The following is a 57,671-nucleotide window of genomic DNA, read 5'->3' as shown; positions in this document are numbered from 1 at the left end:
GTCTCCTTGATATAGGAAGCGTTTGTGCGGAGGTGAAATATTCAGGGTAGGGCTTTCTTGTTGAGGTTTAAGTTAATCCCATAAGTTGTGAGTAGCTGGAATCCTTCCTATAAGAAACCAGACTGTTTACAGACTGGTGTGGGTTTAAGAATTTTTATCCTGTGAGATGTGGCGGACAAGTCAAGTCTCTGGTTTATTATGCGCTGATGTACTTTTTAGAAATCTTCCTGTTCTTGTTCTTGAATGTTTGTGTGGTTTTGATCATCTTTGAGCAATTGGTTGGTGAGATTTTCAATGCGTTGTGTGGTGTCACGCATAATTTTCCCCATGGTGCGGTCTCTTTCGTTGTGGAGTCGTAAAAGAGCATTGTAGTCTTCTTGTAATTTTTTATTTTCTCGTTTTATTTCTTCCATTTCATCGATAATCATTATGCCAGCCATAACCGATAAACGATGGTCGCCAATTTCACCAAAATTGTTCTTTAAATGTGTGATATATTGATCTAATTGAGCAGCAAGCGCAATAAGACGACGTTCTTGTCCTTTGTCACAAGCCATGCGATAAATTTTACCATCAATGGTAACGGAAACAGTTTCCATACATTCAAACCTTTATCTATCAATGACAACACGAATTGTTTCCATTGCTTTAATAAGACGTTTGGAAACTTCTTTGTTTACGGACTCTAAGCGTTCAATTTGGGCTTCAGCTTTGTCAAGCGCTTGGGCAAGATGGCTGCGGTCAGCATTCATTCGTTGGATTTCTTCTTCCCATTCGTTATTTTTATCAATAACGGCATTACGGTTTATTATGGTGATCTCTAAAGTTCTAAGTGCCTTTTCTAGGTGCTCTAAAGCATCTTGTAGAACTGTAGTCTCTTGGTTCATTGCTTTTATCCTTTGGGTAATTGTATCCTTTATCAATGTGTTATGCAAAAACGAATCACTTTCACTCTTGTGTTGTGTGCATTTTATTTTTAAGTATGTAAGATATTTTAGCAAGCAAAGCAGGGGATAGATATAAATTAAAAGCTGGATTTTTTGCGCGTATTGGCATAAATGACATGGATATACAGGACGCGTGAGGGGAATGTTATTAATGTTATTGAAGTGGTGGCAAAAAGTCTCACGCTAATGGTTAGAAAATAGTATTTCTTGAGAATTTTAAGAGAATACGGAAAAAGCAACAGAATAACGTATTTAACGAAATGGTCGATTATTCATGACAAACACCCACCAACAGAATCAGATGGCCAATGCTATCCGTTTTCTTGCTATTGATGCGATTGAAAAAGCAAATTCTGGTCATCCAGGCTTGCCAATGGGAGCCGCCGATATTGCTACGGTTCTTTATACAAGATTCCTTGCTCATGACCCCAAAAAACCTCGCTGGCCTAACCGTGATCGTTTTGTGTTATCAGCAGGACATGGGTCTATGTTGCTTTATGCTCTCTTGTATCTTTCTGGTTATGAAGATATTGGCATTGAAGATCTCAAAAATTTTCGCCAATTAGGAGCAAAGCTTGCTGGGCATCCAGAATATGGGCATGTGGCGGGAATCGAAACAACGACTGGTCCTCTCGGACAAGGGTTGGCGAATGCCGTGGGGATGGCTCTTGGAGAGCGTTTGCAAAATGCCCGTTTTGGTGATCTTATCAACCATTACACCTATGCGTTGGTGGGCGATGGATGCCTTATGGAAGGGATATCTCAAGAAGCACTTTCCCTTGCCGGTCATTTGAAACTCAATAAGCTTATTGTGTTGTGGGACGATAATAATATTTCTATCGATGGAGAGATTTCCCTTGCTGACAGTACAGATCAGATTGCGCGTTTTAAGGCTTCTGGTTGGGAGACACATAAAGTCAATGGGCATGATCAAGCAGCAATTGCGCGGGCTATTGAGGCGGCACAAAATTCCGATAAACCAACTTTGATCGCTTGTAAAACAACAATTGGTTTTGGAGCACCCAATAAAGCGGGTACCAATAAAGTTCATGGAGCCCCTTTGGGCGCACGAGAAATCGCTGAAACCCGTATCGCTTTAGGGTGGGATGCTGAGCCTTTCGTTATTCCAGCCGATATTCTCGATAATTGGCGCTTGGCAGGGCTTAATGCTGCTAAAAGGCGGCAAAAGTGGGAAGAAAAATTTGCTGATCTTCCTATCTCAGAGCGTGTGGAGTTTGAAAGATTGATGCGGGGCGATCTCGTGGGCGGATTTGATGGCGCTATTGATACTTATAAACAGAAATTGGTTGAAGAGCGCCCCGTTGTTGCTACGCGTAAAGCTTCGGAAATGGCTCTTGAAGTGATCAATGAGGTCGTTAGTGAGACTATTGGTGGTTCGGCTGATCTAACCGGATCTAATAATACAAAAAGTAGCCAGATGAAAAGTATCTCTGCTGAAGATTTTTCAGGGCGCTATCTGCATTATGGAATTCGCGAACATGCAATGGGAGCTGTGATGAATGGTCTTGCCCTTTATGGCGGCTTTATTCCTTATGGGGGAACCTTTTTATGCTTTTCTGACTATATGCGTCCTGCTATGCGTTTGTCTTCTCTCATGGGGTTGCGGGTGATTTATGTCATGACTCATGATTCTATTGGTCTTGGTGAGGATGGTCCGACCCATCAACCCGTGGAGCATTTGGCTTGCCTGCGTGCAATGCCTAATCATTTTGTGTTTCGTCCTGCCGATGCTATGGAGACAGTCGAGTGTTGGCAATTGGCTTTGAAAGTACGCGGGACGCCTTCTACCTTGGCTTTGAGTCGACAAAATTTACCGCTTTTGCGTCAAGAGTATGAAGAAGAAAATCTCTGTATGCTCGGTGCTTATGAATTCCTAACAGCTAGCGATGATGCTCAAGTGACTCTGTTTGCTTCTGGTTCAGAGTTGCAAATTGCAGTAAAAGCTCATGAAGTCTTAGAAGAAAAAGGCATCCCAACGCGTGTGGTTTCTGTGCCTTGTTTTGAACTCTTTTCTCAACAGTCTCTCTCTTATCAGCGTGCTCTCATTGGGGAGGCACCGATTAAAATTGCCATTGAAGCTGCTGTCGCCCAAGGATGGGATCGTTTTATTGGCTGTGATGGTGTGTTTATTGGTATGGAGGGCTTTGGGGCAAGTGGAACAATTGATGCCCTTTATGCGCATTTTGGTATTACTTGGGAAAATGTTGTTGCCACCGTTGAAAAAGAGCTGGAAAAGATCAAAGAGGAAAAGACAAAGTGACAGCTTGTGTTGTCATGAATGGGGTGATTGTAGGGCATCATATTTTGTGCAGTATTGTGGATGATCTTGTGCATTATTGTGGATAAGTGAGTGAGTGATCAAGATATTGACATTGTGGGAATTAATGATTTTGGATTGGTGAAATACCCATTTATTGTGTTTTAAATGTTGTGCTTTTAAAAATTGATGAGGAAACATGTGAAATGACAGTTCGTGTTGCAATTAATGGGTTTGGTCGTATTGGTCGCAATATTTTACGTGCACTTGTGGAAAGTGGACGACAAGATATTAAAGTGGTCGCAATTAATGATTTGGGATCAGTGGAAACAAATGCCCATTTGTTGCGCTATGATTCAGTTCATGGGCGCTTCCCTGGGACCGTTAAGGTGGTAGAGGATGCTATTGATGTGGGGGGTGGTTTAATAAAGGTATGCGCAGAGCGCGATCCTGCTCTATTGCCTTGGAAAGATTTGGATATCGATATTGCTTTGGAATGTACGGGCATTTTTACTGCGCGTGATAAAGCAAGTGCTCATTTGGATGCTGGGGCAAAGCGTGTTCTTGTTTCTGCGCCTTCTGAAGGAGCAGATCTTACGGTCGTCTATGGGGTTAATCATCAATCTTTGAGCAGCGAGCATCGCGTTGTTTCAAATGCTTCTTGTACAACCAATTGTTTGGCGCCTGTAGCACAAGTTTTGCACAACACGGTGGGCATTGAAAAGGGTTTTATGACAACAATCCATTCTTATACAGGTGATCAACCTGTGTTGGATACAATGCATCGTGACCTTTATCGTGCACGTGCGGCAGCTCTTTCTATGATTCCTACCTCAACAGGAGCGGCAAAAGCTGTGGGGTTGGTCTTACCAGAATTAAAGGGATTGCTTGATGGTGTATCAATTCGTGTTCCGACCCCTAATGTTTCTGTGGTTGATTTGACATTTACTGCGAAGCGTTCCACAACAATTGAAGAAATTAATACAGCTATTGCTGCTGCTGCACAAGGTCCTTTGAAGGGCGTTTTGGATACTACAGAAGAAAAACTCGTGAGTTGTGATTTTAATCATAATCCTCATTCAGCTATTTTCCACAATGATCAAACAAAAGTGATTGATGGTAAGCTCTGTCGCGTTTTGGTTTGGTATGATAATGAATGGGGCTTTTCTAACCGTATGAGTGATACGGCTGTGGCTTTTGCTAAGACAATATAAGAGGACCTTAGGGTCCTCTTATTATAGGGAAAAGTCTCATTTTTGTGCAATTTTGAGAAAAACAGATAGAGGCTGTTGTTCTCATGCGCTAGAGAGAAGAAACTATTGAAAAATTGATGATGTGTTTTGTTTTAATACTGAGTCAATACGTGCGTTTAAAAGCTGAATAAAAGAGTAAACTTTGAAAAAGTAAGATCTGAACGAGACACCCTTTGAGAAAACGTCAGAAAATTAGGAGATGTAAATTCTTTTGCCTAGAAGTAAAAGAAAGCTTTAATAGAGATCAAGTTGAGCCAATGCATTTGTTTGCCACAATTTGTTTGCTACAATGGGATATGAAGGTTAAGAGCAATGGTGGGCTTTTGTACATTTGACGATGAAGCTTTGGCTTTTTAAGCAGAGGGTGGAGAGATAGGCTGTCGTGGATCTCTTGTAAAAGAAAAGAGGGAGATGAGTGGAAAGAAAAGTGGGCAGGGTTGTTGGATGCGTTTTTATTTGAAACAATGGAAAGTGAAAAGGAAGCAGTGATGGGGTTTCGTACACTTGATGATGTTGATGTTTTGGGCAAACGTGTTCTTATGCGGGTGGATTTTAATGTGCCAATGGCGCAAGGCAAGGTCTGTGATACGACGCGTCTTCAACGACATAAAGAAACAATCATTGAGCTACAAAAGCGTGGTGCTAAACTTATTCTGCTTTCTCATTGTGGTCGCCCCAAAGGAAAGGTAGAGCAAGAGTTTTCACTCCGTCCTGTTGTGCAAGTGCTGGAAAAGATCATTAATCAGCCGGTTGCTTTTGCTCCTGACTGTATCGGTTCTGCGGTGCAAGTTGCTGTTGAGTCATTACAAAATAGTGGTGTTTTACTGCTTGAAAATGTTCGCTTTTATGCTGGTGAAGAAAAGAATGATTGTTCTTTTGCGGAAGCTTTGGCTCATAATGGGGATCTCTATGTCAATGATGCTTTTTCAGTTTCTCATCGTGCCCATGCTTCGGTGGAGGGAATAACGCATTTGTTGCCTTCTTATGCAGGGCGCTCTTTGCAAGGTGAATTGCAGGCATTAGAAAAAGGACTTGGCAATCCAGCACGTCCTGTGGTTGCCATTGTGGGAGGAGCGAAAGTTTCCAGCAAGCTTTTTGTGCTCAATCATTTGGTGGAAAAAGTTGACTCTTTGATTATTGGTGGGGGGATGGCTAACAGTTTTTTAGCAGCGCAAGGTGTGTCTGTTGGTAAGTCACTGTGTGAACATGCATTGATGGAGACGGTAAAAAAAATTATTAAAAAAGCGCAAGAGTGTCACTGTACGCTTCTGCTCCCTCAGGATGCTGTCGTTGGATTTCGTTTTGAAAAAGATGCACCGCATCGTCTTTATGACATTGAGGATATTCCACAAGATGGCATGATATTGGATATTGGGACGCGCTCTATTGCGCATATCAATGCTGCGATAGATGAAGCTGCTACTCTTGTGTGGAATGGACCCCTTGGTGTTTTTGAGATGTCTCCTTTTGACAAGGGAACCATTGCCGTTGCACGCCATGCGGCAGAACGTAGTTTGACAGGAAAGTTGGTTTCAATTGCGGGAGGGGGCGATACAGTTTTTGCTCTTAATCATGCTGGTGTTGCCAATGATTTTACTTATCTCTCGACTGCTGGAGGAGCTTTTTTGGAATGGATGGAAGGAAAGACCCTTCCTGGTATTCTTGCCCTCATGCAGGCTTAAAGGGTTTCTTTGAAGGGAAGGTTAAAGAAAAACTATACAGTCGTGTAGAGTGTTTTTGATAGTGTTGCGCATTTTTAGAAATTAAGACAAAATAAAGAGGAATTTTTTATGAATGAACGGCTTGAAGATATTGCACTTGCTTTGGTGCATGCAGGTAAAGGTATTTTGGCGGCAGATGAAAGTACGGCGACCATTGGAAAGCGTTTTGAAAGCATTGGTGTTGAATCCAATGAAGATAAGCGCCGTGCTTATCGTGAAATGCTTTTTAGTACAAAAGAAGCGATGGAAAACGCCATCTCTGGGGTTATTTTATTTGATGAAACCATTCGGCAAAAAGCATCAACTGGGAAAATGTTGACGGATCTTATTCGGGATTCAGGCGCTTTGCCAGGGATTAAAGTTGATACCGGTGCAAAACCCTTGGCTGCTTTTCCCCAAGAAACAATTACCGAAGGGTTGGATGGTCTTCGTGAGCGGCTAAAAAATTATTATGCTTTGGGAGCACGTTTTGCTAAATGGCGTGCGGTAATTGCTATTGATGAACACACTTTGCCAACAAGAGGCGCCATAAGACAAAATGCACAAGCTCTTGCACGCTATGCTGCCTTATGTCAGGAGTTCAATATTGTGCCCATTGTTGAGCCGGAAGTGTTGATGGATGGATCATCGTGTGGGCATTCAATTACACGCTGCTTTGAGGTGACACGCACTGTTTTGCAGGCTGTCTTTAAAGAATTGTTTGAAGCTCGTGTTCTTTTGGAGGGGATGATTTTAAAGCCCAATATGGTGATTGATGGAAAGGATGCTCGCAAGGCTTCTGTTGAAGAAGTTGCTGAAAAGACTGTCCAAGTGCTTAAACAGACTGTTCCTGCCGCTGTTCCCGGAATTGCTTTTCTTTCTGGAGGGCAGTCTGATCAGGAAGCAACGGCGCATTTATCTGCTATGAATTCTTTGGGCGTATTGCCTTGGAAATTGACCTTTTCCTATGGACGAGCACTGCAAGCAGCTGCCTTAAAAGCATGGGCGGGAAAAGATGAAAATATTGCTGTTGCACAGAAGGCATTTCGTCATCGGGCTCGGATGAATCATCTTGCGGCTTTGGGACAATGGACAAAAGAACAAGAAAAAGCGTGCGATTGAAGCACAAGCCCTGTTTTTAAATGCGGAGAGATTTTGCATGTTTCTGCGTGATTTTTTGTGCCCTCATCATGATAAAAATGGCGGGGGCATTTTAGGCTTGAAAGCTTTCTCAGAGAGTTTTTTCCTTGGACCTTTTAAAAGTCTTTAATGGGTGCTATCGAGAGATAAGATTGCGGGAGAGGTGCAATTTCGAGAAGGGGAGATAATGCTAGGAAATTTGTGAATGCACAGCACTTTAGTATGGTGTCGTTCATGGGTGGGCACTTGCTTTTTGAGTGAAAATCAGAAAGCTCATACTGTATTGAAGAGTTTGATATTGTGATATTTTTTCTTTTTCATGTTATTATTACTTGTCATCAGCAGAATTTATTTGATTGCAGTTTCAAAGGTGGATTAAGCGGGTAGATTAGAGAGTTGCGATTTCTGAGCGGATTGGAATACAGCTTATGAAGCTTTTCTGCGTCAGGATAGCTTCCTCTTCAATGGGGGTAGTTTTTCTATTGGCGAACGAATTGAATAACTCTTGCGAAAGAAAATAGATTTGTACCTCAATAAAACACCTATTTTTTCGTTAAAATGGATAAATTTTTCTTGTATTTTTTGATGATATAATTAAAAATAAATAACTTCATAGCATCTTGGCTTAAAACGGGGGGAGTTGTGGACGGTATATCTTCTAAAAATAACAGTATATCTTCTAAGAATACAAGCATCAAAAGAAAAAATCGATACGCAGAACAGAGCTTTTCTGCAATTATGATGCGAAAATTGTGCAATATGGTGCGTGGGGTATTCGAAGGGATCTTTACAGTATTTACTTTCACAATTTTTCTTATCCTGTTCAGCATACGTGGACCGGTTCATGCCGTACTAAGCTTCTTTGCAGGTGCGAGTGGAATAACGTGCTTTTTCTTTTTTGTCGGATACTACTTACAACGCCGCGAAGCAACAGCAGATGAGGCCGGTATATCGCTCACATTACTTTTAGCAATTGGTGAAGGCATTTTTTCTATTTGCTCCCTGTATGCTGCGTGGGGTTACGACGCTCTCTTATTCCGTTTAGCACCTCCTGGGTATGTTCTTATTCTCCCTGAATAAATAGGGTGCAATTCGTTTGCATACAAATCAAAATGAGAGGCTGTCTGCCTCTCAAATTCTTAATAATCGCTCTCCAAAATAATGACATCAGACCCGCGTTCAATGAAGGGGCTAACAAGCTTTGGGTCCTTAAGCCTCAAGGCAACCCTTTACAAGTTGCGCCTAACGGCATCCTTGACCTTAAGACAGAAAAACGGCTTATGAACAAACTCTCTTATTAAGCCACATCATCTTTTATTCTTCTCATGTGGTTCTGAAATCATGATATAAGGGGCAAGCTTCTCATCGTGCCTAAATTGTATTTTATCGTGTGTTAAATGGAAAAATGAGAAAAAGCATCTTTATGCAATATAATCCAATTATGATTTTTTGATTTAAACATAAAGGACTTAAAGTTCTACAAGACTGATACAATAAAAGGGGGAAAATCGCCTATTCTTAGAAACTAAGTCGTATTCTCGGTGCTCTTGATATAGCTATCTCACCAAATGGTTTTGAAGACTTATCCTTTTAGCTCTATTTATTAAAAGGTCATTTTGAGGGGGCTTGGCTAATGAATGTAAAGGAAAATTAGCACGTAATATTTCGCTTTGCTGGTATAGATGCTGAATGAAGTTAATTATCTAGAGGATCACTGAAGAGGGAGCGCTAAAAAATGATGAAAATCCTCCGTACTTCGGTGAATTCGTGGTTGAAGATATAATCGTAGAACTTGGCTTATCTGTTCCTGAAACAGCTGAATGGTTTGAAATGGTTAGGGTGTCAGTTCTGCATATGCTTGACTCGCTATACAAAAAAATTACGATTTCGTGCAAGCTTTAAAACATAAATACCCTAAAGATATATCCTCTTTGTACATGTTCTTATCATCGTTAAAATGCCTTCTTAAAGCACGACAGGGGATGCTATAAAATTGAGAGCTGTAAAATATATGGGGCAGGGGGTGAGAAGATGGTGTTCAATCGAAGTACTCTATCCTTATTTTTATGGGCTATGCCTGAAAGAGAGAGCTGGAGAGACGATTTGTGAGCAAAGAGAAGTGTTTTGAGGTTGCGTGTCTGCAAGAGCAGAATAGTAGTCGTGGTGATATTTACAAACAATAAATTTGATAAAATTTTACGATTTTGCCAAAAGCCAGTTTATTATAAAAGCTGTTGCTTATACGCGCTCATACAAAAGTTATAAGAAGCCCAAAAGTGCTAAAAAAGTCTTTGTTCTTTTTCAATAAGACGGATCTGCAAACAATATTCAAAAAGTGTTCGTGTTTTTGAAAGAGCATAAAAGGATACTCTTGCAATAGAGAGAAGCGTATTTGTGAGTTACAATTTGTCATGATTTTCGGTAAACACTATTGTTTAGAGCGGTGAGAGAGGGCATGAAAAAATTTTAATATTCAGTTTTTTAAAGAGTGTGGTCAGTCTTTAGGATAGAGCTTGTGTCCCTAGAGCCTATCAAGTGAGCCCGCATAAAGGCTTCAAGAAAGCGAGCACCTATTATACTTTTTGCCAGCGCCCCAATATTTTGACAGCCCTTAGAACGTAAAGGGGCAAGGGAGGTATTTTACCTCTTTCTTGTACTGTTTTACTCCACACGCCAATTCTGCTTGTGATGTGCAAGCCAAGAGATTTTGTTTGACTCACTATGAGGGTTTGACATGAGAAAATCCTATGGTATTCATGATCTTTCATGAAAAACAATGAATTATCCTTATAAATCAATGTGAAAGTGCTATTATGAAGAGAACTCCTTGCACATCTTAATAGCCCATAGAGATTAACTGGGTATCATTTTACATTCTGTACACAGAAGTGTCTTTATAAAAATACTCCATCTTGCGCAGAAAAAAGAACAGCCCGTTAAAAAAGAAAAACATCTCAATGCTTGCTTTTCTTTTTTCCATGAGAGATTTAAATTGATAAGCCTGTCTGAAAAGAGTGCTGTTTATGCCCTTAAAGATACTGCTCTTGTATCAAGATCACTTACTCAGGCGAAAATTGGAGTTTTGCGAGGTAAGCATAAACGCCATTTTTTGCCACAAGTTCGGCATGGGTTCCTTCTTCCACAAGGGCGCCTTTATCCATCACAAGAATACGATCTGCTTTTAAAATTGTTGCCAAACGATGCGCAATGACCAATGTTGTTCGATTTTGCATCAATCCTTCTAAAGCGTCTTGCACCAACTTTTCACTGTTTGCATCTAAAGCAGATGTTGCTTCATCAAGCAGTAAGAGGGGTGCATTTCTTAAAATTGCCCGTGCAATACCAATGCGTTGTTTTTGCCCCCCAGAAAGCATGGTACCACGTTCTCCTACTTGCGTATCCAAGCCATCTGGTAAAGCTTGAATAAATTCAAGTGCATTAGCCGCTTTAGCGGCAGCAAGGATTTCCTCTTCATGGGTAGTTTCAGTTCCAAAAATAATATTATCACGCAATGTTCCATCAAAAATGGCGACATCTTGTGGAACATAGGAAATTGCACTGCGTAAATCTTGTAAAGAAAGGCGATTAATTTCCATGCCATCCAACCGAATTGTTCCATTTGTCGGATCATAAAAACGAAGGATCAAAGAAAAAATGCTGCTTTTTCCTGCTCCAGAAGCCCCAACAAAAGCAACCGTTTCGCCTGCTTTTACAGAAAATAAAAGCGAGCGTAAAACCTTCTCTTGTGGTCTAGAAGGATAGGTAAAATCAACCTGATCAAAAACAAGTTCACCTCGAATAGGTTGCTCCAATGATAAAGGATTTTTAGGTGCTACAATAGTAGGTTGCTCTTGTAACAATTCGGCAAGCCGTTCAGCAGCGCCTGCTGCTTGGATTAATTCTGCTCCCAGTTCCGATAATTGCGCAAAAGTAGAAGCTCCAAAAACCGCATAAAGGACAAATTGCCCTAATGTTCCTCCTGTCATCGTTCCATTCAAAACATCGCGCGATCCAATCCATAAAACAGCAACCACACTGCTAAAAACCAAAAAAATTGCAAACCCCGTAAAAAAGGAGCGCAGGATCACAGAAGCCCGTGCTGTTTGAAAAGCACGTTCTATCAATTGTGAAAAACGTATTGTAACGAGTTTTTCAGCGGTAAAAGCTTGCACAGTGCGAATAGCGCTTACCTGCTCTGTAGCAACAGCATTGGCATCTGCGAGACGATCTTGCGCCGCGCGGGTACGAGAGCGAACTTTACGTCCAAAGACTACCAAGGGAATGGCCACAACAGGAATAGCCGCTAAAACCAACAAAGACAATTTAGCATTGGTGATCACCATCATCACGACGGCTCCGATCACGATAATCAGCTGACGTAAAGCGGTAGAGGCGGTAGAGCCCACAGCTAATTTTATTTGTGTGGTATCTGTTAGAAGCCTTGAAACAATCTCTCCTGAATGTGACCGATCAAAAAAAGCAGGAGAAAGTTTCATAATATGGACAAACACATCACGCCGTAAATCGGCAACAATCCGTTCTCCCAAGGTGATAACACAGTAATAACGGGCTGCTGAAGCAAATGCGAGAAACAAGGCTAAGATAAACAAAATTCCAAAGTAAAAATTGATATGTCCATGGCTTGAAGTAGAAAACCCATGATCAAACATTTGGCGGATAGCCACAGGCAAAGCTAATGTGACAAGAGCAGCAACAGATAACGCTAGAAAAGCAAAGATAAACAACCAACGATAGCGCAAAAGATAAGGAACAAAAATTGCAAGCGAAGAGAATGAAGATTTCTTAGGGGAAGACTTTGTCGATTTTTCTGAACGAGAACGTAATGTCATAAAATTTTGCTCACTGTATTGGATTTGTAACACTTGATACAATGATGTATCTTGAACACTTGTTTTTTGATGCGTGCTCAGTTATAGGAATAAATACTTTAATCAATGTATCAAAAAGACAAAGGAAGTGCACTTAAAAAAACAAGCAAGTGCTATTTCATTCTATAAACGCAAAAGGTTTGACGCATGAAAGCGAATATTCACCCCAACTATCACAAAATTACCGTTGTTATGACGGATGGAACCCAATATACGACGCGCTCTACTTGGGGAAAAGAAGGCGATACTCTTAATCTAGATATTGATCCAAGAACGCATCCGGCATGGACAGGTGGCTCCCAAACGCTCGTAGATCGTGGTGGTCGTCTTTCTAAATTCAAAAATCGTTTTGGTAATATTGGCATGTAAAAGCCTCCTTTTTATGGGGTACAAGGGTTTTAAACAAAACGATTGCAAACGATGAGTTTTTGATCCTATCAAAGAGTGCACTTTAAATATTAATTCAAAAACGCATCCGACATAAACAGATGGGTCTATAAATCATTGTGGTTGCGTTTTTTAAATTCAAAAATTATTTTGAAATACACGCAAAAATCCTTTCTTCCCTAGAGTATAAAGACTTGAAATAAAATAATTGCAAACTTTTCTTCTTTTTTGGAACTGAACATACCCATGGAGAGGAAATTTTTGCCGCTTCTAAAGCTGCCAATGTATTTGAATTTATTCAAGCTTTACCAAACGTCTTTGATACGCAAGTAGAAGAACGTGGTACTATGCTTTCTGGGGGCAAAAACAACGCATCGGTATTGCACGGGCGATTTTAAGAAATGCAGCCCTCTTGTTGCAAGCCGGCACCATCATTGTATTTGCCAACTCGTGGATGTTGCTACAGCCCTTGGCACTTGAGATAATTTATTATAGGCATTTTAAGTCCTTTCTTAATAGTTTTTTTTATTCACGCGGGCTCTCTCCGCTTGGTACGTGCAAAAGACATGGTTTTGATTGGTTCACCATGGAACAGGTTTGAAATGAGAGAATCTTACGGTATTCGGGATTCTCATTCAACATACAAGACAATGAATTATTATTATAAATCAAAATTTTGCTACTTGATGAAGCAAGATTTGCTTTAGATGCAAACAGTGAAAAGTTGGTGCAAAATGCCTTAGAAGGATTGATACAAAATCCTAAATCCTGGTCATTGCACATCGTTTGGCAACAATTTTAAAAGCTGATCGTATTCTCGTGATGGATAAAGGCGCTTTTGTGGAAGAATGAACACACAACTCATTATAAAAAATAATGTTTATGCGCATTTGGCTAAACTGCAATTCTCATCTGAGTAAGTGATCTTGATACAAGAGCAGTATTTTTAAGGGCATAAACAGCACTCTTTTCAGACAGGCTTATCAATTTGAAACTCTCATGGAAAAAAGAAAGGCAAGCATTGAGATGTTTTTCTTTTTTAATAGGCTGTTCTTTTTTTTTGCCTGAGATGAAGTATTTTTATAAAGACACTTCTGTGTATAGAATATAAAACGATATCCAGTTAAATCGCTATGGACTATTAAGATGAGCGAGGAGTTCTCTTTATAACAGCACTGTCACGTTGATTTATAATGATAACTCATTGTTTTTCATGAAAGATCTTACATGGAATTTCTCGTTTCAAATTTGATTATGTTGCATTAGTCAAAACCATGTCTCTTGCATATACCAAGCAGAGAGAGCTCGCGTGAAGTAAAAATACTTAAAGAAAGAATAAGTCTTCTTCATGAAGCGTCTCAAGTTTTAGGGGCTGTAGTAATATTGAGGGGATTAGGAAAGTGTATGATGATGTCGCTTTACTAAAAAAGAGCCGATAAATGAGTAGAAAGACGCTTTTTATCAATTTTATAAAACAAGGTGAGCACGCAGCCATGTTTTGCTGTGTTAGGCTTTTGAGTACTTTGAACCAATATTGTGGGAGTGCATTTTAAGAATTATAAAGCTCTTCTTAAAAGTGCATAAATCATTAGAGCAGTACAATTAAATACAAATTGTTTTATTTTACCAGAAAAAATATCTATATTTTGTGTATTGTTTTTATTAAAATATAATATGTAGTTATTTTCAAATCATATGTACACATAATGATACAATATCGAGGGATCGATAAAAGAGCTGCGTTAAATATTGGTGGGAATAAAAGAGAGCAAGAATGGAAGAAGACATAAAATTGGCAATAGCTTTCATAATAGCTATAATTAAGGTCATTTGGAAATGGGGGAAAAAATGTGGGAGTGTAAGATGCGGCGTTATGATTTTCTGCATCATATGGATGGGGAAGTCGTGGTATTCGGGATACTCAGTGGATTTTTTGTTCGGTTTGGCAATGATAGTGTGTTGTGGGGGAAGCTTAATGCTTGCATTGGCAATTTATCAGAACAAGCATTTAACTGAACAACTTGAGCAAAAAAAGCAAGAGTGCGCTGAACATAAAGATATTATTGCACAAGGGGAACAGAAGTGTCTTCAATTGACTGACCAACTTGAGCAAAAAGAGCAAGATTGCGTTGGATATCAAGATATTATTGCACAATGGGAACAGAAGTGTCTTCAATTGACTGAACAACTTGAGCAAAAAAAGCAAGAGTGCGCTGAACATAAAGATATTATTGCACAAGGGGAACAGAAGTGTCTTCAATTGACTGACCAACTTGAGCGAAAAGAGCAAGAATGCGTTGGATATCAAGATATTATTGCACAAGGGGAACAGAAGTGTCTTCAATTGACTGACCAACTTGAGCGAAAAGAGCAAGAGTGCGCTGGATATCAAGATATTATTGCACAAGGGGAACAAAGGCTTGTTAAAAAAACTCAAAAAGTATCGCAGGAATGGTTGAAACAATGGGATGAGGGAGTAAGGCTATGGGAAAGAGACGTACTGGGGATAAAAAATCCTAGGGAAGATATGAAATTCAGTGGAGATCGGCTTCCATTGGTAAAGGATATTTGTGTTCGAGGGGATCACAAAGTGCGTTTATTGTACAAGCAAGCACTTGGAAAAAAACTTACTTATGAACATTACAAAAAAATATGTAGTCTCTTGGATACCTCGTATTTTAGGAAATTTTTTATAAAAGCAGTGCGATTAATGAGAAGGAATGGAATAACTCTGCAAAAGTTTGTAGATCCTCTTACGAAAAAAAAACGGAGTCAACCTACAATGTTATTACTTCATTGGTGGTTATATGTTCTTGATGATATGATTACAGCTGAATGCAAACAGCACCAAAAGGAAAACTTTACAGGGGAGGATGAAAAGAAAAAATTTACAGATACTTTGTGGGACCACATATCTATAAGTATAGAACACAAAGAGATAGAGAAAATGCTAAAGCTTTCGGAATCTTGGTCTGGTGAGTGTACTTTATTATTATATTGTAAAAAGAATGTGTTGTTGTTGTTGTGTGATATTTCCAGTGATTATAAGGAGGCAAGAGAAACTTTCATTTACTATAAGAAGCTTATTAAAACAGTGAAAAAAGGCTATGTTGCCTTTGATAATGGTTGCCATTCTGTCACAGTTAGAGATGTAATCAATACTTGTAAAGAGAATGACACAAATAGAGCAAAAAAGCTTTCCATTGTTGAAGGGAATCCAACATTTGAAGAAGCTTACAAATTAGGCGTTAAAGAGTGGATGAAATCATCAAATGAGAAATGCGATAACCGATTGATCTTTTGGGAGAAGCTTGTTGAGGAAAAAAAGTTAAAAGAAAAATTAAAAATTATCTTCGGTAATGAGAAGGTAAAGGCGCTGAAAGAGGTTGTTGAAAAAGATAAAGAGCAGCTTGCAAGTGAAATGCAGAAAGCAATTTTGGAAAACAAAGATTTTCATTATTATAAATGTCGTCGGCATTTGATAAACTATTTGTAAAACGGTTGAATAAAGGGGTAGAGAACAGCCCACTGAATCAGTGGTTTTTCTGAAATTTCTGCTATTATGTAGTGGTGGAAAAGAGTGAAAACTCTTAAACATATGCGGCAGCTTTTATGAGAGAGGAGATTTTCGATCAATGGATAGCGCACTGTAAAGAGCATATATTGAGGAGTAAATAGACTGTGTTCTTGCTTTGGGGACGATAATTGCTTCTTGTGGCGTTTTGTTATGATGGGATTTGTGTTTATTGCCTTTTTCAGTTTGTTTGCAGGGGGATTGAGAAAAACATCAGCTTTAATAACATTGGCTAAGCTATAATTGCATCTTTAGGGGGGATGGGGGCTTGATGATTGGTGATGGTGTTTCATTCATCATTTTCTATTGTGTCTGTAAAGAAAGTTGAAAATCCTTTCTCTACATTGCTTTTTTCGGATTTTATAAAATTCTAAGGAGGGGGACTGATTTTAAGGGGCTTTTTAAAAGACTATAAAGTTTAAGCCTTTTTTGAGGGTTTTTTCTAATTTTAGGCGAATGTGTTCATTGCCGGCAATGATATTTTTTTTGCGAAATATATCGCTACCGCTTTCTTTATCGGTGACAAAACCACCTGCTTCACGAACCATCAGTATTCCAGCAGCCATATCCCAAATTTGCAGGTTATCTCCCCAAAAACCATCGGTTTTTTCTGCGGCGACATAAGCTAAATTCGAGAGCAGCAGCACCAAAACGGCGAAGTTTGGCAACTTCCATCATTATATTGCGTAATTCAATAAGATAGGTTCCATGATTTGGACGACCAAAATGAGGCATTTCCCGTGGCAATGACACAATCTTCTAGTCTACGCCGTGCAGAAACGCGACAGCGTCGGTCATTGAAAAAAACACCACACCCGCGTTGTGCGGTGAAGAGTTCATCATTCACGGGATTGTAAATGACACCACCAACGATTTTCCCTTGGCTTTCTAAGGCAATGGAAACAGCAAAAAAGGGAATGCCATGGAGAAAATTTGTGGTGCCATCTCAAAGGGTCAATAATAAAACGGTGTTGTGAATCTTCGCCAATGATTTCTTCTGACTCTTCCATCAGAAAACCAAATTTGAGGCGCGCTTTGCTTAATTCATTGAAAATAATTTTTTCCGCTTTGCGATCTGCTTGGCTGACGTAATCTGCTAGATCTTTTCTGAGGTTTAAATGCCTTTTTTGAGGGTTTTTTCTAATTTTAGGCGAATGTGTTCATTGCCGGCAATGATATTTTTTTTGCGGAATATATCGCTACCGCCTTCTTTATCGGTGACAAAACCACCTGCTTCACGAACCATCAGTATTCCAGCAGCCATATCCCAAATTTGCAGGTTATCTTCCCAAAAGCCATCGGTTCTTCCAGCAGCAACATAAGCTAAATCAAGAGCAGCAGCACCAAAACGGCGAAGTCCGGCAACTTCTGCCATCACATTACGTAATTCAATAAGATAGGCTCCATGATTTGGGCGACCAAAATGAGGCATGCCTGTGGCAATGACACAATCTTCTAGTCTGCGCCGTGCAGAAACGCGACAGCGGCGGTCATTGAAAAAAGCACCACACCCGCGTTCTGCGGTGAAGAGTTCATCATTCACGGGATTGTAAATGACACCACCAACGATTTTCCCTTGGCTTTCTAAGGCAATGGAAACAGCAAAAAAAGGAATGCCATGGAGAAAATTTGTGGTGCCATCTAAAGGGTCAACAATAAAACGGTGTTGTGAATCTTCGCCAATGATTTCTTCTGACTCTTCCATCAGAAAACCAAATTTGGGGCGCGCTTTGCTTAATTCATTGAAAATAATTTTTTCCGCTTTGCGATCTGCTTGGCTGACATAATCTGCTGGTCCTTTCAAAGACACTTGCAAATTTTGCACTTCACCGTAATCACGTACCAACGAGCGTCCTGCTTTCATTGCAGCTTGCACCATGACATTCATGACTGCAGAATGGGCCATTTTTTATTCCTTTATTTATCTTTTTCATTTGCACGACGCAAATAAATCAACTCATTGGTGTCTACAATGATACGTTCACCAGCATTCATAAAGGGGGGAACAAGAATACGAATCCCGTTTTCAAGAATGGCGGGTTTATAAGAGGAGGTAACCGTTTGTCCTTTGATGGCAGGATCGGCTTCCGCAATCGTGACAGCAACTTGATCAGGAAGTGAGATGCCAATAGGCTTTTCTTGATAAAGTTCAACTGTGACGGTCATCCCATCTTGGAGAAACGCAGCACGTTCACCAACAAAATCCTTTTGAAGTTCAAGTTGTTCATAAGATTCTGAATCCATAAAGACCAAAGCATCCCCTTGTTGATAAAGAAATGTGAAATCCTTTTGTTCAAGGCGCACGCGTTCAACGGTCTCAGCAGCGCGAAATCGTTCATTAAGTTTTGTACCATCAATCAAATTTTTCATTTCAACTTGGTTAAATGCACCACCTTTTCCTGGTTTTACAGCGTTGCATTTAACTGCAACCCATAAACTTCCTTGATGTTCGATCACATTACCAGGGCGAATTTCATTGCCATTAATTTTCATCGTTTCTATCCAATTCTATTCTTGCAAAAAGAACTCTCTTGTTGTCTTTATGGCGCTTTTCTTTGCTGCCTTTAACAGTCAAGCTCTTTTGTTATTTTCGGGCTAAAATCCCTTTGATTAACCTTGCGGCTCTCTCATGGTCCTGTGTGCTCTTTATGGGCTTTCTCCTGCTTTTTGCAAAGAGAAAAGCTTAAGTAAAAAAGGACCTTTATGTATTTTTGCTTTTCAGTTCTTTGCAAGACCATAAAAAGCGCTCAGACGCAAGCTTTTTAAAAATTTGCACAAAAATTTTTTAGAATTTTTGGGGAAATTTATCCCGTTGTGTCGTAAAATATCATCATTGATGGCAATGATATAATTGATGGTAATGATATAAGTTCCCTAAAACCATGAGGTGTTTTTAATTAAGAATATGTGAATACGGAGTTTATTATGAGTGTCTCATGGGATAGAGCGTGGTGTGTGTTATCGCGGGGTGTTCGTTTGTATTCTTATCAGAGATCAGCTGTAAAAAGGCTTTCTGTTTTATCGAGGTTAGGATTCTAAATTTTTTTAAAAGCAGGTATTTTTCTGTACTTGATGCGATTTCATCATGAGAGTACGGGGGCTGTTGTTTTGTTAAGATATCAGCATAGAAAAAGGAAAGTAGAACATTTGAGATATCGGCCATTTCTTTTAAGCGCCCTGCGCTGACACGATTTAAGCCGTTTTCATATTTCTGGATTTGTTGGAAAGTAACACCTAAATGTTAACCTAAAGTTGTTTGAGACATTTTTAGCATTTTTCGTCTCAAACGAATTTTTTTTGCCAATGAATTTGCCACTGAAAATGTCGTTGTAAGGATTTTACCAAGACCCTAGAAAATGCTACACGGGATATAGAAAACTCTTCAGCTGCTGCAATCACAGATAGTCCAAGTTTTGCATTTACATCTTCGCGTAACAATTCACTAGGGTGTGGGGCATTTTCATTATTTTTAGTATTCTTCTTTTCTTAAATCTCAAAGCTATAATTTACACTATTTTGTATTGTCACAATCTATAATAAAATTTATCCACTCTGGCTAAAAATGAGGTTTTTTATTGAGGTGCAAATCTCTTTGCCTTTCGCAAGAGCTTTTAAGTCTTTACGTGTAAAATATAGAGTATGTTTACATTAAATAGCGGGTTCATCTGGGCTGAGTATTTATATAAGAACGCGGCTCTCCGTTCACGTTATACTGAAAAAGAGACACTATAGTGCTACTATTTAATCTTATTCTATACCTCAAATTCACACCCATGTTTTGTTGCTTTTGAGGTTGATCTGTATAGATCACATTATATCCATTCCGTCGCAACAGATTGATAAATAAAGGAGTAAAGCTGTCTGCTGTATTATTTTTCTTTATAAGAAGTGTGGTTGTAGCTGGTGGTAAAAACCCTTTGTTACCGCTAATAAATTTGTTAGCAACTAATTGTGCCTGACGCTTTGTAAGACTTTGATCAACATAATTTGATGAATAACTGCCTACAGATGCGCAACCAGCCACCAACACAACCGGTGACAGCAATAAATATTTTAACATCTTTAATTCCCCTTACTTATTGTTGCTCTTTATTTGCAAAGCTCCTCTTCCAGAAATAAGAGCAACTTTACGCATAGCACATTAACAACATATCGGTATCTAATCAATGAATAATGGTTTCAGCTGTAAAGGCTGTTTGAAGTGCTTCTGGTGGCGTATATTTTAATAAACAGCTGCTTTTAGTGATTATGGTAAAAAAGCAATTTTTTGCGTTTGCATGTTAAGATCATGTCCTCTATCACCATTATAAAATGATGTGTTAAGTGTTATTCCAGATTGATCAAAAAAATTTTCAAGCATTGCTTTTTGAGGGATGTCTTTTTTTAAATACGTATGAATGCTTATCCTGTTTGCTGTAAAATACTATCGTTTGAGGTGTGGTGCTATAAGGTATCAAATTTTGCACATGTGATGTTTTTATGAGAGTGTGTGGTGAATATTTGAGGGAGCTTGTCCGGATAATCTTGTGAAATGAACCACATAAAATGGGAAGCTAAAAGAGTTCTGTTCTGAGAAGACGGATTGTTTCCCAACCGGATAGGGAAGGGGCTTCTGTCCTTTGAGGGATGGGAGGCAAGTTAAGAACAGAGAGTGTAGTGCTCTATGTCATGATGTTAAAAGCTTTCATTTTGATCAGAGAGTAATTGTAAAATGGCTCTTTGTTTTATCGAGGTTAGAACTCTAAATCTTTTGAGCAGCAGGTATTCTTCTGTACTTGATGCGATTTCATCATGAGGGTATGGGGGCTGTTGTTTTGCTGAGGTGTCCGCATAGAAAAAAACAAGTGGAACATTTAAGATATCGGCAATTTCTTTTAAACGCCCTGCGCTGACACGATTTAAGCCGTTTTCATATTTCTGGATTTGTTGGAAAGTAACACCTAAATGTTGACCTAATGTTTTTTGAGACATTTTTAGCATTTTTCGTCTCAAACGAATTTTTTTGCCAATGAAAATGTCGTTATCAAGATTTTTGGCTCGCATTTTAAAGCCCCCTCCGAGTGCGAGCGCCCTCGCGTTGGTATTCCGGGAGCTTGAAAATACTGAATCCGAATCAGCCTTTTTGCTTTTAGTGCTTAAAGCACCTGGACATAGCAAAAACTCCCGGAATCCCGGGATACCCAAAAAGCGGGTTTATTTTCGCGTTCGGATTATAGGGTTTTCAAGGCCCTATTGGTCGTTGCGTATGCGACCAAAACACTTTTCAATTCATAAAGTAATTTCAGTAAATTTACAATAAAAAATAGCTTTTTTATAAGAGACAGCGTGTTTTTCATCTAAGCAAAAAGAATGAAAAAATAGAGCTTTCGGAATTTTCGGGATAGCCTAGCTCTTTTGCTTATTGGGTATTGTTTGTTAAGCAAATGATACCAGTGCGTTTTCTTTACCAATGAAAATGTCGTTATCAAGATTTTTGGCTCGCATTTTAAAGCCCCCTCCGGTTGCGAGCGTCCTCGCATTGGTATTCCGGGAGCTTGAAAATACTGAACTCAAATCAGCCTTTTTGCTTTTAGTGCTTAAAGCACCTGGACAGAGCAAAATCTCCCGGAATTTCTATAAATTTTATCTTTTTGATGCAGAGAGGAGTATTTTAAAAAACAGGAAGGAGCTTTATTGCTTCTTTGTGCGCTTTTTCTAGTTGTGCCTTATCCATGCCTTGGAGCATTATTTCAAGATCAGGAGCTTGCATTTTTGCCTCCTTTGCGAGCATATACCATGCCGCTGCCATTATTATATCGCCTTTTGTTCCTGTGCCATCTCGATAAAGCCTTGCAAGGGAAATCTGTGCTGGTGCTACCATGTTGATCGCATTTCTTTGAAGTAAATGAAAAGCACGCTGAAAATCTGTTTCTCCTCCACGCCCCTGTACAAGCCATTGTGCTAAATGAAGTTGAGCTTTTAAGTGGTTGTTTTGAGCCGCTACCTCCATGAGCTTGCGGGCATTGCGATCATCTTTTGGTCGCTTTAACGTGCCTAAGGAAAGAATTTTTGCAGCAGAAAAAGCAGCTTCAGCATCGCCAAGAGCAGCACCTTTTAAGTACCATTTTAAGGCTTGCTCTATTGCTTCATTTTCACGACTTTGGGAAGAAACACCAGGGAGAGCTTGTTTTTCCTGTGAGGCTTTATAAAGAAGCAGTTGTCCATAATAAAAATAGGCTTCCTTGACGCCTGCTTTGACAGCTTTTTGAATGAATTGCGCACCAAGTTCTTGATTTTGTTTTATAAAGTTACCATCAAACAACATAAGTCCATAGCGTAGTTGTGCTTGGGGTTCTCCCTGTTTTGCAGCGCGTTCAAACCATAAAGCAGCACGCGCACCGTCAATAGGAACAGCACATCCTTCCATATAAATTCGGGCAAGAAGAGTTTGTGCAAAAGGATCATTTTTTTCAGCACGTCGGAGTGCTTCACGAAAAGCTTTTAAATAATAACCTTGGATGTAATAGTCATAGGCTTGGTCATAGTCTCCAGCTTTTAAGGGCTGAAAGGGTTCTTGAGTGTTTGAAGCTTCTTGAATCGTATTGAAAGAGCTTTCAGAATTTGAGATTTCTTCAGTGTTTCCCGCTGAAATTACAGCAGAACTTGCAAGCCCAATCACGCCTAAGATAAGCAGCTTCACGCTTCTCTTGATCATGGTGTTTTCTCCTCATTACCGATCAGAATTTTCACATTTTTTTTTCATCATTACAAGCCGTATAAGAATTTCATTTCTATATTACTTTTTATCTCTCAGTTTTTCGTCTTGGTTCAAGGTAGGGTTGGGTAAGTTAAAAAAGTAGCATAAATGTCGACGAGAGACAGACTGTTTAAAACAGTTCTGTTAAAAATAATACAGTCCTGTTAAAAATAATAATGATGAGGGGTTATCGTATGTAAAGATGCTTATCGTCTATTATATCAATGGCTTATCCCCATAAAATGAAAAAATGCTTACAATGGAGGTTGCTTTTTAAAATACGTATGAATGCTTATGAATAGCGTGCGCTATTCGTGTGATGTTAGCTTGCATTCTCATCAGAGATCAGCTGTAAAAAGGCTTTCTTTTTTACCGTTGTTAGAACTCTAAATCTTTTGAGCAGCAGGTATTCCTCTGTGTTTGATGCGATTTCATCATGGTGGTATGGGGGCTGTTGTTTTGTAATGATATCGGCATAAAAAAAGGCAATGGGAACATTCAAAATATCAGAAATTTCCATTAAACGCCCTGCGCTGACACGATTTAAGCCGTTTTCATATTTTTGAATTTGTTGGAAAGTGACACCTAAAGCGTGTCCTAAAGTTGTTTGAGACATTTTTAGCATTTTTCGTCTCAAACGAATTTTTTTGCCAATAAAAAGATCAATATTAAGATTTTGAGATTGCATTTTTCCCCGCCGGTTGCGAGCGCCCTCGCATGAGTATTCCGGGAGCTTGAAAGTACTGAAATCTAATCAGCTTTTTTTGCTTTTAGTGCTTAAAGCACCTGGACATAGCAAAAACTCCCGGAATTCCGGGATACCCACAAAGTGGGGTAAATTCATGTTTAGATTTTCGGGCTTTCAAGACCCTCTTGGTCGTTGCGTATGCGACCAAAACATCTTTTAATTCATAAAGTAATTTTAGGAAATTTACAATAAAAATTAAAATAGTGTCTCTTAACGTGTCGTTTCTTAAAACAGGGAGTTGGCATGTTTTGCATTCAAGCAATAAAGTGTTCACAAAGGGGACTTTGAATAGCACACACTATCGCGTTATGTTAGCTTGCATTCTCATCAGAGATCAGCTGTAAAAAGGCTTTCTTTTTTACCGTTGTTAGAATTCTAAATCTTTTGAGCAGCAGGTATTCCTCTGTGCTTGATGCGATTTCATCATGGTGGTATGGGGACTGCTGTTTTGTTAAGATATCGGCATAAAAAAAGGAAAGTGGAACATTCAAGATATCGGAAATTTTCTTTAATCGCCCTGCGCTGACACGATTTAAGCCTTTTTCATATTTTTGAATTTGTTGGAAGCTTACGCCTAAAGCGTGCCCTAAAGTTGTTTGAGACATTTTTAGCATTTTTCGTCTCAAACGAATTTTTTTGCCAATGAAAATATCATTATCAAGATCTTTGGTTCGCATTTTAAAGCCCCCCGCCGGTCGCGAGCGCCCTCGCATGAGTATTCCGGGAGCTTGAAAATACTGAGTTCTAGTCAGCCTTTTTGCTTTTAGTGCTTAAAGCACCTGGACATAGCAAAAACTCCCGGAATTCCGGGATACCCACAAAGTGGGTTCATCTTTACGCTAGAACTTAGGGTTTTCAAGGCCCCTTTTGGTCGTTGCGTATGCGACCAAAACATCTTTTAATTCATAAAGTAATTTCAGGAAATTTACAATAAAAATAGTTTTTTACTTACAAAATTTGTTTTTTATGAGAGGCTATCCGCTTCTTAAATCTCTCTGGAATGATTGTCAAAATCATGACATTAGCCCCCGTGTTTTTTGAGAGGGTTAAAAAGCCTTAAGTTTTAAGATCAAAAGAACTTTGGACGCTTAAAAGTTAAACATTTTCAATTCGCTAATATTGACAACATAGACAAGAGTAATTATCTCCAATATTCAGGAATAGAAAGGACATATATTATGAAGCCCACCCTTTCTCCGCTAATTTCAGAGTTCGAAACCGTTGAACAGGAAAGCAGCTACACTGCATGGCTGCGCGATAAGGTAGCGAGAAGTCTTGCAAATCCATATCCTCCTATTCCGCATGATGAGGTTATGGCTGAAATGGAAGTTATAATCAGTCAGCTTGAAGCTGAACAGGACAAGTGATGCTTCCGGTTGTTTGGTTGTCTTCGGCGCGCGACAATTTGCGTCAGATGTTACCTATATTGCTCGCGAAAATCCATCTGCTGCGCGCCGAATGAAAAGGTTTTTGGAAGCATCCGTACTGCCATTGGCTGAACATCCATATTTATACAGACAGAGTGAGAAGGTATTAGGATTACGAGAAATTGTAGCGCATCCAAATTACCTTATATTGTATCGAGTAGCTGCACATCAAATCGAAATTGTAGCTGTAGTACATGCCCGACGTGAATTTCCTATTTTTCTTTAATCTAATGAGAGGCTGCCTCTTAAACCTTTCTGGAACAATTACCAAAATCATGACAACAGCCTCCGCGTTTATCAAAGAGACTAAAATGATTTCTTCTACGGTAGTGAATTCACGCGCGGTCTCTTCATTAAAATTTGCACAATCGCTTGCTGTTTGAATAAGAGTGGGGGGTGATCGTTTCTCTGTGCTATAGGATGTGTGTCTGTGGAATGTGGTGGGGTGCCTTGTGGTTTTGGGCGTGCGCTTTAAAAAATAAACATAAGCATTATTCAAATTTACTTTAATGCATGAATTGTATCTGTATTAAAAGAGAAATCAGCTTCTTGTAAGCGCTCTATAAGTTTGGGAAATGTTTCTTTTACGTGTTCTTTAAAAGAAAGGTAGTAAACTCCACCAACATCTGAAAGCATTTCAATGCCTTCTTTTTGTAGAATAGCAATCCTCTCAAGAGAAAGCGCAGACATTAACATGCCCATTTCGAAAATAACGTTTTGTCGTGCACGGGGTTGAATTTTTTCTGCACCTTGAGATATAGCATAACCCATGTCATCATGCGTGAGGAGTACAATACCAAAACTTATAGAACTGTCACAAATTTCTTTTTTCAAAGTTTGAATGATGGGTAAACCATTACCACTCGTGTTTTGTAAGATGTATGGTTCGAGACCAAGCTTGAGAAGAACATTTTCAAGCTCCGTTAAGGCATAACAATCATGACCATGAACGATAAAAATTTTTTTATTTGAAGGATTGGAGGCAGTTTTTGAGGAAGGAATCGTTGATGTTTCTTCTATATGCTTTGCTAAATCTTCTATTAACTTTTGTTTTATGTTTTCTTTGCCTTGAACGTTGATTGTTCCTGTACTTTCATACCAATTAATAACGCCTCCTTCGGAGGTTTTGATCTGATATCCTTTAGAAGAATTAAGTGATAGAGACTTAGTTTCTATGATTTTATATCCAGCTGTTTTAACTATATCTTTAAGGTCTTCGAAGGTGCCGCTATATTTCACTGTTTATATTCTTTCAATATCGCTGGTTATTAATATAAAATGTTGATTTATTTTTATAACTATTTGAATTTAAATAGCTTTATGATTTCATTTTCTTATACAATGCACAAAAAGAGACGGTCACCTTCCATTCAATTGATTGAAACGTGGGAAAACTTGACTAAATGATGGGAAATTTTACTGCGTGATAAAGCGATCTGATTGAATTGTGAATGAACGAAACGAATTTTTCTCCTATTTGTATATGCCGTTATGTGCTCTATATAAGAAACACGAAAGTTAACGCTTTATTTATAAATTCTCCTCCTATATTACAAGGGGGTGTTCTCACATTTTTCTTGCATTGTTTTAAGCAGTATTAAGGGGTTGTCGTTCCCCAAAATGACTTCTTCTACAGCAATGAATTCACATCCAGTCTTTAAGACTTCATCAAAGGTTGAAAAATCGCTTCCTGCTTGGATAATGGCGGGGGTTTGCATAATTTCTGCCCACCATGTTGCTAACTGGAGATTGCGGGGGTGCGCTTGGGGTTTTTTATCAGCACCGAGTTTTCCAAAGAACAGGTAATCAACACCTGTTTCCGCTGCAAGCATAGCACTATGGCGATTGCGTAAATTGCCAAAGCCTATGATTTTTTGTTCCTTTTGCTGATTTTTGAAGCTTTCAAGAGCGTTAAGATCATCTTCTATGTGCAATCCATCAGCCTTTATGCGTCCAGCAATGCGGCTGTCATCAGCGATGAGAAGGGCTGCGTCATGATGTTGAATATCTTCTGCGTAAGTTTGCGCTTGTTGTTGTAAAAAAGAGCCATCATCTTTCAACTTTTCAGAATCATAGAGGATGACGCATGCAAAAGACTTTGTTTGCAAAATTTGCTGCAAAAATGTGTGTGGGGTGTTGCGCCGAACATCAAGTGTTAAAATCAACTGAGGGAAAAGAGGTGGATCAATTGGTTTATTTTTTTGTTCTGTCATGTCAAATCCCTGTTTCTTAGAAAAAATAACGCTTAAAAATTAAAGTTTCATTCTATTATGCTTATTTGCGATGAAAGTGACTACCATTTTCACGTAATTTAAAGGATTTGTGGGTGTGTGGGAGCCTGCTTATGAGAAATGAAAGTGTTTTTAAGCATAATATGTTGCCTTTTTACTGTGATACACGTATGGACGCTTTTCGTTCTTTTGCCTTTAAAAAACTTTTGCCTTTTAAAAAATAAACGCTTAAAATGAAACTTGACACTTAAAAATTAAAATTTCATCCTGTTCATGCTTGTTGGCAATAAGGGTAAGCACCATTTTTATGGGACTTCAAGGGGGGTGTGACGTGTGGGAGTCCACTGATGAAATACCAAGGTATTCTTGAGCATAATACTCAACCTTTTCGCCGTGATACACGTATTGATGTTTTTCGTTCTTTAGCCTTATTGACGATTTTCATCAACCATATTCCCAGAACGATCTATGAGTCTTTTACTCATAGAAATTTCGGTTTTTCTGATTGTGCAGAAGTGTTTGTTTTGCTTTCAGGGATTGCTCTTGGGTTAAGCTTTCATGGACGGTTACAGCAAAAATCCTTTGCTTTTATTATCCGAAAACTTTGGTACAGAGCTCTGCAGCTCTATGGTGCATATCTTTTTACTACTTTTGTCACGTTAAGTCTTTTTTTTGCTGCCTTTTTATTATGGCGAACAGAAAAACTTTTATCGATGAACAATGTGGGACTCTTTTTTAAAGAGCCTAGTATCGCATTTTTGAGTACCTTAAGCTTTGGGCATCAATTGGGATATAATAATATTCTTCCTCTTTATATCGTTTTGATGTTTTTTGCGCCTTTTATCCTTTATTTGAGTTGTAAGCAGACAAAATGGCTGCTTTTGGGCTCCTTTACACTGTATCTTATCTGCGGATTTTATAAAATTGCTCCTCCTTCTTATCCTTTAAAGGGAAAGTGGTTTTTAAATCCTTTGTCTTGGCAATTCTTATTTGTCATAGGATTGACCAGTACTTTAGCGCTTAAACAAGGAAAAAAAATCGCTTTTCAGTCTTTTTGGATTGTTTGTGCGGCAGCGTATCTCTTGTTGGCACTGTTATGGGTTCGCTTAAACTGGTGGGGCATTTTGGGGTGGCTTGGCTGGTCTTCCCCATTGTTGAACTTTAATAAAACCTTTTTAAGCTTGCCACGTTTACTCCATGTTCTTGCATTAGCCTTTCTCATTCTTTCTTTGCCGTGCATCAATAAATGGTTTTATGTCTCTCAGAAACATCCTTTAGCAATTTTAGGAAAACATAGTTTACCGGTCTTTGTAACGGGAACCATTTTTGCGATGTTTGGACAAATTATAAAAACAGTGATGACAGAAACGTTTTTTTCCGATACCCTCTTAATAATAACGGGTATTGCTTTGCAATTTGGAGTCGCTTATTATTGTGAAAAACGGCAATCTTGGCAGTGGTCATTTTCAAGGAAAATGATCCGTTTATAAAAAACATTCCTATAGTGTTTATTGGGCACGTTAACCTTAGTATAAAAAGTGCGTTGCGCAAAAAAATTAAAAGAGGTAGCAGTTTTAAAAAAAGCGTTCTATACAGCAACAAAAGAAACTTTTTAATACTCTGTTCGTTGAGTGGTATAATTTTGTGCTGATACTTGGAGTATAAAAGCGTGAGTGTACATAAACGTCCATATGATGAACCTATTATCATGATTGAGCATAATGCTTTTGAAAATGCTTTTAATCGTCTCTATGAAGAAACAATGGCGCTGATTGAAGAAACCGCAGCGTATATTGACTCAGAAGGGAAATTAGTAGCACGCTCTCTTTCGGCAGAGGTTTCTGCAGTTTATGCGAAAGAGGCTATGTATTTAAGTACACGACTTATGCAAATTGCTTCTCAACTCCTTCTTCTTCGCGCAGAGCGTGAAGGGGAAATGTCATCAGAACAAATAAAAAAAGAAATTGTAAAAGTGTCACTTCATACACCGACATTGGAACTTGAAACCCCGCATTGGCATGAATTGCCAGAAATTTTTCGCCAATTTGTTTCTCATTCATTGCGTTTAGAAGCGCGGATAACCTATATGCGTGCTGGGTGGGAAACTGCGGCCTCCTGTGCTCTAGAAGATGATAATCCAGTGGGAAAACAAATCGAATTGCTCAAAACAGCCTTTGGGCGTTCTTAGAGGTACTCCCCTTGCTTTGTGCGAAGGGGAAATGTCATCAGAACAAATAAAAAGAAATTGTAAAAGTGTCACTTCATACACTGAGCATTGGAACTTGAAACCCCGCATTGGCATGAATTGCCAGAAGTTTTTCGCCAATTTGTTTCTCATTCATTGCGTTTAGAAGCGCGGATAACCTATATGCGTGCTGGGTGGGAAACTGCGGCCTCCTGTGCTCTAGAAGATGATAATCCAGTGGGAAAACAAATCGAATTGCTCAAAACAGCCTTTGGGCGTTCTTAGAGGTACTCCCTTGCTTTGTGCGAAGGGGAAATGTCATCAGAACAAATAAAAAAAAGAAATTGTAAAAGTGTCACTTCATACACCGAGCATTAGAACTTGAGACCCCTCATTGGCATGAATTGCCAGAAGTTTTTCGCCAATTTGTTTCTCATTCATTGCGTTTAGAAGCGTGCATTTTTTTCATTTAGAGATGCTGCTATAGTTTAAGCACTTTGGTCAATAAGCGGCGGCTTTATCTTGAACGATGATAATCTAGTGGGAAAATAAATCGAATTACTCAAAACAGCTTTTTGGCGTGCTGAGAATAATAGCTCCTTGCTTCTTTCTTGCGATATTTAGAGCAGTATACCCATTTTTTTTTACAACCGAAATTTCACAACTAAAACTAATCTAGAGTGCTTTTTTCTGCCTAATTTCTATTTGAGCGTAGGAAATATCTTGAGCTTATAGCTGAAGGATATAGGTATTGATTGTAAATTATGGCATGGGATGGAGTATGGTTGGTTTTGTGGGAAATCGGCTTTGGTTGATTGCAGCTGGAACACTTTCTGTTGATCTATCGTGTGATTTTGTTTTGGTTATGATAATGATCTGGCTCTAAGATAGAGTAGGGGCTTGTACATCAATTTATTTATGCTCTATAATTTATGCCTATAAAGCTGCTGTAAAGTGTGTGTTATGAGGATGATACACATTGTTACAGTTTTTGGGCTTCTTTTGTTTTGAATGGAAGGTATTTTCCCTCGCGTAAAATAAAATATCCAAAATAAAGTGCCATATAGTGCCATATAATGAATGTCCTATAGGCTCTCTGTGCCCCTATGCAATGTCCCTCTCTATGCAATGTCCCTCTCTACGCAATGTCATTGTGGTGTGATGAGTATATTCAAAAATATTTCTCAGTTCTTATTCACATCCGTTGAGCCTCTCTCATCTTTATGCTTGCAAAGGAGAAAGCCGGCACTATCATCATCTTTGCCAGTCCCCAATGTTGCGGCAGCCTTTGGAACTTGAGACAATTCATTAGAAGCATTATTTTTAGTCCTTTCTTGTACAGTTTCACTCTATACGGCAATCCCACGTTTCATATGTAAGAGAATGGTTTTGATTGCTTCAATATAAACAGATTTGTAATGAGAAAATCTTAGGATATTCGGGATTCTTATGCAACATACAAAATAATTAATTATCTTTATAAATCAACGTGTTGTCTTGTTATGGTAGCGCCATGCTATAATGTAAAAAGTTTTCGCAAAGTGTGTAGCATCTGTTTCATAGCCTCTTTATACTTATGAATGTGCAATCCAGCACTGATCTATTTGCTCGCTTGCGATGTTTAACCGTTATGGCATTGGATATGATATAGAAAGGGAATTTTTATGCTTTAGAGGGTGCTTGCTTGTGGTGTGTGAATGGTTTTGATTGATTTCAGTTATGCTTCATAAAGATGCTGTTCGTTGCGTGTTATAATTGTATAAATTTGGGGGGATGATTATCTTTTTACTGGTTTTGTCTTGGGTTGTTGTTTTCTTTGTGGTCTTGTCTTTATTCACATCTTTATTCACAGGGGGGAAAAGTGTATAGACTGTAGTTTATGGCAGAGACGATTCGTATTATAGGCATTGATCCCGGATTACGGCGTACAGGGTGGGGCGTTATCGATGTTGCGGGTAATCGTCTTCAGTTTATTGCAGCAGGGACGGTTTCTTCTGATGTAAAGTGTGAGCTGGCTTCCAGACTATGTCAGATCCACAAAGGTCTTTCAGAGGTTGTGCATCAATTTATGCCCCATGAAGCCGCTGTAGAACATGTGTTTGTCAACAAAGATGCTACAGCAACTTTAAAACTTGGGCAAGCACGTGCAATTGCACTGCTGGTTCCTGCGCAAGCAAATCTTCCTGTTTTTGAATATGCGCCCAACAAAGTGAAAAAATCGGTTATTGGTGTTGGACATGGGGCTAAAGAACAAATCCATATGATGGTCAAAGTTCTCCTCCCACGGGCTGAATTTGATAGCAGTGATGCGGCTGATGCTCTTGCTCTTGCTCTTTGTCATAGTATGCACCGTAACAGTATTGACCTATCTTATCAGGCAAGGAAGGCGATATGAGTGGGGTGGCAACATGATTGGCAAATTAAAGGGCACTCTTGAACATATCTTTGATGATCATATCCTTCTTGATGTGCACGGTGTGGGTTATGTTGTTTTTGTGTCAAATCGGCTGCGTCCTTCTTTACCCTCTGTTGGGGAGGCGTTAAGCCTTTTTATTGAAACGCATGTTCGGGAAGACGCAATCCGCCTTTTTGGTTTTGCTACAAGAGCTGAACAGGAGTGGTTTTGTCTTCTACAAAATGTTCCTGGAGTAGGGGCAAAGGTTGCTTTGGCAATCTTGGGTACTTTATCGCCAGATGAACTTGCACAGGCTATTGCCTTAAACGATGTTGCGATGATTAGTCGAGCGCCGGGCGTTGGTAAAAAAGTCAGTGAAAGAATTGTGGGTGAGTTGAAAAGTAAAACACTCCCCTTTGAACAAGCGCTCAAGACTGTTTCGGTTTCTCAGCGTGAGATGACCAATCAACCTGCGCATGATGCGCTTTCCGCGTTGATGAAGCTAGGGTTTGAACGGGAGCATGCATCCCGTGCTCTTGCTCTTGCGATGAACGCTCTTGAGGGGGAAACTGTTTCTTCTGCCCTGCTGATCCGCCATAGTCTCAAATTGCTTTCTTCTCCTACTTAAAATCAAGGTAACAATGCATAAAGATGAAGATAAACGCCTTCTGGGTTCCGCCTCCCTTCCTAACGATCCAGATCGTTCCTTAAGACCACAAGTTCTCGATGACTTTATTGGTCAAGAAGCGGCACGGGCTAATTTAAAAATATTTATTGAAGCAGCAAAAACGCGGCAAGAAGCGCTGGATCACGTTTTGTTTGTAGGGCCACCGGGGTTGGGAAAAACAACGCTTTCACAGATTATGGCAAAAGAATTAGGCGTTAATTTTCGCTCTACTTCAGGGCCGGTCATCGCTAAAGCAGGAGATTTAGCCGCTCTCTTGACCAATCTTGAAGAACGTGATGTCTTGTTTATTGATGAAATTCATCGCTTAAATCCGGCGATTGAGGAAATTCTTTATCCAGCCATGGAAGATTATCAACTGGATTTGATCATTGGGGAGGGGCCGGCCGCACGCTCGGTGAAAATTGATCTGGCTAAATTTACTTTGGTAGCGGCAACCACACGTTTGGGGCTTTTGACCACACCGCTGAGAGACCGTTTTGGCATCCCAATTCGTCTCAATTTTTATACGATAGAAGAATTGGAATATATTGTGCAGCGTAATGCGCGGCTTTTTGCCGTCAAGATTAGTGATGATGGTGCCCATGAAATTGCACGCCGAGCACGGGGGACCCCTCGTATTGCCGGACGGCTTTTACGGCGCGTTTGTGATTTTGCTTTGGTTAAACAAGCAAAACAAATTGACCAAAAAATCGCCGATGAAGCGCTTTCGCGCCTTGAGGTCGATCATCTTGGTCTTGATCCGCTTGACCGTCGCTACTTGCTTCTGATTGCGGAAACTTTTTTAGGGGGACCGGTGGGGATTGAAACGATTGCTGCTGCTTTATCAGAACCACGCGATGCCATTGAAGATATTGTTGAACCGTATTTGCTCCAACAAGGTTTTATTCAAAGAACCGCTCGTGGACGCATTCTAACTGAAAAGGCTTGGAGCCATTTAGGGCTTTCTGCTCCAGCTTCTACAACGTCTATACAAAGGCGTTCTCAACTTTCTGATGCTCAAGACAATTCATTACTTCAGACGTCTTTATGGGATGGGGAAGATGACTAAGGCATTTCTTCATTAAAAGAAACTATTTGAACATTTTATAGCAAGGTCATAAAATACAAGAGACGTGCTTCCTTTAACATATTCTGGTCGAAAAAGTTTGGCACTATTGAGGGTTTTTTGCTTTTGCTTTCCACAACTTCAACACAAAAATGTGTTCAATCTTTTGATTGATAAACAATTTGCTATATTAGCTATATTAGATGATTTTATGGGGCATGAAGTCGATGACAGAAATAACACCTTTTAAGAGCAATCATACAAACGCTTTTCATAATTTTCAGGTCCGCGTTTATGTTGCTGATACAGATTTTTCCGGTGTGGTTTATCATGCGCGTTATCTTGAGTTTTTTGAACGAGGACGTTCAGAGTTTTTACGAGATGCCGGTTTTAATAATAAGATGTTAGCAGCAGGGGTTGAGGGAGAAAAACTGTTTTTTGTTGTTCGTCATATGGAAATTAATTTTTCAAGACCAGCTAAAATTGATAATCTTTTAGTCGTTAAAACACGTGTTACTCATATCCAAGGGGCACGCTTTTTTATGGAGCAATCTATTTTGCATGAGATGACCACGTTGGTAACAGCCAAAGTTGAAATTGCTCTGATTAATGAGGAGGCAAAACCGCGACGTTTACCCAAAGAACTTTTTGCAAAAATTCTTGGTTAAAAGTATTATTCATTGAACCAGCAGCTTTAGGAGAGATCGGCAGATATAAAGTAATCTACAATCTAAAACTATACATTTATCATAGCCTAAATGTTTTCCAACAAGGTTACACGATACAGCAAAAGAAAACAGCTCTGCTACAACACTACAATAAATTGAAGATGATATTTCACAAAATTAAACACGCCTCATCCATTTTCTGTTATAAACTCAAGATATTTTCTTTCTTTTGAAGAAAGGTTTGTTGGCATCGGAAAACAGCGAAAAGTACAAAAAAAATAAATAAAAAATGGATTAAGATTTGTTTTTATAAAAATGCACATACCCAGCGCAATATTGCAATAAAGTGATAATAAGCCATTAGGTCGAAAATTGTCTCAAAACACCCAAAGGGTGTTTTTAAGCAATTTGATTTGTTTTTTTATTGGACTGTCATTTGGCATCACAAGAGCACGTGTTTTATCCATTTCTATCTATAATGCATCACTTTATGTGCGCTTCTAAGCGTAGTAAATGAGTGAGAGATCAATGTATACAAAGCAGAAATGCATTCTTGATTTAAAGTTTCAAAAGCATATTATTCTATATAATATATTGACTTAGAAAGATAAATTATCACTTCTCACGGGCACAAACCCTAATAGAGGAATAAAATACTTTGCATTTCAAATCTGTTCATGTTGAAACAATTAAAATCATTTGCTTACACATCATAAGAGAGCAATATAAATCATTGAAAAAATTGTAAAAATGTTTCTTATGTATCATTCTCAATGCAATAACGATCAAATATCGCAAGTGAGCAAAGAGAGCGAAGAAGCTGGTTTTCATGAAGTAAAGACGTGAAAAGGCTTTTTTCATATCACAGAAGCTTTTACGTTATACCATAGTGCCAGAGAGATGATAGGCATTGAAAGAGGCAAATTCACAACACAATGAGATTACATGAGACTTACACTAGATTATATAGGACTTGTAGGGGTGCGTGGGGGAGGCGCATTGTTGTGAGGTGTGGTAGGGTGGTTTAGTGTCGTTTTTTTGCCCGATGGTGTGATCTTATTAAAGAATGAGAGAAACAATAGCCTGAGGCAAAGCATAATTTTTCATGATGATAACATATTTATTTATAATGATAATTCATTGCGTTGCAATTTTTAGATAATTCTGAAACTTGTAAGATTTTTTCTTTTCAAGCTCTATTGCTGCGAATTAATTAAAAACATTTTCTTACATATCACAAGCGGGGTTGATGAGTGGGTACAAAAACACTTAAGAAAGGAATAAAATGCTTCTTATGAATCTTTTCAAGTGCTAAGACTTATTGCAGCATTTTAAGCTTAAAACGCGTATGATGATTTAGCGTTCTTTATCATAAGCGTAAAGATGGTGGTGCATAATAGATTTTATATTATGCATTTTTATATCTTTTATTTTTATAGTATTTATGGAGAAGTTCTTATCGTTATATTTTTCATAAATGCTGTTGTGAAATGAGGAGGGGCCTGCATTGAGGGATGTCTCTCGTCATCACTTTTTAAGGAAATTTAAGAAACAAGTCTTGTTTTAGCGCATGGATTTATGTGAGACTAGAGTTTTTACTTAAATTTAGAAACTATAAAATAATCTGTTTTATAAAACTTTTAAAAATACACCTTTCATTTAGAGGGACAAAAATTATGCCGCATGGTGAACTAACAAATCCGGAAACAATTGGAATGTTGCATTTGTTTATGCAAGCGAGTTGGATCGTGAAAGGTGTTATGATTGGGTTGCTGCTCGCTTCCATCTGGAGTTGGGCAATTATTTTTGATAAAATTTTTACGTATCGGAGAATACGGCGTGAAATAAAGCAGTTTGAACGTACATTTTGGTCCGGCAAAGCGCTAGAAGATCTTTATGCATCATGCAAAAGTCAACGCACCAATAGTATATCCGCAGTTTTTATAGCAGCAATGGTTGAATGGAAAAAATCTCTTGAAAAAGGGACCCATACATCGAAAAGTTTGCAGAGCAGAATTGATAAGGCTATGGATTTGACGCTGGGACGTGAAAGTGAAAAAATAGAATCAAAATTAAGTTTTCTTGCGACACTGGGATCCGCGGGACCCTTTATCGGACTTTTTGGAACAGTTATTGGTATTATGGAGTCTTTTCTTTCTATTTCAGCTTCTCAAAATACATCACTTGCCATTGTCGCGCCGGGGATTGCAGAAGCGCTTTTGGCAACCGCTATTGGTTTGTTTGCAGCAATTCCAGCCGTTATTGCTTATAACAAGTTGACTCATGAAAGTGCGCGCATCATTGCACAAATAGAAAATTTTGCCGATGAATTTTCAACAATTGTATCGCGGCGTATTGATGAAACACGCACAGCACCTTCCTCTTTATAAAAAGGAGCTTATCCATGGGCGTTTCTGTTGCTTCTTCTTCTTCTCGCAAAAATACACGTAGGCGGCATCATTCACGAAGCCAACTGATGAGTGAGATCAATGTCACTCCTTTTGTGGATGTCATGCTGGTCTTGTTGATTATTTTTATGGTCTCTGCTCCCCTTTTAGTGAACGGTGTTCCTCTAGATTTGCCTCGTAGTCAAGCGGGTCCCGTACGAGCTCAAAAGACACCCCTTACGGTTTCACTTGACGCGCAAGGGCGCTTTGCCATTAATCAAGATTATTATGAAACGTCACAGGCCCTGATTGCACACCTGAAAACTCTTCTGGAAGCAGATGCTACACAAAAAGATCAACGGGTTTTTGTGCGGGTTGCTAAAACTGTTGAATATCAGCAGGTATTAAAACTGCTGGCGGATATTCAAAAAGCGGGGTTTTCTCAAGTTGCGTTAGCAAGTCTAGCACAATAAATAATAAGTAATAAAATTGCGCATAACCGGTTGTTTTTAATTTTTTTTTAAAAAGAGCATAGAGTGATTAAAAATGAAAAAATGTAAGGCATAAATAAGGCATAAAGAATGAACAAAGACTCCTATCATAGTATGAAACGAGGCTTGGCTTTATCCCTTGTGGTCCATGTCATTTTTCTCAGTTGGGGAGCCATTCAGTTTACAAGCTCTGTCTCTTTACCACAACCATTGGAAGCAATTCCCATTACTCTTGCTCCTTTAGTGGACGAGTTTTCTTCTCAACAAGGAGCCGTGAAGGCTCCTATCCGTGCTGTCCCTGCCATAAAACCAACTATGCAGCCACAAGAGAAAGAAGATGCACGCCATATTGGAGAGGGACAAATAGATAGTCTTGCACCATTTCAACCAAAGGAAAAGCCGCGTCCTGTTGAAACAGCATCGCCACCATCAAGCGAGAACACATCAGAAACATTTGCACCAGAACTTACAAAACCAGAATTATTAGAAGCAAAAACAGAGGATGCGCCCAAGGTTGCACCTGAGATGCCTTTGGAGGCACCAGAGGATGCACCCAAGGCTGCACCTGAGATGCCTTTGGAGGCACCACCGGAGGATGCGCCCAAGGTTGCACCTGAGATGCCTTTGGAGGCACCAGAGGATGCGCCCAAGGTTGCACCTGAGATGCCTTTGGAGGCACCAGAGGATGCGCCCAAGGTTGCACCTGAGATGCCTTTGGAGGCACCGGAGGATGCGCCCAAGGCTGCACCTGAGATGCCTTTGAGAGTGCCGGAAGATGCCTCTAAGGTTGCGCTCAAGCCTGCGCACAAAAATGAAGAGATGATATCGCCAAAAGAATTGGCTCCAACGGTCCCAAAAGTACCAGCAGAGCAGATTGTTCATCAAGCGCCCAAAATTGTACTTCCAGAAAAATCTCTTCTTCCACAGTTTAAACCAAAGTTTGACGAAAAATCTCCAAGGAAGAATGAGGCTGCATTGAATCAAAATACGCCAAAGCTTAACAAGAAAAAACAAGAGAAACAGACCATTGAAGATATTTTAGCTCTGGAGGAAAATAATTTGCTTAATCGTGCGCGGTCACAAGGAGGGGGGGCAAAACGTTCTCATACACCAGAAGCTTTGGGTGCAAGAAAAAATATTAATGATACCACAAAAATGGCACAAACATTGGTCAATATTGCGGGGGGATGTATTCAACAGAAGCTTAAACTTGTGGCGCTTGGCGGCGATTTAAAAAACCGTCCGGTTGTGCGGTTGCGATTTTATTTAGACCGTGAAGGGATGGTTGTGGGCGACCCTATCATTGATCCCGTAAGCGGCCTTGAGAGTCAACAAGCTATTATGATAAGACAGGTGTATGCTGCTGTCTTTTCATGCCAACCTTATGCAGATCTCCCACGTGATCAATATGATCTATGGGGGCAAGGTTTTGACTTTAATGTTGATCCCCTCCAAGAAATAAGATGATAAACGAGAAAAAAGCGCTTAACGAAAGGACACATTCCATGATGACTATAACGAGACATAAAGTTTTTGCTTGGTTTATTATCACTTGTGGGTTGTGGCTTTCAAGTATTTCATCGGGTTATGCGCAATTGAAAGGAACTATTTCGAGCGCTGATTTTAATCCCATTCCCATTGCAATTACAGACTTTATTTCCAATGATTCGATTGGGTTGAAAATATCTGCTGTGGTGACAGCCGATCTTGAACGGTCGGGGCTTTTTTTACCGCTTGATAAAGCAAATTTTTTTGAAAACATTTCTAATCCTAATAAACAACCGCATTTTGCTTCTTGGCAGAAAATAAAAGCGCAAGGTTTAGTTACTGGGCAAGTCATGAGAGAAATCGATGGACGTTTGAGGGTCGATTTTCGTTTATGGGATGTTTTTGGACAAAGACAATTGAAAGGACGGCGTTTTTATACCGCGACAGAACGTTGGCGGCGTGTGGCACATATGATCGCAGATGAGATCTATAGTGAGATGACAGGAGAAAGTGGTTATTTTGATACACGAATTGTTTTTATCGATGAAACAGGCCCCCAAAATGCACGCATTAAACGCTTAGCAATGATGGATCAAGATGGCGCAAATTTGATTTATATGTCTGATGGAAGTGAATTGGTGCTTACGCCGCGTTTTTCTCCAAAAAGACAAGAAATGACCTATATGGCTTATGAGGACAATCAAGTACCTCATGTTTATCTCCAACAAATTGAAATGGGGCAAAGAGAGTTGATCGGAACGTTTAATAACATGACAATTGCTCCACGTTTTTCTTCTGATGGACAAAAAGTTATCATGAGTTTGTTACAAAATGATGGGAGTGCCAATCTTTACACCATGGATTTACGAACCCGTACGATGACGCGACTTACAACAACTTCTGCTATTGATACTTCTGCTTCTTATTCACCGGATGGAAAACAAATCGTCTTTTCTTCAGATCGTAGTGGAAAGCCGCAAATCTATAAAATGAATGCGGATGGGAGTGATATTCAGCGTATTTCTTCAAACGATGGGAGTTATTCAACACCTATTTGGTCTCCACGGGGTGACTATATCGCCTTTACAAAACAATTAAACGGACAATTTTCTATCGGTGTTATGCGCCCTGATGGACAAGGAGAACGAATTTTAACCACGGGGTTTCACAATGAAGGACCAACTTGGGCCCCTAATGGTCGTGTGCTGATGTTCTTTCGCAAAAATCCCGGTATGGGACCAAAAATTTATACGATTGATATTACGGGTCGCAATGAACGTCAATTACCCACCCCCAATGATGCTTCAGATCCAGCATGGTCGCCTTTGCTCAATATACAATAAAACAAAATGCTTAAAAATAGAATATAGAAGGAATACAGTCTCAAGTTTAAACAATCTCAATAGTTTTTTAATTATTTAAAAGAAGGAATTGATTATAGTGGGCATGGGGAGTTATGTAGGTTTCATCTATCATCTACGGTTGTTGATCGATAATGGAATTTCCTTGGGGGAAAATGCTTAAAAAAATTCAAAACAATACCTTGAAAAAATAGAGCCGAAAATTCTGAGATCTCTAGATTTCAATTTTTTATTCAAAGTGTCGCTATATATATTTTTTTAAACTTCCTCTTCGATTTTGTTTGTGAAGAGTCCTCTTGTCAGGGGGGGCTGTTGCTCTTTGATGTGTTTTATTCAAGTACGCGGTTGTTTTAGGTCTGAATATTGATTGATTGGTAAGAGCAAAAGGACAGATTTTTAAGATAAATGACGTTATTTTAGAAATATACGATGCCATAAAGTTAATGCCATAAAGTCAAAAATTTATCCGCAACAGATTAGAGAGATGTACCGGCTTTTTGTACAATACTTTGCTAAACAATCAGCTCTGGCTTTCCATTTGCTTATTTTTATTCTGTGATGTTGTAAAAACACTGTCCTTTGAAGTGTGGTGATATAGGACGTATAAATAGGACGTATAAACCTCCTTGATATATTCTAAGTGTTTTTAAGTGCGTGGCGAATATTTAGGGGAGTGCATGTTTGTTGAGCCTTAAGTTTCAAGCGAATTCCATGGGTGATTCGTCATAGGAATACGTTAGGAAAATCCCAATTGTTTAGAGGCTAGATCATTTTCATCACTTGAGAGCGGAGAGGAGGTTCATCTTAAAGAACAAAAAGATCAAATAAAGAGGGGATATAGGGATAATTTTGGGGGCATGTAAGAAAGGCGTGAGGCTACAGAGTTTTGTATGCTTTCTTTTTTTTTGGTTATGTTTTCTGAAATTAATTGCGGTTTTTTTGTTGCACTGACAGCCTTTCCCCGCTATTGACGCGGGGCTTTTATATGTGCGGATAAAGAGGAGAGGTGACAGATGCTTTTGAAGCCCTCATGAATGAAGAGAGGGCTTATGCAAATGATGGGAATTATACAGACAATTTTGCCAAAATCTCATCACTGACATCAAAATTGGCATAAACATTTTGCACATCATCATCTTCTTCTAATGTTGAAATCAGCCGTAAAACGGACAAAGCTTTTTCTTCATCTATTGGTGCAAGGGTGGTGGCTTTCCAAATCGTTTTAATCGATTCTGCTTCACCAAGTTTTGCTTCAAGTGTTTTGGAAACTTCACCAATATCTTCAAATGCGCAGGTAATATGATGTCCGGTTTCTTCTGATTGCACATCTTCGGCACCGGCTTCAATTGCTGCATCCATGATGTTATCGGCTGTCCCTGCTTCTGGCTTATAGATTATTTCACCAATCCGATTAAACATGAAACTGACCGATCCTGTTTCCCCTAAGGCACCTCCTGATTTTGTGAAGGCGGCGCGCACATTTGAAGCGGTGCGGTTGCGGTTATCGGTTAAAGCTTCAACAATGACGGCAACGCCACCTGGTCCATAGCCCTCATAGCGTACTTCATCATAATTTTCGACATCGGCGCCTGACGCTTTTTTAATCGCGCGTTCAATATTATCTTTCGGCATCGATTGTGCTTTGGCATTTTGAACAGCCAGCCTTAAACGTGGATTCATGGCTGGATCAGGAGCACCTTGTTTTGCTGCTACGGTAATTTCGCGTGCAAGTTTAGAAAATATTTTCGAGCGCATTGCATCTTGACGCCCTTTACGGTGCATAATATTTTTAAATTGTGAATGGCCTGCCATAGTTTTCCTTCCTATTTGAGGGCTTTCTTTCCAGTTGGATACTCTTTAGAATTTAAGGCGATAAAGCACGCATCCCACCAGAATAAATGTGCCACAGCATGAGGTGAAATAATCGAATAAACCCTTTATAAGAAAATTCATCTTAAAGGTAAAGACACCTTAGTTGAGGATCATTACAAGAGAGATCTCTTGTCGTTGAGCAAAAATAACGCTATAACAGAATGTAATCTCATAGCAAAATGGTTTATTCCATGCCTCGCTTTGTTTTAGGAGTGGTTGGAGAGACCTAAACATATAAAAAAGTTCCAGTGCTCTTGAGTGGGCGGTAACCTGCCTCATAGAAGAGGCGCAGAAGAGGATTTATAAAAATGGCAACGCAACTTTTGATGCCCAAAGCAACAGCTGTTTGGTTGGTTGATAATACAGCTCTTTCTTTTGATCAGATTGCAGAATTTTGTAAATTGCATGTCTTGGAAGTAAAAGCTATTGCCGATGGTGATGCGGCTTATGGTATTAAAGGTTTAGATCCGATTAGTTCTGGGCAATTGACGCGCAGTGAAATTGCACGGGTGGAGGCTGATCAAAACGCACGATTGAAAATTTCTCAATCTAGGGTGCATATTCCTGAAAAAAAACGTAAAGGGGCGCGCTATATCCCTCTTTCTCGACGCCAAGATCGTCCCAATGGTATCCTATGGTTGGTTACAAACCATCCCGAGTTGAAAGATGCACAAATTGCACGGTTGATTGGGACAACAAAAGCGACAATTGAACAAATCCGCCTTAGAACCCATTGGAATAGTGCAAATTTGGTTCCTCTTGATCCTGTAGGGCTTGGTTTGTGTTCGCAAATCGATTTAGATTTTGAGCTCCAGCGTGCGGCGAAAAATCGCCCTGTTGCTGCAGAAGAAGATAGGTCGTTGCTTCCCGCTTCTGTGACGGAAAACGCTGCTCTAGAGGAAAATGAGAGTGAAGACAATCTGCATAAGACTTTTGACGCTGATAAAGTTTTTGCAAAGCTGAACGCGCTGCAAAAAAATCGTCAAGATCAAGATCAAGATGATGCATAAAAAGCCATGACGCATAAGGGAAACGTTTCTTATGGAAATGTTAGAGGAATGGCCAAAGAGAAGAAAAATTGGCAGAGACTTAAAAGTAAAAATGAGGACGAAAAAAAACAGAAAAAATTTCGTCTTCATTAGGAATTAACGGTTATTCTTAAAAATATTTTTAAGAATTGACCCTTCTTTACCAAATTCAAGGAGAAACGGACTATGCGCTCTACCAAAAAAACCATCTCTCATTCCTTAGCTATCCTCTTTCTTTTCTCACTATGCTTGGGTGGGTGTGGCAAAAAAAATGTTGGTGCACTTAACGGTATGAATGGCGCTTATATGAATGATGCTGGTTTGAATCAGATGTCACCAGGTTCAGGACAAGAATTTACGGTTAATGTGGGTGATCGCGTGTTTTTTGGTCTCGATTCTTCTTCACTTGATGCTGATGCTGAACGTATTTTAACGCGCCAAGCAGAATGGTTGCTTCATTATCCTTATTATTCTATTATGATCGAAGGTCATGCTGATGAGAGGGGAACACGTGAATATAACTTGGCACTTGGACAGCGCCGTGCTGTTGCTGTGCGAAACTATTTGGTGTCTCTAGGTGTGTCTGCACAACGGATTCAAACAATTTCTTACGGAAAAGAAAGACCTGTAGCAGTATGTGATGATATTTCCTGTTGGAATCAAAATCGACGTGCTGTGACAACGTTGAATGACATGAATAGTCATTAAAAAGAAGATTGTTTGTTTCAACTATTTAATAAGCTCTTAAGGGGAAAAAAGAATGTATCGTAAAATCAATTGGAAAACACTCTTTTATATGGGGGTTTTCATAGCTTGTTCTACTTCACTTGTTCAAAGTGCGGCACGAAAGGCTTCCGAATATCCTGCACATGATACGGATAAAGTTGATGCAGTTGATAAGGCAACTGATGACGTGAAGAAAGCACCTGAAGCAGCCGATAAAGCAGCATCTGATGCGGCGGAAAAAGCCACTGACGCTGTTGATAAGGCAACTGATGATGTGAAGAAAGCACCTGAAGCAGCTGATAAAGCAGCATCTGATGTGATAGAAAAAGCCACTGACGCTGTTAATAAGGCTGTCGATGATGTGAAGAAAGCACCTGAAGCAGCTGATAAAGCAGCATCTGATGTGATAGAAAAAGCCACTGACGCTGTTAATAAGGCTGTTGATGATGTGAAGAAAGCACCTGAAGCAGCTGATAAAGCAGCATCTGATGTGATAGAAAAAGCCACTGACGCTGTTAATAAGGCTGTCGATGATGTGAAGAAAGCACCTGAAGCAGCTGATAAAGCAGCATCTGATGTGATAGAAAAAGCCACTGACGCTGTTAATAAGGCTGTTGATGATGTGAAGAAAGCACCTGAAGCAGCTGATAAAGCAGCATCTGATGTGATAGAAAAAGCCACTGACGCTGTTAATAAGGCTGTCGATGATGTGAAGAAAGCACCTGAAGCAGCTGATAAAGCAGCATCTGATGTGATAGAAAAAGCCACTGATGCTGTTAATAAGGCTGTTGATGATGTGAAGAAAGCACCTGAAGCAGCCGATAAAGCAGCATCTAGCGCGGCGGAAAAAGCCACTGATGCTGTTAATAAGGCTGTCGATGATGTGAAGAAAGCACCTGAAGCAGCCGATAAAGCAGCATCTAGCGCGGTGGAAAAAGCCACTGACGCTGTTGATAAGGCAATCGATGCTGTAAAAGAAGCGCCTGAAGCAGCCGATAAAGCAGCATCTAGCGCGGCGGAAAAAGCCACTGACGTTGTTGATAAGGCTGTTGATGCTGTTAAAGAAGCACCTGAAGCAGCTGATAAAGCAGCATCTAGCTCGGTGGAAAAAGCCACTGACGCTGTTAATAAGGCTGTTGATGCTGTAAAAGAAGCACCTGAAGCAGCTGATAAAGCAGCATCTGATGTGATAGAAAAAGCCACTGACGCTGTTAATAAGGCTGTCGATGCTGTAAAAGAAGCTCCTGAAGCAGCCGATAAAGCAGCATCTAGCGCGATGGAAAAAGCCACTAGTTTTGCGGAGCACCAAGGGATTATTTTAGAGAATCAACAGGCTTTATTTAAAGATTATGATTTAGATAAGCTTTTGCATAAGATACGAATGGTGCTTGAGCATAACAGTCTAAAAAATGTTAACAAGCAGTTTCACGAGCTTTTTGATACAGAAGCCTCTTCTGTTTATTCTTGTTCTTTTGAAAAGTCTGCTGTAGATGAAAAATCTCAGACTGTAAAAGAAGAGATGGAGCAGGACCATAGTACAGGTGATCAGACAAAGGTTGCTGCTGTGGAAGCTAAGGTGGAGAGCCATGATCATGAAAACAGTCAACCTTTTAACAAAGCGCATGAAGTAAGTGCTCCAATTGAAGCACATCAGAGTGACAATCTTTCTTCTTCTAAAGCTTTGTATAAGGAAGGGTATGATTTTATTCGTTCTGCTAACTATGTTGATGCTGAAAAAAGCTTTTGCGCTTTTCAAAATCGTTACAAAAAAGATTCTTTGAGTGATGATGCTTTATTTTGGTTGGCCGAATCTTTGTTGGGGCAAAAACGCTATCATGAAGCAGCACAAGTTTATCTTACCGCATGGTATGCAGATAAAAAGAAGCTCTATACCTCTGAGATTTTGCTGAAATTAGCAAGAAGTATGGTCGCTCTTGAGCCAAATAAAGACGATTGTGCTCATTTTGTGAAAAAATCAAAACGTCAACAAACATTAGCATCTGTTTTTTGTAAACCTGCAAAATAAACAGCGAGGTCGTTTTCGGTGTGCGTTAGACTGGCAAGAAATCTCTTTAAAACATCGGATTTTATTCAATGTCAGAAGTTGATTCTTGCCGTCTCAGGGGGAAGCGATTCTTTGGCTTTGATGTTTTTGGTCAAAGAGCATTTGGAAACTCTCGCATTTCCTCCAGAAATGATTGTTGTCACGGTTGATCATCAATTGCGTAAAGAATCGATGCATGAAGCAGAAACTGTTGCGAAAATTTGTCGTGTCCATGATATTCAACATATCACTGTGCGATGGGAAGGCGAAAAGCCAAAGACGCATATTGCTTCCAGCGCGCGTGTTGCACGCTATGATCTCTTGGTTAAAGAAGCACAAAAACAAGGCGCATCACTTATTATGACGGGGCATACATTCAATGATCAGGTTGAGACCTATCATATGCGGTATCAACGTCTCCAAAAGAATAGAGGTGCTTTATATAGTGAAGCTGTTGCTATGCGCGATGAGGTTTATGCCAGTGGTTTTGCTGGTGCTTTGCGCGGTGAAGCCGAGGGTATACGTGATGAGGATCATACCAGAAAAACGAGAAAAAATATTGCCGAAAAAAACTATGGTCCCCTTTATGAGCGCGGTTTATCCTGTATTCCGCGTGAGGCGTTGTTGCATAGAAAAGTGCGTTTGATTCGGCCACTCCTTGGTGTAAAACGCCAAACATTACGGAATTATTTACGCTTACAAGGACAAACATGGATTGATGATCCAACCAATGAAGATCGCAATTTTGAACGTGTGCGCGTGCGTCAATCTCTTTCTCCACAAAAATTGGCTTATATTGCTCAAAAAATAAATGAAGCCGCATTGCAGCGTCGTCAACAAGCCAAAAATATTGCTGATTTGATCTTAGCGCTGGATATTACTGTCCAACATGGGCGTTGTTTCATAGCAAAGCCTGCGCTATTTTTACAGAAACATTCCAGTTTTCCTTTCGTGGTGGGGCTCTTTGCTGTGCTGATGGGAGGGGGATTTTATTTGCTCCCCAATCAGAAATTAAGCATGCTTGTTCAAAAACTCTGTCTCGATTCTCCAGAAAAGAAGCGTTTTACTTATGCGGGTTCTGTTATTGAATATAACAAGCACGGAATTTCTTTGTGGCGTGAAGGGCGAAATATGAAAGAGGCTATCGTTGAGCCAGATAAAACTTTTATATGGGATGGGCGCTATCATATCACAAATCATGGATATGAGGCTATAAAGGTTGGAGCCGCAAATTTAGAACAGCTGAAATTTTTATTAAAAAATAGCGATTTTGAGCTTGAAAAGCCTCATTTTCCCTCTTTACAATCGCTGCTGATGATCTCAAATCATAAAGGGTATGATATTCCAGAGTTGATTTCTCAAGCAGTTGTTCATAAACATGTTATCGTCAAGCGGATTATGGCACCTTTCGATTGGCTTTCCTCACGAGAAGATGCTGCCTTGGTGAATGTTGTGGAACCTTTTTTTAATATTGAGGTGAAAAGATAAAGGAAAATTACTCTAAAAGAAAATAAACAGCTTCTCATCCCTTGGCAAGGGGCTGACAAGGTTATATGTTAAGGGGAACTGTTTGAAATCTATATTTGATTAAGTGGGCTGAATATGAATTCCAATTACCGCTCTCTCCTTATTTGGGGAGTTATTGCCTTGATTTTGATTGTGTCGTTTTCTCTCTTTAATGGAGATAGCCAACGTTCTGGTGGTGGAGAAGTCTCCTATTCTGAATTTTTGCAAAAAGTTGAGAATAATGAGTTGAAATCTGTGACCATTCAAGGTCAAAAATTAACAGGGAAAACCATTGAACATAGAGCTATTTCAACCTATGCTCCTCGCGATCCAGGTTTGATACAAAAGTTGGAAAGCAAAAACGTCAATGTTAAAGCTATTCCTGAAAGCTCTGGAAATAGCATTTTCCTCAATCTCCTCTTTTCCTTATTACCTGTTATTATTATCGTGGGGGCGTGGGTCTTTTTTATGCGGCAAATGCAAAATGGATCACGTGGTGCAATGGGATTTGGGAAATCGAAAGCAAGATTGCTTAATGAAGCGCAAGGACGTATTACCTTTAAAGATGTTGCTGGCGTTGAAGAAGCAAAGCAAGATCTTCAAGAAATTGTTGAATTTTTACGCGAACCACAAAAATTTCAACGCTTAGGGGGGCGTATCCCACGCGGTGTTTTGCTTGTTGGTCCTCCAGGAACCGGTAAAACTTTGCTAGCACGTTCTGTGGCAGGTGAAGCCAATGTGCCATTCTTTACCATTTCAGGGTCTGATTTTGTTGAAATGTTTGTTGGTGTTGGGGCAAGCCGTGTGCGCGATATGTTCGAACAGGCTAAAAAAAATGCACCTTGTATTATCTTTATCGATGAAATTGATGCTGTTGGACGCCATCGGGGGGCTGGTCTTGGCGGTGGAAACGATGAACGTGAACAGACCTTAAACCAGTTGCTTGTCGAAATGGATGGATTTGAGCCCAATGAAAGTATTATTCTTATTGCCGCAACAAACCGTCCTGATGTCCTTGATCCTGCTTTATTGAGACCAGGGCGTTTTGATCGGCAAGTTGTTGTGCCAAACCCTGATGTTTCTGGGCGTGAGCAAATCTTGAAAGTGCATGTGCGCAACGTGCCTTTAGCGCCTAACGTTGATTTGAAAATTTTGGCAAGGGGAACACCAGGATTTTCCGGTGCGGACCTGATGAATCTGGTCAATGAAGCTGCTCTTATGGCTGCGAGCCGTAATAAAAGAGTTGTCACGATGCAAGAATTCGAAGATGCCAAAGATAAGGTGATGATGGGGGCTGAACGTCGTTCAACCGCTATGACACAAGAGGAAAAAGAACTCACTGCTTATCACGAAGCAGGACATGCTATTGTGGCTCTTAATGTGCCGGTTGCTGATCCTGTCCACAAAGCAACAATCGTTCCAAGGGGAAGAGCATTGGGAATGGTGATGCAATTGCCTGAAGGCGATCGCTATTCTATGAGTTATCGGTGGATGATTTCTCGTTTGGCTATTATGATGGGTGGACGTGTGGCTGAAGAATTAAAGTTTGGAAAGGAAAATATCACCTCCGGTGCTTCTTCTGATATTGAGCAAGCAACGAAATTAGCACGTGCAATGATCACACGGTGGGGATTTTCTGATCTGCTTGGAAATGTAGCTTATGGCGATAACCAAGATGAAGTCTTTTTGGGTCATTCTGTTGCGCGAACACAAAATGTCTCTGAAGAAACAGCACGCATGATTGATATGGAAGTGCGTAAGCTTATTGATGATGCCTATAAAAATGCGACAAACATTTTGAAAACAAAAAGAAAAGAATGGTTTGCTTTGGCACAAGGTTTGTTGGAATATGAGACTTTAACGGGAGCTGAAATTAACGAAGTTATTGCAGGAAAGCCTCCTTCACGCACACAGAAAGATGAGGGTGCTGCGCCACGGGGGTCTTCTGTTCCAAAAACTGGAAAAATGAAGACAGAGACAACAGTGGTAGATGAAAAAAACGCTGAAGCAGTCTCTAAAACAGCGCCTCATAAAGTAGAGACCGATAAAGGCGAGGCAGACAAAGCAGAGGCAGCTGTTGGAAAAAAAACAGCAAAATCCAGTAATGTTGTGCTTAAGGAGGCTCAGTCTAAAGAAGTGCAATCGGATGAGACTGAGAAAAAAGCACAAAGCACAAAAGGTACTACAAAATCAGTCAACCGCTCTAAAAGTAATGCTGAAAAGAAGTCCAATACTGCGGGAGATGATAAAGAAAAATAAGAATTATTTAATACCGCTTGAGTGACGATGTTTTAGGAAAACTTCTAATTTTTTTGAGAAAGGCGCAAGTTTTGTTTGCGCCTTTCTTGTAATATTTGCAAAAATATGGAAGCAAAAAATTAAGCAAAGCCGTTGTATTATGACGGCTTTAGCATGCTACAAGGCGAGGTGGATTGTTGCTTTTCTAATGTGGTAGGGTTGTGAGGTTAGGCGATAGATTTCCTTGCTGATTTTGTAGGGTATGAGGTTTGGTGCTGGGTTTCTTTACGGATTTAGCAAGTGTGTGAGATTATCCGTTGGTTGTATTAAAGGGGTGTATAGAGCATTTTGAGGAGATAATATTGCTTTTATGTGGAAGGGTGTGAACATAATTGGTTGAGAGTGGTTTAGATGTGTCGTTGGTGAATAGGTTTTTTGATTGTCTAAATGCATGGAGGTTTAGATCAATGATCTGATTTTATATGGGGAGGGGATTATTGTACCAAGGGGGCTTGTTAGGGTTTTAAAAAAAGCCAAGGGAAGAATTATATATTAAAGGAAAGAGGCATGGTGCAAAAATATTTTGGTACAGATGGAATTCGGGGGAAAGCCAATTCATTTCCTATGACACCTGATTTTGCCATGAAGGTGGGAATGGCTGTAGGGGTTTTATTCCGCTCACAACATCAATCTCATCGTGTGGTGATTGGCAAGGATACACGATTATCTGGCTATATGTTGGAAAACGCTTTGGTTTCAGGATTGACTGCTGCGGGGATGGAAGCTTTTTTATTGGGGCCAGTGCCAACACCTGCTGTTGCAATGCTTTGCCGCTCTTTGCGAGCGGATCTTGGGGTGATGATTTCTGCTTCTCATAATCCGTTCTATGATAATGGAATTAAACTTTTTGGTCCTGATGGTTTTAAACTTTCAGATGATATGGAAGCGAAAATTGAACAATTGATCGATACAGATCTTTCAAAGTCTTTAGCAAGTTCTGCTGAAATTGGTTATGCAAAACGGGTTGAGGGGGATATTTATCGTTATATTGAATATGCTAAACGAACTTTGCCGCGTGATGTTCGCTTAGATGCTTTGCGTATTGTTGTGGATTGTGCCAATGGAGCTGCTTATAAAGCTGCGCCCCGTGCCTTATGGGAATTAGGGGCTGAGGTTTTTGCTATTCATGATGAGCCCAATGGAACCAATATTAATCAAAAATGTGGATCAACCGATTTAAGCTCTTTAAAACGAAAAGTGCATGAAGTGCGTGCTGATGTGGGGATTGCTCTTGATGGAGATGGGGATCGTGTTCTCATTGTTGATGAAAAAGCACAAACGGTTGATGGAGATCAGTTGATTGCTGTCATTGCTGAAAATTGGCATAAAATGGGACGATTACGGCGCAATGGTGTTGTCACAACGATTATGTCAAATCTGGGACTGGAGCGTTTCTTGCACAGTAAAGGGTTGCACCTTGTAAGGACAAATGTTGGAGATCGTTATGTTGTCGATGCCATGCGCCAAAAGGGATATAATGTTGGTGGTGAGGCTTCTGGGCATATCGTGCTCAGTGATTTTGGTACAACGGGTGATGGCTTGGTGGCTGCATTGCAGATTTTAGCCTGTATGAAGGAAAGCCAAAGCCCTATGAGCCAATTGTGTAAACGGTTTGAACCTGTACCGCAAATTTTAAAAAATGTAACGATTAAAAATAAAAATGTTTTGAAAAAAAATCCCGTCAAAGCGGCCATTGATCAAGCAGAGAAGCAGTTGGGAAAAGAGGCACGGCTGGTGATCCGCGCTTCTGGAACTGAGCCGGTTATCCGCCTTATGGCTGAAGGCGATGCACGAGAAGCATTGGACACAGTCGTGACAGAGTTGATGGATGTTATTATTCATCATGATGTACGCATGGGTACTGCACTTGAGGAATCTTGAATTTTTTGAGAAAATTATCAGATCATCTTTTGATAAAGGTCTTATTGTAATGCGAGATTTTGGCAATTATGAAGGGTGTGATTATTAACTATGTGAGTGATGTAATAACGGTAATGGATACTCTATCTGCTAATAAATTAAATAAAAAAGAGAAAAGTCCAATTCTAATAACTATAATGCGTATAGTTTTCTCTAGTTCATAAGATATTAAAAAGATGTCTTTTTTTGATTTTCCTTTTTCTTTTGCTTATTCGTAAACCGGTTATTATTTTAACAGAGTTTATAGCAGGGGGAGTTTATTAGTGTTATTCATTCTTTTTGCTGGATATACAGCGGGGGCAGCGCCTTATGAACATCAAACAGCAATGGTCATTGGTTATATCGTCGTTATGTTTCTAAGTGCAGCTGCCAATTGGGGATATGATGCGCTCCTATTACGTTTAGCGCCTTCTAATTATGAACTTATACTTTTCCAATAATGAGTAGAATAATGAGAGAGAGATGAGAATGAGCAATTTTTTCACGATAGTTCTAATGTTTATAAAGTAAAAAAACCGTGTGGTATAAAAATTATGAACGTTTTTTGTATCTTGGAGGGGTACACTCTATATTCATTTATGATTTTAGGATTTAAACATAAAAGAATTGAAGCTTTTTACTAATACTGGCACGACTGAAGGGATTAGAACCGCCCATGCGCAAAAATTAAAGCGTATTCTAAGTGTTCTTGAAGGTGCTATATCGCCAAATGATTTAAGTTATGCGTCCTTTTGATTACATTTGCTAAAAAGTGATTTCAAGGATTATTAGTCAATTACTGTAAATGGAAATTGTTACTGTAAATGGAAAATGTCGCGTAATATTTTGCTTTGATAGCATAGATGTCAAAATGGTCGATTATCTAGACTATCATCAAAAAGGAGGTCTAAACAATGATGAAGAATCCTTCACATCTCGGTGAGTTATTGTGTGAAGATGTGATCAAAGAGCTTGGTTTATCCGTGAATGAAGCAGCAGAGTGGCTTGGTATATCTCGTGGAGCACTTTCTAGAGTTTTAAATGGAAAAGCTGCTATGAGTGCTAATCTTGCTATTAGGCTTGAAATGTCTGGTGTAAGCACAGCACGTGCTTGGCTTGCTATGCAAACAAATTATGATTTATCAAAAGCAATTTTTTAACAATAGTCTCATGATAAAGATTGCATAAAAGAGCTTCAAATGGTTGTTAAATTTTTGCAACAGAGACATGTGGAAGAGCAAAATAACGCGATAGCGCGGATAAAGGCAAAAGATGTGACACGGTAAGATAAGGCAATAAAATCTTGTTTCTATAGTCTGCTTGGCTATAATAAATGTAAGCAAAGGAGGGTTTTATATGTTGAGTGAAGAGGAAATTAAGCTGCGTCGCTTTTATGCTGAAAATGCATTGGCAAGCCAACGTTTAGAGGGATTAGAGCCAGATCCAAAAGTCGTTGAGCAAATGGAACGTGTTATTATTGGAGAGCTTGAAACAAGTGATATCCTCAAAGATTATATGGAGAGGGTAAAACGTGGTGAAGTATAAGGGGAGCGGTGATCCTTATACTGATCCTGAAACTGGTGTGATGTATAATCGGCTTGGTATTAAAGATGAAGCCACACTGCAACGTGTCGAATCTACGATTTCTTATGTAAAATCTTTCGAATTTGTACATACTCCTATTCGTGGTAAGTTTGATCTGAATTACATGAAAGAGATCCATAGAAGACTGTTTGGTGACATATATGAATGGGCGGGACAAGTTCGTTTAGTGGATATTGCCAAAGGCAATAGTATGTTTGCTAGTTATAATCAGATTGAAAGTTATGCACCGAAGATTACAAAAAAGCTTGCAAAAGAACAGTATTTGCATGGTCTTGGCGCTTATGACTTTAGCCAAAGGGCTGGGTATTACATGGGTGAGTTGAATGCGTTGCATCCGTTTCGAGAGGGGAATGGGCGCACTCAGCGCGAATTTATGGTGCAACTTGCTTGTGAAGCTGGTTATCATATCAACTGGAATGGTATTGAGCGACAAGAAATGACACGTGCGTCAATTGAAGCACACTTTGGTAATTCAGAATATCTGTCTGCACTCATCTATAAGAACCTTACCAAGTTTACAGAAAATAAAAGGGATGATGTTTCTCAAGGTATTGGCAAAAATATTGCTTTTTGCGTTGATCTTAATAAAGAGTGCTTAGAACAACAAAAAGAAAAGATTGAAACCCTTTGGGATAGAGAAAAGATAAGTTTTGCTAAACGTCAAAAAGAAGAACTTGAGGTTGAACAATCGCAAAAAGAGTTGAATGTTGTTGCAAAAGCAACGGAAAAAGCCCCATACCTTGCGGCTTATACGGATAACTCTAATTTAGAACAGAAGGTGCTAAGCGCTCTTAGAAATAAAAAATCTTATGTTAATATGTTTAAGGAGTTAAACAGTCGTTTAGCATCTATTTATAAAGATCCACAAGAGGCTGCGCTTAGGATTGAGCAAACGATTTTAGCAGGTAAAGGCGATAAACTCTCTGATATTTTGGATAGGGCACCTGATAGAGCGGGCGAACTGCGTGGATCAGATCGTTTTATCGATAAATTGAAGGCTACAGGAAAAGAACGAAAAGAAGCGCTTTATCATGTTCCTCTTGCACTTTCTTCTATTAAAATGCTTCAATCCTTTTATGAGAATTCTTATGAGACGCTGATGGTTAGTGTTACACGGGAGCATGAGCGATTGAAAGTTGAAGTCCCCTCACTTTCACAAGAAGCAGTGACTTTTATGAAAAATGTTGAAGCTGGTCGTGATAGTTATTCAAAGATACCAGAGCATGTTGGTGAAGAATTTTTAAAGCTGCAAAGTGCTTTAGATAAACGTTTTGGACATGATGCCATTCATAAATATGGTTTTGATTTATCAAAAGTGATCCCCAAAGAACAGTCTCATGATAAAGATTGCATAAAAGAGCTTCAAATGGTTGTTAAATTTTTGCAGCAGAGACAACAGGAGAAAATCAACGCAATAGCGCGTGCAAGATCAATAGATATGATACGGTAAGGGCAAGGATAAAGCCTTATGCTGTATAAGCCCTATTAAGCCATACGGTAAAAGAGAGGTAATCAAAGGAGGTGTTTAATATGGGTGTGACAAAAGATATTGTACGTGCCTGCATAGATAGGGCGTTAAAAAAATCCGGTGAAATATTAGCAAGTTTAGGACTTACGGTGTCTGATTTCATACGAATTTCTTTAGCTAAAGTTGTTGATGAAAGAAGATTGCCGTTTGATATGTCTATTTCTAATGCGAAAACGCTTAAAACTTTTGAGAAAAGTGATAGAGGATAAGATGTATACTTTGCGAAAGATATGAATGATTTGTTTTGTAATTTAGGTATTTATTGTTTCAGATCATTCACTCAAATCAATTTAAGAACGACCTTAAAATAGTTGCTAAGCGTGGAAAAGATTTAAGAAAAATCAAAAAGTAATGCTGTTATTTCAAAAAAGAGAGCCGTTACCTTTGCGTTATAGAGATCACTCACTTAGAGCAGGTTGGCGTGGTTTTCGGAATATACACATCGAGCCAGATTGGCTTTTAGTTTATAAAATTAGTGGTAATCAATTACGATTTGAGCGTACAGGGCGCATTCGGATTTATTTAGTTAGATTGTTTTTTTAAAAGGCATCACGGCGTTTGAAAGGGTCGTAATAGATTTCTGTTACACGAAATTTCCCTTCGAGACGTTTACATTGGATGATGACATCTATCATCGAGATTAATAAGCCGCGGATATCATCGCGTGCTAAATTACCACCACCGTCACTTTCTTTGACTAAAAGGGTCATTTGTTCAAAGGCTGCAAGTGCTGTTGAGGCGTGGACGGTGGTAATGGAGCCTGGGTGACCAGAGTTGACATTACGGATATAGTAAAAGGCTGTACCATCACGCAGCTCTTGTAGAAGGATTCTGTCGGGGCGCATGCGTAAGCCTGATTCAAGCAGTTCTTTTGCGCCTGCTTTTGCTAAGCCTTGGTTATCTTTTGAATAAAAGAGTTGGACTTTGTTGGCGTGCGGAACGACAAGTTCTGGCGTGTCTTCAATGGTGAGAATTCGTTCATAGTCAGGGATTTTTGCAATTAAAGCTTTGGAGAGGGTTGTTTTCCCTGAACCGGTTTTTCCAGATATTAAGATATTTTGTTGTGTAATAACGGCTCTTTCTAAAAAGGTGCAAAAATCTTTAGCGATAAAGAGATCTGTTAGCTCTTTTTCTGTATCAGAGAGTTCGGATAACCGTTCAGTCATTTGTTGCGTGGGTGTGAAACTGGTGTTTTGGGCAACAGAAAAAAGATTGTTTTCATGTAAACTTTCAAGAGAAAAAGTGCGTGATGAAGGTTTACGAATGGTCATGCTAATGGTATTGGCTGCAACAGCTGGAGGCATAACAATTTGTATGCGTTCGTTGTTTGGTAGTGTTGCGGAGAGAACGGGGGTTTCTACACTGATTTTCTGAGTTGTATAGGCAGCAACAACTTTAGCAATTCCTTCTAGTTCGCCGTAGGTTAGTTCTTTTAAGATGTGGGTTTGCCAACCATCTGGACCCTCAACGATTACTTCGCCGGGGCGATTGATGACAATTTCAAATAAATTCTCATTATTGAGGAAGTCATCTAAGATTTTTAATTTTGTTAAAACGATAGAGGCTCGTTCTGCATTTTTGGCTGATGGCATAATGTGACTTTATTGGCTTAATGAAAAAAGGAATAGCTAGGAGTAGAGCGGTTTCTTTTGCTTTTTACGACGAGTTTATAGACAGATGAAAAATCGAGATCTCTTGCTACAAAGATGTTGACGAGTTCGCCTTGAAATTTTTCTAGAGTAGGAGGGATGTTGATTTGATTTTCAAGGGCAATGGTGGCAGTATCTTTTCCAATGTTGTCTGCGCCTTCAAAACCACCACCCGCAGAGTTGTTTGCACCTGCTTTATTGGATTTTTTTTGCATTCTATTGGTGAGGTTTGTTGTGACACCATCAATAACGGTGAGTAAAAGGGAAGAGCCAAAGCGTTCCCACCAATGGGTGTTGATGTTGCCATCAAAACCAGCTCTGCCTAAAGTGTCGGTTGCTGGTGAGGCAAGGGGAATGATGACACCGGTTGGGGTTTTGGCTCTTGTCCAGAGCACAAAGAGGCGAGATTGACCTTGTTTTATCCCACCGCGGTATTCTCCAATGACTTGGGTTCCTTTATCAAGCAAAACAACGCGCCCATTGTCAGAGAGGATATCACGGTTGATTATGCAGCTTGCAAAGCCTGGTTGGTCGCTGTTTAATGCCGTTTCTAAGATACAGGGGATAGAGGTTCCCATGGCGATGATAAAGTTTCTATTGCCGATGAGTTTTGCTTTTGTTTCTTCTGTTGTGGTGGGTTTTAAAAGGGTTGCAAAATTTTGTGTGTTTTGAAGGGCAGGAGAATTTTGCGCATTCGCGAGATTTTCAAGGGCATGGAATTTGTCAAGGGGGTTTAGAGCAGTGTTGACGATGTCTTTTAATTCAGATTTAGAGCCTTTGGCAAAAGCGAGAACAGGGGCACGTCTTGCGGCATCAAGTAGTGGGTCATCTTTTTTGGGCTCTGGTGCGAGTGGTTGTGGGGGTGGTAAGGTTATTGGCGCTATGTTGGCACGCGGGTCAGAGGGGGCGAGCTCTAAAGGCGCGAGGGTGTTGTGAAAGCTTTGTTCTTGTTTTTTATGAGCTTTTGCGGTGTTTTTTTGTTCTGTGGGGGTGGATAAGATGTTCCAGAGCACATAGCCGCAGATTCCTATACAGGCAATTGCGACAACTATTTTTTTGCCGGCGGTTTTGGCGCTATTGTTTTTGCCATCCCCAATAGATCCGCGATCTTCGATGATTGGTTTATCACTCATAAGTTGTCCCCTTCAATTCCCGCTTATTTAAAGATCTGATGCAACTTTACGTTCAACAGATGGTGAGGTTGTTCCGGTATTTGGATTTGTGCCTTTTGGTTGATAGGCTTCGTTAAAGACGCATAGGACGTTTCTTCCCTTTCTTAGGGTGAAGCGCGCGCTAATGGCATGGACAATCACCATGTTGCCTCTTGTGGTTTTGGGAACCAGCGATTCTGTACCGTCATTGTTGACGATGTAAATGGCAGGGATTTCTTGGTTGTCTGGAAATGTAAATGTTGTGGTTTTGCCATTGTCGTAAACGGAGGAGGGTTCGAGTACGCTTGAGCCTTGAGCGGTGTAAGCCCAATTGCGTGGTCCGTAGG

Annotated in this window: 49 protein-coding genes and 4 pseudogenes; 35 read left to right on the top strand and 18 right to left on the bottom strand. The window is 39.7% G+C overall.

What is annotated here, in order from left to right:
* Positions 1-215: 215 nt before the first annotated feature.
* The gene (locus PVV63_RS02510) at positions 216-599 is read right to left on the bottom strand and encodes a cell division protein ZapA (RefSeq protein ID WP_273790489.1); all 384 of its coding nucleotides are present in this window, start codon (positions 597-599) and stop codon (positions 216-218) included.
* Between the two features lie 12 nt (positions 600-611).
* Positions 612-887: a DUF4164 domain-containing protein gene (locus PVV63_RS02505; protein WP_005774573.1), complete on the bottom strand. Its 276-nt coding sequence runs from the start codon at positions 885-887 to the stop codon at positions 612-614.
* Between the two features lie 334 nt (positions 888-1,221).
* Here PVV63_RS02505 and tkt point away from each other — a divergent pair, with 334 nt between their 5' ends.
* The 5 genes from tkt (at position 1,222) to PVV63_RS02480 (ending at position 8,398) form a co-directional block, all read left to right on the top strand.
* A complete protein-coding gene (gene tkt, locus PVV63_RS02500) occupies positions 1,222-3,228 on the top strand; it encodes a transketolase (protein WP_273790488.1) in 2,007 nt (668 codons plus the stop codon).
* 203 nt (positions 3,229-3,431) lie between these two features.
* The gene (gene gap / locus PVV63_RS02495) at positions 3,432-4,439 is read left to right on the top strand and encodes a type I glyceraldehyde-3-phosphate dehydrogenase (RefSeq protein ID WP_273790487.1); all 1,008 of its coding nucleotides are present in this window, start codon (positions 3,432-3,434) and stop codon (positions 4,437-4,439) included.
* A gap of 527 nt (positions 4,440-4,966) precedes the next feature.
* Positions 4,967-6,160: a phosphoglycerate kinase gene (locus PVV63_RS02490; RefSeq protein WP_273790551.1), complete on the top strand. Its 1,194-nt coding sequence runs from the start codon at positions 4,967-4,969 to the stop codon at positions 6,158-6,160.
* Positions 6,161-6,268: 108 nt separating this feature from the next.
* On the top strand, positions 6,269-7,300 hold the full coding sequence (locus tag PVV63_RS02485; RefSeq protein ID WP_273790486.1) for a class I fructose-bisphosphate aldolase: 1,032 nt from the start codon (positions 6,269-6,271) through the stop codon (positions 7,298-7,300).
* A 756-nt stretch (positions 7,301-8,056) separates the two neighbouring features.
* On the top strand, positions 8,057-8,398 hold the full coding sequence (locus PVV63_RS02480; RefSeq protein WP_273790485.1) for a hypothetical protein: 342 nt from the start codon (positions 8,057-8,059) through the stop codon (positions 8,396-8,398).
* A gap of 1,979 nt (positions 8,399-10,377) precedes the next feature.
* On the opposite strand, the gene PVV63_RS02475 is transcribed toward PVV63_RS02480, so the two are convergent.
* Positions 10,378-12,168, bottom strand: coding sequence for an ABC transporter transmembrane domain-containing protein (locus PVV63_RS02475; protein WP_273790484.1), 1,791 nt, complete (start codon positions 12,166-12,168; stop codon positions 10,378-10,380).
* A 186-nt stretch (positions 12,169-12,354) separates the two neighbouring features.
* Between PVV63_RS02475 and rpmE the strand changes: the two genes are divergently transcribed.
* From rpmE to PVV63_RS02450, 4 genes and pseudogenes are all read left to right on the top strand, one after another.
* Positions 12,355-12,576, top strand: a complete 222-nt coding sequence (gene rpmE / locus PVV63_RS02470; protein ID WP_005774581.1) for a 50S ribosomal protein L31 — start codon at positions 12,355-12,357, stop codon at positions 12,574-12,576.
* Positions 12,577-13,267: 691 nt separating this feature from the next.
* A pseudogene (locus tag PVV63_RS02460) lies at positions 13,268-13,514 on the top strand (ABC transporter); the annotation flags it as partial.
* 928 nt (positions 13,515-14,442) lie between these two features.
* A complete protein-coding gene (locus PVV63_RS02455) occupies positions 14,443-14,610 on the top strand; it encodes a hypothetical protein (protein ID WP_273790483.1) in 168 nt (55 codons plus the stop codon).
* Between the two features lie 244 nt (positions 14,611-14,854).
* Complete coding sequence (locus PVV63_RS02450) at positions 14,855-16,090, top strand: hypothetical protein (RefSeq protein ID WP_273790482.1); 1,236 nt, start codon at positions 14,855-14,857, stop codon at positions 16,088-16,090.
* A gap of 479 nt (positions 16,091-16,569) precedes the next feature.
* Here PVV63_RS02450 and PVV63_RS02445 read toward each other — a convergent pair.
* From PVV63_RS02445 to PVV63_RS02405, 9 genes and pseudogenes are all read right to left on the bottom strand, one after another.
* Positions 16,570-17,274: pseudogene (locus tag PVV63_RS02445) on the bottom strand (inositol monophosphatase family protein); the annotation flags it as partial.
* A gap of 8 nt (positions 17,275-17,282) precedes the next feature.
* Positions 17,283-18,074 carry an inositol monophosphatase family protein gene (locus PVV63_RS02440; protein ID WP_273790481.1) on the bottom strand — a complete coding sequence of 264 codons (792 nt, stop codon included), beginning with the start codon at positions 18,072-18,074 and terminating at the stop codon, positions 17,283-17,285.
* Between the two features lie 11 nt (positions 18,075-18,085).
* Positions 18,086-18,661 (bottom strand): elongation factor P, encoded by a 576-nt coding sequence (gene efp / locus PVV63_RS02435; RefSeq protein ID WP_015856958.1) that lies wholly within the window; start codon positions 18,659-18,661, stop codon positions 18,086-18,088.
* Positions 18,662-19,091: 430 nt separating this feature from the next.
* A pseudogene (locus PVV63_RS02430) lies at positions 19,092-19,505 on the bottom strand (helix-turn-helix domain-containing protein).
* 324 nt (positions 19,506-19,829) lie between these two features.
* Positions 19,830-20,228: a hypothetical protein gene (locus PVV63_RS02425; protein WP_273790480.1), complete on the bottom strand. Its 399-nt coding sequence runs from the start codon at positions 20,226-20,228 to the stop codon at positions 19,830-19,832.
* 614 nt (positions 20,229-20,842) lie between these two features.
* Complete coding sequence (locus PVV63_RS02420) at positions 20,843-21,211, bottom strand: helix-turn-helix domain-containing protein (protein ID WP_273790479.1); 369 nt, start codon at positions 21,209-21,211, stop codon at positions 20,843-20,845.
* 607 nt (positions 21,212-21,818) lie between these two features.
* Complete coding sequence (locus tag PVV63_RS02415) at positions 21,819-22,862, bottom strand: tetratricopeptide repeat protein (protein ID WP_273790478.1); 1,044 nt, start codon at positions 22,860-22,862, stop codon at positions 21,819-21,821.
* 364 nt (positions 22,863-23,226) lie between these two features.
* Positions 23,227-23,592, bottom strand: a complete 366-nt coding sequence (locus PVV63_RS02410) for a helix-turn-helix domain-containing protein (RefSeq protein ID WP_273790477.1) — start codon at positions 23,590-23,592, stop codon at positions 23,227-23,229.
* 371 nt (positions 23,593-23,963) lie between these two features.
* Positions 23,964-24,365, bottom strand: coding sequence for a helix-turn-helix domain-containing protein (locus tag PVV63_RS02405; RefSeq protein WP_273790476.1), 402 nt, complete (start codon positions 24,363-24,365; stop codon positions 23,964-23,966).
* Positions 24,366-24,830: 465 nt separating this feature from the next.
* On the opposite strand from PVV63_RS02405, the gene PVV63_RS02400 reads away from it, so the two are divergent.
* On the top strand, positions 24,831-25,019 hold the full coding sequence (locus tag PVV63_RS02400; RefSeq protein WP_273790475.1) for an antitoxin: 189 nt from the start codon (positions 24,831-24,833) through the stop codon (positions 25,017-25,019).
* Positions 24,997-25,305, top strand: coding sequence for a type II toxin-antitoxin system RelE/ParE family toxin (locus PVV63_RS02395; protein ID WP_273790474.1), 309 nt, complete (start codon positions 24,997-24,999; stop codon positions 25,303-25,305). The genes PVV63_RS02400 and PVV63_RS02395 overlap by 23 nt, the downstream gene beginning before the upstream one ends.
* Positions 25,306-25,580: 275 nt before the next feature.
* On the opposite strand, the gene PVV63_RS02390 is transcribed toward PVV63_RS02395, so the two are convergent.
* Together PVV63_RS02390 and PVV63_RS02385 are read right to left on the bottom strand one after the other, a co-directional pair.
* On the bottom strand, positions 25,581-26,318 hold the full coding sequence (locus tag PVV63_RS02390) for a TIR domain-containing protein (RefSeq protein ID WP_273790473.1): 738 nt from the start codon (positions 26,316-26,318) through the stop codon (positions 25,581-25,583).
* Between the two features lie 311 nt (positions 26,319-26,629).
* Positions 26,630-27,292, bottom strand: coding sequence for a thiamine phosphate synthase (locus tag PVV63_RS02385; RefSeq protein ID WP_273790472.1), 663 nt, complete (start codon positions 27,290-27,292; stop codon positions 26,630-26,632).
* 365 nt (positions 27,293-27,657) lie between these two features.
* On the opposite strand from PVV63_RS02385, the gene PVV63_RS02380 reads away from it, so the two are divergent.
* The 12 genes and pseudogenes from PVV63_RS02380 (at position 27,658) to tolB (ending at position 40,000) form a co-directional block, all read left to right on the top strand.
* On the top strand, positions 27,658-28,800 hold the full coding sequence (locus tag PVV63_RS02380; RefSeq protein ID WP_273790471.1) for an OpgC family protein: 1,143 nt from the start codon (positions 27,658-27,660) through the stop codon (positions 28,798-28,800).
* A gap of 179 nt (positions 28,801-28,979) precedes the next feature.
* Positions 28,980-29,498 (top strand): DUF1465 family protein, encoded by a 519-nt coding sequence (locus tag PVV63_RS02375; RefSeq protein WP_273790470.1) that lies wholly within the window; start codon positions 28,980-28,982, stop codon positions 29,496-29,498.
* Between the two features lie 22 nt (positions 29,499-29,520).
* Positions 29,521-29,780: pseudogene (locus PVV63_RS02370) on the top strand (DUF1465 family protein); the annotation flags it as partial.
* 466 nt (positions 29,781-30,246) lie between these two features.
* Positions 30,247-30,381: a hypothetical protein gene (locus PVV63_RS02360; protein WP_273790469.1), complete on the top strand. Its 135-nt coding sequence runs from the start codon at positions 30,247-30,249 to the stop codon at positions 30,379-30,381.
* Positions 30,382-31,374: 993 nt separating this feature from the next.
* Complete coding sequence (gene ruvC, locus PVV63_RS02355) at positions 31,375-31,890, top strand: crossover junction endodeoxyribonuclease RuvC (protein WP_273790468.1); 516 nt, start codon at positions 31,375-31,377, stop codon at positions 31,888-31,890.
* Between the two features lie 13 nt (positions 31,891-31,903).
* The gene (gene ruvA, locus PVV63_RS02350) at positions 31,904-32,518 is read left to right on the top strand and encodes a Holliday junction branch migration protein RuvA (protein ID WP_273790467.1); all 615 of its coding nucleotides are present in this window, start codon (positions 31,904-31,906) and stop codon (positions 32,516-32,518) included.
* 13 nt (positions 32,519-32,531) lie between these two features.
* Positions 32,532-33,626, top strand: coding sequence for a Holliday junction branch migration DNA helicase RuvB (gene ruvB, locus PVV63_RS02345; protein ID WP_273790466.1), 1,095 nt, complete (start codon positions 32,532-32,534; stop codon positions 33,624-33,626).
* A 224-nt stretch (positions 33,627-33,850) separates the two neighbouring features.
* The gene (gene ybgC / locus PVV63_RS02340) at positions 33,851-34,291 is read left to right on the top strand and encodes a tol-pal system-associated acyl-CoA thioesterase (protein ID WP_273790465.1); all 441 of its coding nucleotides are present in this window, start codon (positions 33,851-33,853) and stop codon (positions 34,289-34,291) included.
* A 1,676-nt stretch (positions 34,292-35,967) separates the two neighbouring features.
* Complete coding sequence (gene tolQ, locus PVV63_RS02335; protein ID WP_273790464.1) at positions 35,968-36,681, top strand: protein TolQ; 714 nt, start codon at positions 35,968-35,970, stop codon at positions 36,679-36,681.
* 14 nt (positions 36,682-36,695) lie between these two features.
* Entirely contained in the window at positions 36,696-37,151 is a 456-nt protein-coding gene (tolR, locus tag PVV63_RS02330; RefSeq protein WP_273790463.1) for a protein TolR, read from the top strand.
* A gap of 108 nt (positions 37,152-37,259) precedes the next feature.
* Positions 37,260-38,636 (top strand): cell envelope biogenesis protein TolA, encoded by a 1,377-nt coding sequence (locus PVV63_RS02325; protein ID WP_273790462.1) that lies wholly within the window; start codon positions 37,260-37,262, stop codon positions 38,634-38,636.
* A gap of 38 nt (positions 38,637-38,674) precedes the next feature.
* Positions 38,675-40,000 (top strand): Tol-Pal system beta propeller repeat protein TolB, encoded by a 1,326-nt coding sequence (tolB, locus tag PVV63_RS02320; RefSeq protein ID WP_404977279.1) that lies wholly within the window; start codon positions 38,675-38,677, stop codon positions 39,998-40,000.
* A gap of 1,083 nt (positions 40,001-41,083) precedes the next feature.
* Here the strand turns inward: tolB and PVV63_RS02315 are convergent.
* Entirely contained in the window at positions 41,084-41,830 is a 747-nt protein-coding gene (locus PVV63_RS02315) for a YebC/PmpR family DNA-binding transcriptional regulator (RefSeq protein ID WP_254492472.1), read from the bottom strand.
* 368 nt (positions 41,831-42,198) lie between these two features.
* On the opposite strand from PVV63_RS02315, the gene PVV63_RS02310 reads away from it, so the two are divergent.
* The 12 genes from PVV63_RS02310 to PVV63_RS02255 all read left to right on the top strand — a co-directional run bounded on the left by PVV63_RS02310 (position 42,199) and on the right by PVV63_RS02255 (position 55,067).
* Positions 42,199-42,900 (top strand): DUF1013 domain-containing protein, encoded by a 702-nt coding sequence (locus PVV63_RS02310; protein WP_273790461.1) that lies wholly within the window; start codon positions 42,199-42,201, stop codon positions 42,898-42,900.
* A 204-nt stretch (positions 42,901-43,104) separates the two neighbouring features.
* Positions 43,105-43,626 carry a peptidoglycan-associated lipoprotein Pal gene (gene pal, locus PVV63_RS02305; RefSeq protein ID WP_273790460.1) on the top strand — a complete coding sequence of 174 codons (522 nt, stop codon included), beginning with the start codon at positions 43,105-43,107 and terminating at the stop codon, positions 43,624-43,626.
* A gap of 52 nt (positions 43,627-43,678) precedes the next feature.
* Positions 43,679-45,670 carry a tol-pal system protein gene (locus tag PVV63_RS02300; RefSeq protein WP_273790459.1) on the top strand — a complete coding sequence of 664 codons (1,992 nt, stop codon included), beginning with the start codon at positions 43,679-43,681 and terminating at the stop codon, positions 45,668-45,670.
* 18 nt (positions 45,671-45,688) lie between these two features.
* A complete protein-coding gene (gene tilS, locus PVV63_RS02295; RefSeq protein ID WP_273790458.1) occupies positions 45,689-47,176 on the top strand; it encodes a tRNA lysidine(34) synthetase TilS in 1,488 nt (495 codons plus the stop codon).
* 114 nt (positions 47,177-47,290) lie between these two features.
* The gene (ftsH, locus tag PVV63_RS02290) at positions 47,291-49,453 is read left to right on the top strand and encodes an ATP-dependent zinc metalloprotease FtsH (protein ID WP_273790457.1); all 2,163 of its coding nucleotides are present in this window, start codon (positions 47,291-47,293) and stop codon (positions 49,451-49,453) included.
* Between the two features lie 546 nt (positions 49,454-49,999).
* Positions 50,000-51,373, top strand: coding sequence for a phosphoglucosamine mutase (gene glmM, locus PVV63_RS02285; protein ID WP_273790456.1), 1,374 nt, complete (start codon positions 50,000-50,002; stop codon positions 51,371-51,373).
* A gap of 302 nt (positions 51,374-51,675) precedes the next feature.
* Positions 51,676-51,852, top strand: coding sequence for a hypothetical protein (locus PVV63_RS02280; protein WP_273790455.1), 177 nt, complete (start codon positions 51,676-51,678; stop codon positions 51,850-51,852).
* A gap of 453 nt (positions 51,853-52,305) precedes the next feature.
* A complete protein-coding gene (locus PVV63_RS02275; RefSeq protein WP_273790454.1) occupies positions 52,306-52,551 on the top strand; it encodes a HigA family addiction module antitoxin in 246 nt (81 codons plus the stop codon).
* 196 nt (positions 52,552-52,747) lie between these two features.
* Positions 52,748-52,936 (top strand): antitoxin VbhA family protein, encoded by a 189-nt coding sequence (locus PVV63_RS02270; protein WP_273790453.1) that lies wholly within the window; start codon positions 52,748-52,750, stop codon positions 52,934-52,936.
* The gene (gene vbhT, locus PVV63_RS02265) at positions 52,923-54,446 is read left to right on the top strand and encodes a type II toxin-antitoxin system protein adenylyltransferase VbhT (protein WP_273790452.1); all 1,524 of its coding nucleotides are present in this window, start codon (positions 52,923-52,925) and stop codon (positions 54,444-54,446) included. Before PVV63_RS02270 ends, vbhT begins: the two co-directional genes overlap by 14 nt.
* An 80-nt stretch (positions 54,447-54,526) precedes the next feature.
* Positions 54,527-54,733 (top strand): type II toxin-antitoxin system RelB/DinJ family antitoxin, encoded by a 207-nt coding sequence (locus PVV63_RS02260; RefSeq protein WP_273790451.1) that lies wholly within the window; start codon positions 54,527-54,529, stop codon positions 54,731-54,733.
* A gap of 142 nt (positions 54,734-54,875) precedes the next feature.
* On the top strand, positions 54,876-55,067 hold the full coding sequence (locus tag PVV63_RS02255; protein ID WP_273790450.1) for a type II toxin-antitoxin system YafQ family toxin: 192 nt from the start codon (positions 54,876-54,878) through the stop codon (positions 55,065-55,067).
* Here the strand turns inward: PVV63_RS02255 and virB11 are convergent.
* The 3 genes from virB11 to PVV63_RS02240 form a co-directional block, all read right to left on the bottom strand.
* Entirely contained in the window at positions 55,064-56,116 is a 1,053-nt protein-coding gene (gene virB11, locus PVV63_RS02250; protein ID WP_273790449.1) for a P-type DNA transfer ATPase VirB11, read from the bottom strand. The genes PVV63_RS02255 and virB11 overlap by 4 nt on opposite strands.
* Positions 56,117-56,133: 17 nt before the next feature.
* On the bottom strand, positions 56,134-57,306 hold the full coding sequence (gene virB10 / locus PVV63_RS02245; protein WP_273790448.1) for a type IV secretion system protein VirB10: 1,173 nt from the start codon (positions 57,304-57,306) through the stop codon (positions 56,134-56,136).
* Positions 57,307-57,333: 27 nt separating this feature from the next.
* Positions 57,334-57,671, bottom strand: a 338-nt coding sequence (locus tag PVV63_RS02240; RefSeq protein WP_273790447.1) for a TrbG/VirB9 family P-type conjugative transfer protein, incomplete at its 5' end; no start/stop codon positions are given.

It is taken from the genome of Bartonella sp. CM31XJBT (assembly GCF_028618555.1).
GTDB lineage: Bacteria > Pseudomonadota > Alphaproteobacteria > Rhizobiales > Rhizobiaceae > Bartonella.
Note: the sequence above shows the minus strand (reverse complement) of the source record. Positions and strands in the feature narration are given on the sequence as shown.

Bases quoted from the DNA above. Each gene is read 5' to 3' on its own strand.
- PVV63_RS02510 (WP_273790489.1), bottom strand. From the start codon at position 599: ATGGAAACTGTTTCCGTTACCATTGATGGTAAAATTTATCGCATGGCT.
- PVV63_RS02505 (WP_005774573.1), bottom strand. From the start codon at position 887: ATGAACCAAGAGACTACAGTTCTACAAGATGCTTTAGAGCACCTAGAA.
- tkt (WP_273790488.1), top strand. From the start codon at position 1,222: ATGACAAACACCCACCAACAGAATCAGATGGCCAATGCTATCCGTTTT.
- gap (WP_273790487.1), top strand. From the start codon at position 3,432: ATGACAGTTCGTGTTGCAATTAATGGGTTTGGTCGTATTGGTCGCAAT.
- PVV63_RS02490 (WP_273790551.1), top strand. From the start codon at position 4,967: ATGGGGTTTCGTACACTTGATGATGTTGATGTTTTGGGCAAACGTGTT.
- PVV63_RS02485 (WP_273790486.1), top strand. From the start codon at position 6,269: ATGAATGAACGGCTTGAAGATATTGCACTTGCTTTGGTGCATGCAGGT.
- PVV63_RS02480 (WP_273790485.1), top strand. From the start codon at position 8,057: ATGATGCGAAAATTGTGCAATATGGTGCGTGGGGTATTCGAAGGGATC.
- PVV63_RS02475 (WP_273790484.1), bottom strand. From the start codon at position 12,168: ATGACATTACGTTCTCGTTCAGAAAAATCGACAAAGTCTTCCCCTAAG.
- rpmE (WP_005774581.1), top strand. From the start codon at position 12,355: ATGAAAGCGAATATTCACCCCAACTATCACAAAATTACCGTTGTTATG.
- PVV63_RS02455 (WP_273790483.1), top strand. From the start codon at position 14,443: ATGTGGGAGTGTAAGATGCGGCGTTATGATTTTCTGCATCATATGGAT.
- PVV63_RS02440 (WP_273790481.1), bottom strand. From the start codon at position 18,074: ATGGCCCATTCTGCAGTCATGAATGTCATGGTGCAAGCTGCAATGAAA.
- efp (WP_015856958.1), bottom strand. From the start codon at position 18,661: ATGAAAATTAATGGCAATGAAATTCGCCCTGGTAATGTGATCGAACAT.
- PVV63_RS02425 (WP_273790480.1), bottom strand. From the start codon at position 20,228: ATGTTAAAATATTTATTGCTGTCACCGGTTGTGTTGGTGGCTGGTTGC.
- PVV63_RS02420 (WP_273790479.1), bottom strand. From the start codon at position 21,211: ATGCGAGCCAAAAATCTTGATAACGACATTTTCATTGGCAAAAAAATT.
- PVV63_RS02415 (WP_273790478.1), bottom strand. From the start codon at position 22,862: ATGATCAAGAGAAGCGTGAAGCTGCTTATCTTAGGCGTGATTGGGCTT.
- PVV63_RS02410 (WP_273790477.1), bottom strand. From the start codon at position 23,592: ATGCAATCTCAAAATCTTAATATTGATCTTTTTATTGGCAAAAAAATT.
- PVV63_RS02405 (WP_273790476.1), bottom strand. From the start codon at position 24,365: ATGCGAGGGCGCTCGCGACCGGCGGGGGGCTTTAAAATGCGAACCAAA.
- PVV63_RS02400 (WP_273790475.1), top strand. From the start codon at position 24,831: ATGAAGCCCACCCTTTCTCCGCTAATTTCAGAGTTCGAAACCGTTGAA.
- PVV63_RS02385 (WP_273790472.1), bottom strand. From the start codon at position 27,292: ATGACAGAACAAAAAAATAAACCAATTGATCCACCTCTTTTCCCTCAG.
- PVV63_RS02380 (WP_273790471.1), top strand. From the start codon at position 27,658: ATGAAATACCAAGGTATTCTTGAGCATAATACTCAACCTTTTCGCCGT.
- ruvC (WP_273790468.1), top strand. From the start codon at position 31,375: ATGGCAGAGACGATTCGTATTATAGGCATTGATCCCGGATTACGGCGT.
- ruvA (WP_273790467.1), top strand. From the start codon at position 31,904: ATGATTGGCAAATTAAAGGGCACTCTTGAACATATCTTTGATGATCAT.
- ruvB (WP_273790466.1), top strand. From the start codon at position 32,532: ATGCATAAAGATGAAGATAAACGCCTTCTGGGTTCCGCCTCCCTTCCT.
- ybgC (WP_273790465.1), top strand. From the start codon at position 33,851: ATGACAGAAATAACACCTTTTAAGAGCAATCATACAAACGCTTTTCAT.
- tolQ (WP_273790464.1), top strand. From the start codon at position 35,968: ATGCCGCATGGTGAACTAACAAATCCGGAAACAATTGGAATGTTGCAT.
- tolR (WP_273790463.1), top strand. From the start codon at position 36,696: ATGGGCGTTTCTGTTGCTTCTTCTTCTTCTCGCAAAAATACACGTAGG.
- PVV63_RS02325 (WP_273790462.1), top strand. From the start codon at position 37,260: ATGAACAAAGACTCCTATCATAGTATGAAACGAGGCTTGGCTTTATCC.
- tolB (WP_404977279.1), top strand. From the start codon at position 38,675: ATGATGACTATAACGAGACATAAAGTTTTTGCTTGGTTTATTATCACT.
- PVV63_RS02315 (WP_254492472.1), bottom strand. From the start codon at position 41,830: ATGGCAGGCCATTCACAATTTAAAAATATTATGCACCGTAAAGGGCGT.
- PVV63_RS02310 (WP_273790461.1), top strand. From the start codon at position 42,199: ATGGCAACGCAACTTTTGATGCCCAAAGCAACAGCTGTTTGGTTGGTT.
- pal (WP_273790460.1), top strand. From the start codon at position 43,105: ATGCGCTCTACCAAAAAAACCATCTCTCATTCCTTAGCTATCCTCTTT.
- PVV63_RS02300 (WP_273790459.1), top strand. From the start codon at position 43,679: ATGTATCGTAAAATCAATTGGAAAACACTCTTTTATATGGGGGTTTTC.
- ftsH (WP_273790457.1), top strand. From the start codon at position 47,291: ATGAATTCCAATTACCGCTCTCTCCTTATTTGGGGAGTTATTGCCTTG.
- glmM (WP_273790456.1), top strand. From the start codon at position 50,000: ATGGTGCAAAAATATTTTGGTACAGATGGAATTCGGGGGAAAGCCAAT.
- PVV63_RS02275 (WP_273790454.1), top strand. From the start codon at position 52,306: ATGATGAAGAATCCTTCACATCTCGGTGAGTTATTGTGTGAAGATGTG.
- PVV63_RS02270 (WP_273790453.1), top strand. From the start codon at position 52,748: ATGTTGAGTGAAGAGGAAATTAAGCTGCGTCGCTTTTATGCTGAAAAT.
- PVV63_RS02260 (WP_273790451.1), top strand. From the start codon at position 54,527: ATGGGTGTGACAAAAGATATTGTACGTGCCTGCATAGATAGGGCGTTA.
- PVV63_RS02255 (WP_273790450.1), top strand. From the start codon at position 54,876: ATGCTGTTATTTCAAAAAAGAGAGCCGTTACCTTTGCGTTATAGAGAT.
- virB11 (WP_273790449.1), bottom strand. From the start codon at position 56,116: ATGCCATCAGCCAAAAATGCAGAACGAGCCTCTATCGTTTTAACAAAA.
- virB10 (WP_273790448.1), bottom strand. From the start codon at position 57,306: ATGAGTGATAAACCAATCATCGAAGATCGCGGATCTATTGGGGATGGC.